Annotated in this window: 36 protein-coding genes; 18 read left to right on the top strand and 18 right to left on the bottom strand. The window is 46.2% G+C overall.

Features of this window, described 5'->3' with window-relative positions; all coding sequences use genetic code 11:
- Window positions 1-27: 27 nt before the first annotated feature.
- A complete protein-coding gene (locus QUA78_RS20310) occupies window positions 28-306 on the bottom strand; it encodes a peptidoglycan-binding domain-containing protein (RefSeq protein WP_333301403.1) in 279 nt (92 codons plus the stop codon).
- Window positions 307-645: 339 nt separating this feature from the next.
- Here QUA78_RS20310 and QUA78_RS20305 point away from each other — a divergent pair, with 339 nt between their 5' ends.
- Together QUA78_RS20305 and QUA78_RS20300 are read left to right on the top strand one after the other, a co-directional pair.
- Entirely contained in the window at window positions 646-7,674 is a 7,029-nt protein-coding gene (locus QUA78_RS20305; RefSeq protein WP_333301405.1) for a LamG domain-containing protein, read from the top strand.
- 13 nt (window positions 7,675-7,687) lie between these two features.
- Complete coding sequence (locus QUA78_RS20300; RefSeq protein WP_333301406.1) at window positions 7,688-7,900, top strand: hypothetical protein; 213 nt, start codon at window positions 7,688-7,690, stop codon at window positions 7,898-7,900.
- A 230-nt stretch (window positions 7,901-8,130) separates the two neighbouring features.
- On the opposite strand, the gene QUA78_RS20295 is transcribed toward QUA78_RS20300, so the two are convergent.
- The gene (locus QUA78_RS20295; protein WP_333301407.1) at window positions 8,131-9,780 is read right to left on the bottom strand and encodes an NAD(P)H-hydrate dehydratase; all 1,650 of its coding nucleotides are present in this window, start codon (window positions 9,778-9,780) and stop codon (window positions 8,131-8,133) included.
- 114 nt (window positions 9,781-9,894) lie between these two features.
- On the opposite strand from QUA78_RS20295, the gene mnmA reads away from it, so the two are divergent.
- Window positions 9,895-10,986, top strand: coding sequence for a tRNA 2-thiouridine(34) synthase MnmA (mnmA, locus tag QUA78_RS20290; RefSeq protein ID WP_333301408.1), 1,092 nt, complete (start codon window positions 9,895-9,897; stop codon window positions 10,984-10,986).
- A gap of 489 nt (window positions 10,987-11,475) precedes the next feature.
- On the opposite strand, the gene QUA78_RS20285 is transcribed toward mnmA, so the two are convergent.
- Both QUA78_RS20285 and QUA78_RS20280 read right to left on the bottom strand, forming a co-directional pair.
- Complete coding sequence (locus tag QUA78_RS20285) at window positions 11,476-11,958, bottom strand: TerB family tellurite resistance protein (protein ID WP_333301409.1); 483 nt, start codon at window positions 11,956-11,958, stop codon at window positions 11,476-11,478.
- A 552-nt stretch (window positions 11,959-12,510) separates the two neighbouring features.
- Window positions 12,511-13,092: a hypothetical protein gene (locus tag QUA78_RS20280; protein WP_333301410.1), complete on the bottom strand. Its 582-nt coding sequence runs from the start codon at window positions 13,090-13,092 to the stop codon at window positions 12,511-12,513.
- A 750-nt stretch (window positions 13,093-13,842) separates the two neighbouring features.
- On the opposite strand from QUA78_RS20280, the gene QUA78_RS20275 reads away from it, so the two are divergent.
- The 8 genes from QUA78_RS20275 to QUA78_RS20240 all read left to right on the top strand — a co-directional run bounded on the left by QUA78_RS20275 (window position 13,843) and on the right by QUA78_RS20240 (window position 20,028).
- Window positions 13,843-14,169, top strand: a complete 327-nt coding sequence (locus tag QUA78_RS20275; RefSeq protein ID WP_333301411.1) for a hypothetical protein — start codon at window positions 13,843-13,845, stop codon at window positions 14,167-14,169.
- A gap of 268 nt (window positions 14,170-14,437) precedes the next feature.
- On the top strand, window positions 14,438-14,584 hold the full coding sequence (locus tag QUA78_RS20270; protein ID WP_333301412.1) for a SpoIIE family protein phosphatase: 147 nt from the start codon (window positions 14,438-14,440) through the stop codon (window positions 14,582-14,584).
- Entirely contained in the window at window positions 14,559-14,723 is a 165-nt protein-coding gene (locus tag QUA78_RS20265) for a SpoIIE family protein phosphatase (RefSeq protein ID WP_333301413.1), read from the top strand. The genes QUA78_RS20270 and QUA78_RS20265 overlap by 26 nt, the downstream gene beginning before the upstream one ends.
- A 77-nt stretch (window positions 14,724-14,800) precedes the next feature.
- Window positions 14,801-15,379: a DUF6272 family protein gene (locus QUA78_RS20260; RefSeq protein WP_333301414.1), complete on the top strand. Its 579-nt coding sequence runs from the start codon at window positions 14,801-14,803 to the stop codon at window positions 15,377-15,379.
- A 45-nt stretch (window positions 15,380-15,424) separates the two neighbouring features.
- A complete protein-coding gene (locus QUA78_RS20255) occupies window positions 15,425-15,769 on the top strand; it encodes a slr1659 superfamily regulator (protein ID WP_333301415.1) in 345 nt (114 codons plus the stop codon).
- Window positions 15,770-15,839: 70 nt separating this feature from the next.
- Window positions 15,840-17,312, top strand: coding sequence for an adenylate/guanylate cyclase domain-containing protein (locus QUA78_RS20250; protein ID WP_333301416.1), 1,473 nt, complete (start codon window positions 15,840-15,842; stop codon window positions 17,310-17,312).
- A 246-nt stretch (window positions 17,313-17,558) separates the two neighbouring features.
- Window positions 17,559-19,208 carry an ABC transporter substrate-binding protein gene (locus tag QUA78_RS20245; RefSeq protein ID WP_333301417.1) on the top strand — a complete coding sequence of 550 codons (1,650 nt, stop codon included), beginning with the start codon at window positions 17,559-17,561 and terminating at the stop codon, window positions 19,206-19,208.
- Window positions 19,209-19,368: 160 nt separating this feature from the next.
- Window positions 19,369-20,028, top strand: a complete 660-nt coding sequence (locus QUA78_RS20240; protein WP_333301418.1) for a pentapeptide repeat-containing protein — start codon at window positions 19,369-19,371, stop codon at window positions 20,026-20,028.
- A gap of 194 nt (window positions 20,029-20,222) precedes the next feature.
- Here QUA78_RS20240 and QUA78_RS20235 read toward each other — a convergent pair whose 3' ends face one another.
- The 4 genes from QUA78_RS20235 to acnB form a co-directional block, all read right to left on the bottom strand.
- Window positions 20,223-20,603: a cupin domain-containing protein gene (locus QUA78_RS20235; protein ID WP_246276847.1), complete on the bottom strand. Its 381-nt coding sequence runs from the start codon at window positions 20,601-20,603 to the stop codon at window positions 20,223-20,225.
- Window positions 20,604-20,710: 107 nt separating this feature from the next.
- Complete coding sequence (locus tag QUA78_RS20230; protein WP_333398986.1) at window positions 20,711-21,124, bottom strand: nucleic acid-binding protein; 414 nt, start codon at window positions 21,122-21,124, stop codon at window positions 20,711-20,713.
- Window positions 21,125-21,159: 35 nt separating this feature from the next.
- On the bottom strand, window positions 21,160-21,573 hold the full coding sequence (locus QUA78_RS20225) for a hypothetical protein (protein WP_333301421.1): 414 nt from the start codon (window positions 21,571-21,573) through the stop codon (window positions 21,160-21,162).
- Between the two features lie 70 nt (window positions 21,574-21,643).
- The gene (acnB, locus tag QUA78_RS20220) at window positions 21,644-24,259 is read right to left on the bottom strand and encodes a bifunctional aconitate hydratase 2/2-methylisocitrate dehydratase (RefSeq protein ID WP_333301422.1); all 2,616 of its coding nucleotides are present in this window, start codon (window positions 24,257-24,259) and stop codon (window positions 21,644-21,646) included.
- Window positions 24,260-24,829: 570 nt separating this feature from the next.
- Here acnB and QUA78_RS20215 point away from each other — a divergent pair.
- A complete protein-coding gene (locus tag QUA78_RS20215; protein ID WP_333301423.1) occupies window positions 24,830-28,864 on the top strand; it encodes an EAL domain-containing protein in 4,035 nt (1,344 codons plus the stop codon).
- Window positions 28,865-29,118: 254 nt separating this feature from the next.
- On the opposite strand, the gene QUA78_RS20210 is transcribed toward QUA78_RS20215, so the two are convergent.
- Entirely contained in the window at window positions 29,119-33,678 is a 4,560-nt protein-coding gene (locus QUA78_RS20210; RefSeq protein WP_333301424.1) for a PAS domain S-box protein, read from the bottom strand.
- Here QUA78_RS20210 and QUA78_RS20205 point away from each other — a divergent pair.
- Window positions 33,670-33,867 (top strand): hypothetical protein, encoded by a 198-nt coding sequence (locus QUA78_RS20205; protein ID WP_333301425.1) that lies wholly within the window; start codon window positions 33,670-33,672, stop codon window positions 33,865-33,867. The two genes, QUA78_RS20210 and QUA78_RS20205, sit on opposite strands and share 9 nt — an antisense overlap.
- 180 nt (window positions 33,868-34,047) lie before the next feature.
- On the opposite strand, the gene QUA78_RS20200 is transcribed toward QUA78_RS20205, so the two are convergent.
- From QUA78_RS20200 to QUA78_RS20175, 7 genes are all read right to left on the bottom strand, one after another.
- Window positions 34,048-34,296, bottom strand: coding sequence for a hypothetical protein (locus tag QUA78_RS20200; RefSeq protein WP_333301426.1), 249 nt, complete (start codon window positions 34,294-34,296; stop codon window positions 34,048-34,050).
- Between the two features lie 313 nt (window positions 34,297-34,609).
- Window positions 34,610-34,771 (bottom strand): ATP-binding protein, encoded by a 162-nt coding sequence (locus QUA78_RS32940; RefSeq protein ID WP_445302457.1) that lies wholly within the window; start codon window positions 34,769-34,771, stop codon window positions 34,610-34,612.
- Between the two features lie 12 nt (window positions 34,772-34,783).
- The gene (locus tag QUA78_RS20195) at window positions 34,784-35,092 is read right to left on the bottom strand and encodes a hypothetical protein (RefSeq protein ID WP_333301427.1); all 309 of its coding nucleotides are present in this window, start codon (window positions 35,090-35,092) and stop codon (window positions 34,784-34,786) included.
- Entirely contained in the window at window positions 35,082-36,035 is a 954-nt protein-coding gene (gene mdh / locus QUA78_RS20190; RefSeq protein WP_333301428.1) for a malate dehydrogenase, read from the bottom strand. Before mdh ends, QUA78_RS20195 begins: the two co-directional genes overlap by 11 nt.
- A 109-nt stretch (window positions 36,036-36,144) precedes the next feature.
- Entirely contained in the window at window positions 36,145-36,360 is a 216-nt protein-coding gene (locus QUA78_RS20185) for an NAD(P)H-quinone oxidoreductase subunit O (RefSeq protein WP_015178120.1), read from the bottom strand.
- 301 nt (window positions 36,361-36,661) lie between these two features.
- Window positions 36,662-37,594: a DNA-formamidopyrimidine glycosylase gene (locus QUA78_RS20180; RefSeq protein ID WP_333301429.1), complete on the bottom strand. Its 933-nt coding sequence runs from the start codon at window positions 37,592-37,594 to the stop codon at window positions 36,662-36,664.
- 2 nt (window positions 37,595-37,596) lie between these two features.
- Window positions 37,597-37,980 carry a photosystem I reaction center subunit IV gene (locus QUA78_RS20175; protein ID WP_333301430.1) on the bottom strand — a complete coding sequence of 128 codons (384 nt, stop codon included), beginning with the start codon at window positions 37,978-37,980 and terminating at the stop codon, window positions 37,597-37,599.
- Window positions 37,981-38,267: 287 nt separating this feature from the next.
- On the opposite strand from QUA78_RS20175, the gene QUA78_RS20170 reads away from it, so the two are divergent.
- Both QUA78_RS20170 and QUA78_RS20165 read left to right on the top strand, forming a co-directional pair.
- Entirely contained in the window at window positions 38,268-39,104 is an 837-nt protein-coding gene (locus tag QUA78_RS20170; protein WP_333301431.1) for a dihydrofolate reductase family protein, read from the top strand.
- Window positions 39,105-39,282: 178 nt separating this feature from the next.
- A complete protein-coding gene (locus QUA78_RS20165; RefSeq protein WP_333301432.1) occupies window positions 39,283-40,479 on the top strand; it encodes a GNAT family N-acetyltransferase in 1,197 nt (398 codons plus the stop codon).
- Between the two features lie 422 nt (window positions 40,480-40,901).
- Here the strand turns inward: QUA78_RS20165 and QUA78_RS20160 are convergent, their stop codons facing one another.
- Window positions 40,902-41,468 (bottom strand): hypothetical protein, encoded by a 567-nt coding sequence (locus QUA78_RS20160; protein ID WP_333301433.1) that lies wholly within the window; start codon window positions 41,466-41,468, stop codon window positions 40,902-40,904.
- A gap of 182 nt (window positions 41,469-41,650) precedes the next feature.
- Window positions 41,651-43,255, bottom strand: coding sequence for a HAMP domain-containing sensor histidine kinase (locus tag QUA78_RS20155; protein ID WP_333301434.1), 1,605 nt, complete (start codon window positions 43,253-43,255; stop codon window positions 41,651-41,653).
- 260 nt (window positions 43,256-43,515) lie between these two features.
- Here QUA78_RS20155 and QUA78_RS20150 point away from each other — a divergent pair, with 260 nt between their 5' ends.
- The 3 genes from QUA78_RS20150 to ftsH4 all read left to right on the top strand — a co-directional run bounded on the left by QUA78_RS20150 (window position 43,516) and on the right by ftsH4 (window position 47,086).
- Complete coding sequence (locus tag QUA78_RS20150) at window positions 43,516-44,361, top strand: M48 family metalloprotease (protein WP_333301435.1); 846 nt, start codon at window positions 43,516-43,518, stop codon at window positions 44,359-44,361.
- 79 nt (window positions 44,362-44,440) lie between these two features.
- Window positions 44,441-44,947, top strand: a complete 507-nt coding sequence (locus tag QUA78_RS20145) for a tryptophan-rich sensory protein (RefSeq protein ID WP_333398985.1) — start codon at window positions 44,441-44,443, stop codon at window positions 44,945-44,947.
- Between the two features lie 264 nt (window positions 44,948-45,211).
- Entirely contained in the window at window positions 45,212-47,086 is a 1,875-nt protein-coding gene (gene ftsH4 / locus QUA78_RS20140) for an ATP-dependent zinc metalloprotease FtsH4 (protein ID WP_333199542.1), read from the top strand.
- Window positions 47,087-47,245: the final 159 nt, after the last annotated feature.

Genomic DNA, 47,245 nt, shown 5'->3' with positions numbered 1-47,245 from the left:
CTCACTATTATCTCGGATGATTCACTTTTATCCCCTCCATCTGCCTATGTGCCAGTTGGGGGTGCGGAATGTGGGTTTGACGGCGTTTTGAACTTGGATGCCGAAGATACCGTCCATCGGGCCGAAATAATATGCCCAATGATATAGAAGCTGTTGTAGTTCCTTGACAGCTTGACCTGTTGAACCAATTTGTAATGTGGGTTTGTTTACTTCAGCGGTTTCAGCAAATGCAAGAGTTGATTGAGAGGTAGTATCGGCGACAAGAGTCATAGTTTCATTGTTCAGGCTTCTTTCTTCGGTGTACATAATGTAGTTCCTATCAACATTTAAGTTTTGGTCTTTGATATTTCAGGTATAACTAATAGGTTTTGCGACTGTACAGTCGCTTCTTATAGTGACACTTTTGTGTGCTAGCACATTTGAGTGTCACTCATTCGAGTTAAGTAGAACTACTTAATTAAAAGTAAAATACATCGCCGATCTAAAGCATTGAGGTCGCAACAGGGAATTTGCTCTATTTCTCCTGGCTCGAAGGAATCAGCAAATTCTCCAGGCCCAACCTTGCTGAGCATGATTTTGTTTTTTCCTCGCTCTGCCCATGCTATGCTGGCAAAATCTATCCTGTATAGTCAGAAAAAACAAAAAATGCTACTAGCCAAAGAAAAAGTCCAACACATCAACAGCATTGCTCATGAAGGTAAAGTTGTTGTCGTAGCGACTGATACGGATAGCAAGATTTGGTACACTGTCAAGCAAGACGGCTTTGAAGATAGTTATCTCAACCAGAAACCGGAAGAAAGAACAGGTTGGGAAGGTTGGAAACTGCTAGAATTACCCAATGAAAACGACGATGGGTCAGTTATTGAGAAAGAAAAAGAAGAACTTACCCACAAGGATAATGATAGTATTTACTTACTGCGATCGCTCTACAAAACCCATGAGCAGTCAGCCCCCGCTCCCGTGCAGTTGGTTTCGGGGTTAGGATATCTCTATATTTTCCGTCAGTCTAAGACTAATACCTTGTTGGTGGATCGGTTTGTTCTCGACGGTTTGACTAATACTTTAACTCGTAAGCTAGAAGTCCGCTTCAAACGCAGCAAGCAGAAGCATAAACCCAGTCAAGCTCAGAAAAAAGGGGGCAGCGGGCTGAAAAATATTGATTCCTTAGATTTTACGGATATCAATGGCAATAACTTTTATGAACCCACCACAGAATTGAGTCTCATCAATAATCTCTCTAATGGTTGGTTTTCTGTCGTCTTGTTGCCTACCAACGAGCAAGATAAATATCGCTGGCATATTTTTGCCTACAATAGCACAAGCCAAAAAGTTGAACTAACTACCCTTCGCGCTTCTGAGGAGGGATTATTTGATGTCAAAGACTATACCATCCTCGATCCGGAACCTCGTAGTATTGCAGGTATTATCAAGCGAACCTTAGATTTGGGAACTGTTACTGTTGCTAAAGGGTTAACTGCGACTAAATACGACTTGCAACGGGAAAGACAAACCGATGAAGGAATGCAACTGCTGAGGGATTCAGTGCGTGTCATGTTAGCTATTGGCACTGGTGCGGGGAATGTGGCAGCGATTAGCTTTGCAGTAGCGGCAGATGGCACGTTATCAGAGATTAAAGAAACCCCAGATGGTACCACAATTCGACGCAGTACCTCTCGTCAAATATTATTGCCTCTCAATACCCTAGACCAAATCAAAACCATTGGCACCACTAACCCGCCACCACAAGGGACAATTACTGGTATTGCCAGGGGAGAAGATGACAAGGTTATCCTCACCTCAAATAAGGCTACTGGGTTAGATGAAACGGAAATTACGGAAGTTAAAATTACGGGTAATAAAGATTACAACAGCTTATATTCCGCAGTCACCAGAATTGACGACAATACCTTTGAAATTACCCCAGAAATTTCAAACGGGGGAAATTGGGAAGTAGTTCCCGAAGAAGAAACCGGGCTGATTTTTAACGGTATCGTCACAGCCTATGAAATTACCAACCAGGGTCAATTAAAAGTAACCGCCCTCAATCATGGATTGGGCAATGGGGATTCGGTGCAGGTTGTTGATACCAAAGACTATAACGGCACTTACACAGTAACAAAAATTGGTGACAATACTTTTAGTTTAGATGGGGTGAGGTGGCAAGCAGGAACAGCCATCAGCGCGAAACTACGAAGCGAAAAACGGCGGGGAGTTATCTTTGATGGGGTAGATGATTATATTGAATTGCCCTTATCTGGCAAGGTTTTAAGTTCTGATTTTACCGTTGAAGCATGGATTAAACCGAGCGAATTTGGGGGATACAAGACTGTACTAGGTACAGATTCACAGGCTAATAATAAGGGACTACACTTGACGGTAGATAACCAAGGGCTACGTTTTGGATTCTATGGTAATGATACATCTAGCACAAAAAGTCTTTCGGTAAATACATGGTATCATGTCGCTTTCTGTTATAGCAAAGAACAAAAAGAACAGACAATTGTCGTCAATGGAGTCGTCGATAAAGTTGAGAAGCCCCATAATCCATTTCAAGGAACAGATAAGTTAAAAATAGGTTCATCCTTGGGAGGAAATTATTTTAAAGGCTGCATTGCCGATGTTCGCATCTGGGATAAAGCCTGTACTGCTGAAGAAATCAAAAATAGTATGTATCTGCAACTGACGGGTCAAGAAGCCGGTTTAGTTGGCTATTGGCGACTAGATGCTATTGTTGAAGAGAAAAAACGGCAAGTTATCGATTTTTCGGTTAATGGCAATGATGGCATTGTCAAAGGTGGTGCTTATGTTAGTTCTGTCACCCTCAATCGTAATTTAGCGGGGACACAAACGCAGGCAATTAAATACGAAAATGAAGATTTGTTTGCCGTATCTGAACGCGCTACTTATACCGAAGAATTTGAGTTCAAAACCAACAATAACAATCTTAATCCTACGACTGCGAATCCTAAATTTTTTGCTCTCACCTACAAAGGTAAGAAAAGTCAGCGTTCTCAAGATTGGATAACCATTTTAGCAGGGACAACCCAATTTACCAGTTTAGGAAATAATTGGTATAAGGCGAGTTCAAGTTTTACAGTGCCAGATGGGATATCTCTGGTACGTTCCTTTGGTATTAGTGACATCAACGGTAATTGGACTACCTTAGAAATTCGCAAGCATAAGATTCAGTTAGATTCTGATAGTATTACTGAAAAAAAATACACCAATCGAGTGAATTTGACAACTTTAGCTGAGACGCAAGCGCCGTTAAAATTGACGTTAAAAGCCAAGTTAAAAGCACTGGGAGACAAAGAGTTAGAGCAAGGAATTAAGCTCAAGCGCAAAAGAGAGCTAGATGACCTACTAGCGATTCTAGGCAGCAAAAAGGAGCTTCAAAACAAGATCGATGCCGCAGAAGCCGAGAAAACCAATCTAACCGGGCAAGTAAAGAAGGCAAGTGAAGAATACCAGACGGAATTGGCTAACCCTGTCAATTATTGGCTCAAGATTGAGAATACAAACAGACAAGGTATGGTGCTAGGGCTTGATAGCAGCAAGTGGGCTAATATTGAGTCATCGAATAACTCTCAGAAACAGCAATGGCAACTGATACCCGATGGGAATTTGTTGTACAAGCTAAAAAACCGAGAATACAACGATTACTTAGACGTTTATAAGTATGCTTCTGGCTGGTATTATGCGGGTGTTGGAGAAGGCAAAACCTACAGTAAAAAGAATTTCGAGAAATGGAAGCTAGTTGGAAATTCTTTGGAAAACAGCCATGTTAGTGGCAACGACAAGTTTCTAGCAACTGAAAGTGGTAATACCAGCGTGTGGCTAGATCAAGGAAAGCAGAACCAGTGGAACTTGATAAAAACTCAAAAACTCAATGATGTAATAGCTACCAAAAAAACGGATTGGGACACCAAGAAAAAAGCTCTAGCAGATGCGGAAAGCGAGTTGGAAAAGTTACGTGCGTTACAGAAATATTTTGAGAGTAAGAAAAACCGCCTCCAACAAGAATTGGGAGATATCAACGGTCAAATCAAAAAACTCAGCGAACAATTAAAACAATTAAACACTGAATTTTTCCAGGACAAAACTAGCTTGCAAACCCCTGAAACCCCTCTAAAAATGGGACTCCTAAACAAAGATAGTAGAGGGCTAGAAACCCAAGGTGCTTTACTAGATTTTGTCCGCCCTGCCAGTCGTCTAAGTGCTATTGAAACCTGTGAAGGCAACGTACAACTAAGCTATTTTGATGATCGAGGAAGAATGCGTCAGACTAATTTTGATGCCACTGCTGACAGCAAAAATCCTACTATTGAACAATGGATTCCTGATTCGGTGTCAGCTTGCCTCAACCTCGAGCAAAATAACAGTCTAGTCACCTTAAGCAAACCGATTGAATTAGGTGAAGAATGGACTATCGAAGCTTGGTTTTTCTATCCACTGCCAGTGCCAGAAACAAGTAATTGGAATAGTCTGATTGGAGGCGAAGTCACCGATAACCCTATAATCGTCAAAAAAGAAGGCGATAGCGACCTATTAGGAACTAGCATCAACATATATTCTCAGAAGAATGCTGATTTTATTAGCAGTGGCTACGATCTGAAAAACCTGTCTCCAGGGTGGTATCATCTCACTGCGGTGGCACAAGAAGATACAACGCTGTTCTACATTGACGGCGAGAAAGTTGGGGATACTAAAACCAAAGCCCTAGAAGATGCCGAGGATAATCTGAAGAAAACCCCCAACGATCCTACAGCTAAAAAAAGGGTTGAAGATATCAAGAACAAGAAAGTAAATTTTAAAAGTACCAGCAATGTCAAATATATTGGCAATGTTCAAGGCGGTAAAGAACAGTTTGGAAAAATCGCCGAAGTTCGGTTCTGGGACATCGCCTTAAGCGCAGAAGAAATTGCCATCAACAGCAAAACCCTAATAACAGGTAATGAACCCGGTTTACTCGCCTATTATCCCCTCACGGAAGCCACTGGTAATAAAATTCAAAACAAAACAGGTGATGGCAATAACGGCACAATTACGGGCGCAAGCTGGTGGGGATGTGCTGCACCGATTGGCAAGTTAATTGAAGTTGAAGGTGAAGGTAATCAAGTCATGCAGTTTGATGGCGTGAATGATTATGTAGAAATTCCATACAACTCAAGCCTTAACCCCAGTCAATTTACTATATCGTGTTGGGCAAAACTAGAAAGAGAGGGTAATAATTCAGTGATTAACTGCGCTCACTCTTCTTGTGGATACGTGTTGTCTATAACAGGGGATAAAAATTTAAATTTTACTATGTATAACAACACAACCCAGTATCCGATTTCCGGCTTTACTTTATCAGGGTGGGTTCTCAATGCCTGGATACATACTTGTATCAGCTATAATGGCTCTACCCTAAAAATTTATAGGAATGGAAATATTATACATACACATGATAATGTAAAATATACTGCCAATTCTACGCGTCCTTTACTAATCGCGGCGGCGGAAAAAACCGATGGAAAGAATTATGAGTTTTTTAATGGAAAAATTGCCGAAGTCTGCATCTGGAACAAAGCTCGTAGCGAAGCGGAAATTAAGGCAGACATGAACCAACGCCTGACTGGGCAAGAACCTGGGTTAGTCGGTTACTGGCCTCTAGATAGCATAAAATTAGGAAAAGCCCTAGACCTCACTGGTAATAATAATCATGGTACGGTAAACGGAGCGAGCCTCGTCACAGCTAAAGATTTTCCCATTGATGCTCCCCCTCCCCCTGCCCTAGTCAGCAACAATGCCTTAGTAAGCTGCGAATATAGCACCGTCAGTAAAGACCGAACAGCGATAATGCGGCGGTTTTTTGCCGCTCCCACCGCCAAAGGTGTTTACCTCTTACCAGACAAACGCATCGAAGAATTAGAACTAAAATGGATTGGTAACGGTCAATTTGCCCCGACACTCTTAGGCTATATTGAAGGCGCTCCCCCCATTCCTAGCGAAAACCTGACCTTAGACGAAGGCTACCACGGCGCGACATCTGTAGAATTAGCCCTGTCGGAAGACGTAGAGTTTAGTTGGAAGCGAATCCAAGATTCCGGTTTAGGATCAACTATAGATACCTTCATTGGAGCCAACGCTGAAGCAGACGCGGGGTTTGGATTTACCACAAAAATCTCTAAGATAAAAAGTGGTTTCAAAGGCGAACTAAAAACGAGCTACCAATTCCAAAATGATAGCAGCATCACCTCAAGTTCATCCCTAAGTATGACTGACACAATAAAATTGTGCGGTACTCAAGAACAATTAGCTATTTTCCCCCACTTAGGCAAAAGATTCATCCCCAAAAATGTCGGTTATGCCTTGGTCGTTTCGGCTTTATCAGATGTCTTTATCACCCGACTTAAACGTAGTGGCAAAATGATCGGTTATCAGGTTCTCCCCGTAGAGAATATGCCCCCTGATATTAATACCATCACCTTTTTGATCAATCCTGCCTATACCATGAGTGGTAGCTTAGACGGCTTGACAGGAAGCAGTGCCACCAGCCAACGGTTCTTTAAGCACGTCCCGGAAATGCGATCGCAATTTGGCTCCCTTTACCCTGCTAGTTACTATCGCCTGCAAGAGGCTTATGACCTCAAACAACAAATCGATCAACAAGACAAAAATCGAGAAGCCTATTTCTACCAGTTTGAGACCCTTTTTGTGGATCAAATCTCATTAAATAAGCAAATCGATGAAGGGAATGCTCCCGGAGATATCTCTGTCAACCGACCAGAGGGCAAGCCAGAGGACAATCTTACCCCAGAGCAACAGAAAGATCAAGCCGCAGCACAACAGGCACAATTGCAAAAAGAAACTGGTGCAGCCTACGATCAACAGTCAACAGCAGTGAAACAGAAACAATCAGAAATAGAGCAAAAAATCAAAGACGAAGAGAAAAGAAGCCAAGCCTCCGCAAGTTTTGCCGCCTGGCAAAGGAAAATGGAAGACATCCAAATTCGTGCCGGCAAGCGTAACATTGTCAACACCTACGTTTGGGATGCCGATGGCGGTTTGCGAGCCGAGGCACAAAGTTTTGCCAACACTGCTGAACATTCTATTGGCGGAGCCTTTAACATGGTGGCAGGTTTAGGCGGTAAAGGGAATTTCGGTGTGTTTGGACTCGGAGCAGAGTTAACAGCTCAAGCAACAGTCAATCTCACCCAAACGATGACGAAAACCGAAAAACGCAGTAAGGGGATTCAGTTAAATGTCGATTTAAGCGGTGTCGAAGGTCGCGGCGTTACCGACTACAACGACTATCCCGTCCTAGCAGGGGAAAAGGTCAACCGTTACCGCTTTATGAGTTTCTACCTCGAAGGCAGCACCAACAATTTTAACGACTTCTTTAGCTATGTGGTTGACCCCGAATGGCTTGCCAGCAACAGCGAAGAAGCGCGAGCTTTACGAGAAGCTAAAGGTAAAGCTAATAAGACTTGGCGGGTACTGCACCGAGTAACTTATGTTGAGCGTCCAGCTTTGATGGGTTTTGGTCGAGATGTTCGTCAACTTGCTGTTGCCGACTCAACCGATGAACTTAGTCAACTTAAAGCCAAAGTGGAAACTCTGGAGAACCAAAACGCGGAAATGCTGGTCAAACTTAACGCAATTCTCAATAAGTTGGATTCAAAGCCCTAATCTTTAGGTGCTGATGGGTGGAAAGACAAAGGTCATCAACATCCGGGCGGTCAACCTTTACTCTCTCTTGTGGAACAAGCACAACTTTTTCAAAGTTTACAAACTCCTCCCGCTGATGGAGGATGATGGAACAGTCGTAAAGTTGCTGAGCGGATCAGTTGGTCGCCAAAACCCAGAGCTTTATCATTCCGGTGTAGCCGGAATTGATACAGCAGATTCTAGGTAAGTGAGGTACATAGCAGAGATAGAGGACACGGCAGTGCCGTTTCCCTACGGTGATCGATCGCTTGACGCGTGTACTTCATAAACGTGGAATCTGCTGTATCACTTATTTAAGTTAAGTAGGACTACTTAACAAGATAAGTTGGTCAACTTAATTAAACGTAAAATACGATCGCGCGTTAGAGCCCCGACTTCTTAAAAAAGTCGGGGCTCTGGGTATTTTGTCAATATAGACTAAGCAAATTCTCGCAAAGCTGGAATTAAATACTGTGTCAAAGTAAAGGCATCTACTCCTAATTCCGTCCGTTCTTTGGCAGCCATGATTCCGGCTTGAGCGTGCCACCAAACTGCTGTTGCTGCAACTGATTGCGGGGAGGATTTGCGGGCGATCGCACTTGCTAATAGTCCCCCTAACAAGCCTGTGAGAACGTCGCCGCTGCCGCCTCTGGCGAGGGCTGGGGTGCTTTCGGGATTGAGATAGGTGATGGTACGTGAAGCGCAGCTATCCCGTAGGGAATCGCCGTCATCCTCCCAACTTATGCAAACTCTGGCTCCTTTGAGCAATATTGTTGCACCGCAAAGCTGAGCTGCTGCTTGAGTTGCGGCAATTCGATCGTCGCCGGTTTCGTCGGCTAATTCGGGAAATAAACGCTTGAATTCGCCCGGGTGAGGCGTGATAATTGTCAGTGCTGAGCGTTCGGACAAAATCGGGACTGTGCCGAGTTGAGCGAGGATATTTAAACCGTCAGCATCTAACACCAGAGGTCGATCGCTCTCCAGTACAGATTCTACAGCTATTGCCGCTTCCAATGTCAGACCTGGCCCTGCGGCGATCGCATCATAGGTTCCCAAATCAATTGCTACTGGCAACTCGCTAATTGCACCGCTTTGGGTTTCGGGACATCCTATAACTAATGCCTCTGGCAACTGACTGCTCAACATCGGTTTGATCGACTCAGGAACAGCGATTGACAGCATTCCGACACCGCTGGCTCTTGCTCCCAATGCAGACAAAATTGCGGCTCCGCTGTAGCGGCGGGAACCTGCAATAATTAGTAAGTGACCGTTGATGTATTTGTGCGAAATTGGCGATCGGGGTAACGGCAAATGCTGAGTTGCCGATGCTTTTGTAATGCGTTGTATTGCCGGCGAGTCGCCCAATATTGCAGCAATATCTGCTGCGGGAATATCAAAATCAATTAATTCGGAACTGCCGATATATTCTAATGCTCTGTCTTGCAAAAATGCCATTTTCCACAAACCCAAACATAATGTATGTTTGGCCCGGATTGCCCTTCCCAAAACTTCTCCGGTATCTGTATGAATTCCGGAGGGAATGTCTATACTAAAAACGGGGATGTTTAAATTATTTATTTCGTCAATAGCTGCGGCCGTAGCGTTATTAATTTCTCGTTCTAATCCAAATCCAAATAAACCATCTACGAGCAAATCGCAGTTTTTAAGCTGGTCAATTTTGTCAACAAATGGAATATTTAAACAACGCGCATAATCAGCGTGATTTTTGGTTAGTTCTTTGAGTTTAGAAAACGGGCAGTAAATAACTACTTGGAACCCTTGAAAGTGCAATTCGCGGGCAACAACCAAAGCATCGCCGCCGTTGTGTCCCGGCCCAACCAATACGCCGATAACTGGCAATTGAGAATTAACAAGATTTTTCCCTTCTTCCCTTTTCCTTCTATCCGTTAAATCCCGTACACTGCTAGTTGCCAAACTTCCTTCCCCCTTCAAAAGCTCCTGAATGCGTCTAGCAATCAGTCCCGCGACTTTTTCCATTAAAGCTGGGACTGGCATTCCAGCAGCAAAGATTCTGGTTTCTATTTGCCGCATTTGGTCGGCGGTGACAACAAATTTTTGAAGAGTCATATTAGTGCTAAAATTTCAGCTAACAGCAGCAGTGGCAAGTTGTAGTATCTTTGTGGTATAATAAATTAGCTCGATCGAACTAACTCACAGTAAAATAGCAATTTCTCTCCAACCATGAACAAGATTGTTGTAGGCCTCTCCGGCGGGGTCGATAGTTCCGCAGCAGCCGCAATTTTACACCATCAGGGATATGAAGTGGTGGGTTTAACGCTGTGGTTGATGAAGGGCAAAGGTCAGTGCTGCTCTGAGGGAATGGTCGATGCAGCTAAAATTTGCGAAGATTTGGGCGTTCCCCACCACATTGTTGACAGCCGCGAGGTCTTTCAGGCAAGTATTGTCGATTATTTGGTGGAAGGTTACAGTGCAGGAATTACGCCTCTGCCTTGTTCGCAGTGCAATAAAACTGTGAAGTTCGGGCCGATGCTCAAGTATGCTCGCGAAGAACTCGGAATTGAAAAAATCGCTACAGGGCACTACGCTCGGATTACTTACGATGCTGCTACTGGTCGCTATCAGTTGCTGCGGGCGATCGACCCTGCGAAAGATCAGTCTTATTTCTTGTACGATCTAACACAGGATTTGTTGGCGGGTACGGAGTTTCCTTTGGGGGGAATTACCAAGACTGAAACTCGCAGAATTGCGGCGGAATTTGGCTTGACAACTGCTGATAAGCCGGAAAGTCAGGATTTGTGTTTAGTGGAAAGTAACGGTTCGATGCGGGCTTTTCTGGACAAGTACATTGCGCCGCAAAAGGGTGACATTGTGGACAAGTCAGGGCAGGTGCTCGGACAGCATGACGGCGTGCACCACTACACTATCGGCCAGCGGAAGGGACTCGGAATTGCTGCACCGGAACCGCTGTACGTGATTGAACTTGATGCTGCTGGCAATCGGGTAATTGTGGGCGATCGGCAGTTGGCAGTAGAATCTGAATGTACAGTCCAGAAAGTGAATTGGGTTTCTGTGGCGGAACCCATGGCTCCGATTCGGGCTCAGGTACAGATTCGATATCGATCGCACCCCGTCCTCGCTACAATTGTTCCTGTGGAATCATCCCAAGCAGAAGAAAAAGCCGGCGGTACAAGAGTTAAGTTGATTTTTGACGAACCGCAGTTGAGCATTACCCCCGGACAAGCGGCTGTTTGGTATGACGGAGACGTGCTGTTGGGCGGCGGCATCATCGAAAGAAACCAACTCCCAAATTAAGGCAAGGGGCGGGCTAGAAGCCCACCCCACAAGAAACCACCCACAAACAAACTCACTCTTTGTGGAACAGGCATCTTGCCTGTTTGCGATCCCCACCCACAAACAAACTCACTCTTCGTGGAACAGGCATCTTGCCTGTTTGCGATCCCCATCCACAAAAAACTCACTCTTCGTGGAACAGGCATCTTGCCTGTTCCAAAAGGAAGTTTATTTTTGATTTCACGCCGGAGTGCCTGAGTCCTCAAGAGCGATAATTGATATTAGCGAATGTCGATACAAGTCGGCCAAACTGTAAGGGCGGATTCACTCTTTTTCTGCGATTCGCATCCAGAATATTGATAAAGCCTCCCCGACCTAGCGACGATCGACAGTAGCAAATGTGGAACAGGCAAGATGCCTGTTCCACAACGATCCCCACCAACAAATTCAATCAGCCTTGCAGAGCAACTTTTGGGGGCCTTTTGATTGCCTCGCCTGCTCAGAGATAGATTAATAGGGGCTGTTCTCAGGATATAAGAGCTTAATGCGCTTTTGGTGTAGTGCGGATTCTTCTTGTTGTAGCTGCTCTAACTGGTCTACTATTTCTTCTTTTACCCCTAAAATAGAAGCCATTTGCCGAATTTTTGCCTTTTCCTGTTCATGAGATTCTCCATCAGCAGCACAAACCCAAATTGCAGTGAGAAGTATATCTCTTTGTGCCTTAGATACTTGAGGAGAGCGAGCAATAACTTCTTCTATAGCTTCATCCCCTTCATATGTTTTTAGCTCTTCTATCACCCAGTCTGCTACTCCCCAAGATGCACAGAATCCAAGAGCCCAATCTTTTTCTTCTTGTGAGAGAACTCCATCTGCTTTAGCGCAACATAAAACAGATTTCATATAAATGCAAGAATCCTCATCTGTAGGAATCTGGTTAAAACCAAAGAACCAATTCATTATCCACGACGAACCAAGTTTTTTGATGTCAGACATGAGTTTTATTCCTATAAACTAATTTTATGTGGTTTTTTTTGAGTGTGTCTTTTGAATCCTATTTAGAATTTTACGGGGTGACAAACCGGTTGAAAGGATTGCTAGGCAAGGTTTTGAGTAGAGTGACCTCAAAAAAGATGACTCTGCGGTACTTAGTATACTAAATTATTAGTTTTCTGGTGTGCTACACCATAGCTGGCGGGGATTTCAAGGCAATCGCCCCGATTTGAGCAAGTTGGCTCATGCGCGAGCAGATGTAAATAATCTTGAAGCTTTGCCTAGCAGAGCTTTGAGGATAAATTTAAGCTAACGCGATCGCACTAAGTACGGAAGAGCCAAACTTCAAAGGCTTTGCCATCCCTCGACAAGAGCGAGCGTCATTAATCCTACTACTTTTTTTAAGCTGATTGCTCCGACAACTGTGAATGAGTGCACCCCGATAAAAGGGTTTTAAGTCGTGACACCCACCCCACAAGAAAACTTGCTCTTTGTGGAACAGGCTTTCGGGCCTGTTCCAAAAGGAAATTTATTTTTCATTTCACAGGGGTACATTTACCTAACTTTCTTTTCCAAGCGCAACACATTTCCCCTAGCATTAGTGCGGTAAACCCAATTTTGCCTGCCATCAGAAACCACAACCCGCCAACCTTCGACAATCATTTGACCGCAAATTTCATCAGCTTTTGCGAGTCCTAAACAAGTATTTGACCAACTTTGTCTGCTCGATTCAGTTACTTTCAACTTGTCTGCAGCAATGCCAGTGGAGCGCGACAAGTTTTGGCGAACTGCTGCTGCTACATTTGCGGGCAATTGTTTCGGGGGATTTTGGCGCGTCGTCTCGGCCAAATTGCCCGGTTCGGAAATTAGACTATTGAGTGCCAATACCGAATAGCGGATTTTTTGGGACACCGTGGCTGCGGAAAATTGCTGCGCCGTTTGCTGCGGTTGGCTTTCCAACTGGCTGAGGGAAAGTTTGAGAGCGCCCGCGTTAGCTGCAGCGGTGTGTCTTAGCGCCGGATACATTTCCCATACCAGAATTCCTGTCAGCACCAAAGCCAAGATTACAGGATTGGGCTGCTTTTGGTCTCGGTTTTTATTCTTGGGAGATTTATTTTTGGAGATTCTTTTCATCATACGCCCTCTGCCTCACTTTACACAATGCGCGATCGCTCCTGAACACTCAACTGCAGATACTGATTGAGACACTGTTGGTGGTGCTGTTAGTTCCTTTGTGCAGAACCGACTTGACTGCTGGTGTGGCACAAGTAATTCCTACTCGCTGCCGGTACTTGTGTTTCAGGAAACTTGCACTACCCAGTTATTACTTAATTTTTACTTTTTGTCTCAGGGTATTAAGAAAAATTTATGCTTAAGTAAATATTCTTAAAAGCCTCTAATCCGACCCCTGAATCTCAGTACAAATTACTATTCTTCGTTCCAAAACTGCTAAACGTGTTTTAGACTGTGGGAGGCGAGCTGAGCCAAGGATATCACAGGGATGCCGCAAAATTTGTTGCAACAGGACGAAAACGCATTAGAAATTAAATCAGCTATCGCTGATTAATTGTATTAGCATTGTGGTTTTCTAGAGCGATCGTCCCCGAAACTACTTTAGTAGCGATCGCTACTTTTTTAGTACAATATTGTTGAAATCTATCGACTATGAACAGAAAATCCCTGGGCATCCATTTAATGAATCGGCTGAGCTATCCTCAAAAATTTACCTTAATCGGTTTCATATTTGGGCGTTGCTGATTTATGGTATGAAAGGCTAAATATGCCTGTCATGGAAACCAGTACCCACAAAGCTTGGGGATTTTCAACTTATTTTTTTCATACCCTGATTAAGCAACGCCCATATTTGCAATACCGTTAACCTTGGTCATGTACCTGCTGATTTCGGAAATTAACAGCAGGGTTGATTTTCCCCAAAAAGAAATCTACGGAAATCAATACCTGCGCTCGCTGCGCCAGTGGAGGGAATACATACCGAAACTTCAACTCTTAAATTATCAGCCTTTAAATACAAATTTAAGCCTGCCAGATACGAGAGCTGATTTAGAAGCTAAGATGGACGCGAACTTTCAATCCCTGGTTAATACCGAGATCCAGCTCGGAAACCTATTAATTTATACTGAAAAGTTTATTAAACTTTATCAAGATTGGCAAAACTTCAAACTTCGCCACAGTCAGTGGAGTTTAGAAAATTAAGATTTTGTATATCAACGTTTAGCTGGCGACATTGATAGACTGAGCGCTCGCGTCTGGGATACTTCCAATCTGATTTCAGATCCAGATTTGGATACCTATTTGATGAATGCTACTTTGCTGAAGCTTCCAGAGATGGAAAAAACCTTGTCAGAGATTAAGCTAATTTATCAAAAAATTAGCCTGCATTCCGATGCCACACCAGAGGAAAGAGCGCAACTAATTACTCTTTCGAGCAGACGGTTCTGTCGAGCGGTTTGATACGGTCGATTTGGGTTTCCCGATCGGGCTGGATGCAGATATTGCTGAATTTGTTGCTGAAAAAATTGTGCAGTTGCATTCAGGAGATGTGGTAGTGCTGTACACTGATGGGATTACGGAAGCTGAAAATATTGATAAAGTGCTTTACTTTAGATAGGTTAATTGAGGTAATAGAGATTAATTGGCAGCGTTCGGCTGCCGAAATCAGCCACGCTGTAATTAAGGACGTGCGATCGCACATCGGCGAACAAAAAGTTTTTGATGACTTCACATTGCTGGTACTCAAACAAAAATAGTTAATTAAATCTCTCTTCTCAAGCTTAAAATATATACAGTAATGTTTCTCTTCTCAAACTTTACCTCTCACATCGATATGATTCAGACTTTCGGCGATTTCATCGAGTGGTCAGCTAGCCAAGAATACTTAATAATTGGCTTTTCTCCGAGTTCGGTTCCCCTGAAGCAGCGGTGGCGGAACAACGGTTTGTCGGCGGATTTTCTGGCTGACTACTTGACGACTTTTTTTCCGGGAAATGAAGACGACCCCTCGACAATTGAAAGACAAGCTGAAATGAAAAGCGCTGTTAGCTACATTGCTAACGAGTTATTAGAAAATGCTATGAAGTTTAATGATGAAACCTCGGAGTACCCGATCGACATTAAACTGCAATTAGAGAGCGACAGAGTGATTTTCTCAGTTGCTAACAGTATCTCTCCGCAAGCTGTGGAAAAGTTTCAGGCTTACATTCAGCAGTTGCTGGCTTCCGAGCCGAGCGAGCTTTACATTCAGCAGTTGGAAAAAAATGCTGCTGACGAAAGGTGTAGCCATTCTGGATTGGGTTTGTTGACCATGCTCACCGATTATACCGCCAAAATTGGCTGGAAATTCCAGACCGTGCAAAAAGACCCGGAAGTAATTGCGGTGACAACTATGGTGCAATTAACAGTATAAGCAACGCTGGCGATCGATAATATCTAAGGGACTTTTTTTGCGACAATGGAAATTAACACAGAAGATTACCGGATCTGTTACGATCCAGCAACGGCAACCGTGAGTTTTTTTGGCTCTCTCAGGCTGAGGGGGCCTGCAGAGTACGCACCGATAGTGCAGTTTCTGGGCAAGGCGGCCGACGTGCAACAGACGAAAATAACCCTCAATTTGCAGCAGTTAGAATTTTTGAACAGTGCTGGCATCAATATGCTGTCGAAGTTTATTATCGAGGTGCGACAAAAAGCTCGGGTGCAAATGGCAGTACAAGGTTCTCAACGCATAGCTTGGCAAGGTAAATCTTTGAAGAATTTCCAGCGCCTGATGCCTGGTTTGCAGTTGGAATTAGTATAGACACACGATTACTTTTAGGGTACGGGCTGTTGAGCAATTTTATGTTAGTCGAGGCGCAAATTCTCAGGTTATGCTGGAAGAAGAACCATCTAGAGAACACCTACTTTTAGAGATAGAAAGATTGCGCCAGCAAGTGGAAGACTTGAAGGAGGAAAAAGCGGATCTGGAAATCTTGCTGGAAACTACTGCTGAACATTCCGATACAGTTGAAAGTGAGTTGCGCTATCGGGCATTGGAGGCGGTGCGGGAAGGCGAAATCAAGCTGGCTCAATTTCTGGAAGCGATTCCGATCGGCGTGGCCGTCCTCGATTCTCAAGGCAGACCTTACTACGTCAATCACGCCGGACAGCAGTTACTCGGTAAAGGGGTTTTGCCGTTAAATGCAGTTGAGGATTTGTCAGAAAGTTATCAAATTTATATCGCGGGAACTGATACTATTTACCCTTACGAGAATTTGCCTATCGTCCGAGCTTTGAGGGGCGAAAGCGCGACATCTGACGATCTCGAAATTCATCAACCCGATAAAAAAGTTCCCGTTGAAATTTGGGGTACGCCAATTTTTGACGCTGGGAAAGTTGCTTTTGCGATCGCAGTTTTTCAAGATGTCACGGAACGCAAACAAGCTGAAGCCGATCGCCATAAATTTATTAAAAAACTATTTGAACTCAATCTAAATTTGGAAAAATCCCTGGATGCTGAATCAGAATTAACTGATGCCTACGGGCGATTTGTGCCTCATCAATTTTTAAATTTGTTGGGATATGAAAGTATTATAGATGTCAATTTAGGCGACCAAGTGCAGCAGGAAATGTCAGTGCTGTTTGCGGATATTCGCGACTTCACGGCGCTTTCGGAAACTATGACGCCGCAACAAAATTTTAATTTTATCAATGCTTATCTTTCGCGGATGGAGCCTGCCATTACTAGCAATAACGGGTTTATTGACAAATACATCGGCGATGCAATTATGGCTCTGTTTAGCGACTGTGCAGATGATGCAGTTAAAGCGGGTATTGCGATGCTAAATATCCTAACTAATTACAACGAACACCGTCAAAAAGTCGGCTACATCCCAATTCAAATTGGCATTGGCATCAATTCTGGCTCTTTGATGCTGGGGACAGTTGGGGGTAAAAGCCGAATGGACAGCACTGTGATTAGCGATGCTGTTAATTTGGCATCTCGCATTGAAGGATTGACCAAAGATTACGGCGTACCTCTGTTAATTTCTCAGCAGACTTTGGAACGGTTGCGAAATCCGGCTGATTATGCTATTCGCATTGTGGATAAAGTACAGGTAAAAGGAAAATCTCAATATGTCGTAGTCTATGAGGTATTTGATGCCGATCCGGCAGAAATTAGGTCGGCTAAGCTAGCAAATTTGCCCGTATATACTGAAGCTATGTTACTGTGCGATCGCAAGGAATTCCGGGAAGCGGGAAAATTGTTTGAAGAGTGTTTGCGGAAAAATCCCAGCGATCCGGTAGCTCGTATTTACCTGAAACGCTGTCGAGATTGGCGATCGCTCCTCAAAGGAATTTAAAGCAAGTTATTAGTCATTAGTCATTAGTCAACACCTCGGACTGTTTTTGATTACCAACCGTAGAATGACGGTTTCAAGGCGATCGCACTCGCGACCTCAGAAATCCGGTTTCTGACTATATTGCTCGTTAATAAACCTAGGATGTGTGCGAAAAACCAAGTTTATAGCCCACCCATGAGTAAACCCTGAAACTCTCTGGAGTGTTGTGATAATATTATGAGTAATTTGGAGTGTCAAAAAAAGACGATGAGAATCAACAAGCAGCAGCCTAGAATATCTATAAAACCTTCAGTGATTAAAGCTATAGCTCTGTTCTGTCTGTGCTGCTTGTTAACTGCAAGCTGCGGACAGAGGGCCAATCGATCGGTGAATGCGAGCGGCGAAAATGTTAATAACCGCGTTACTATTGGCACAACCTTGAAATTGCGGACGATCGACCCTGCGGACGCTTACGAAACCATATCAGGACAATTGCTGCGCAATTTGGGCGACACTCTCTACACCTACGAGTCTGGAACTACAAAGTTAATCCCCCACTTAGCGACAGCAATGCCAAAAGTTAGCCAAGACGGATTGACATATACAATCCCTTTGCGTCAAGGCGTTATTTTTCACGATGACACACCGTTTAACGCCGCAGCAATGGAATTTTCCTTGCAGCGGTTTATCAAAAATGGCGGCAGTCCCGCTATGTTGTTGAGCGATGCAGTAGAATCGGTAAAAGCCACGGGCGAATACGAATTAACTTTTCAACTCAAAAAGCCTTTTACTGCTTTTCCTTCCCTGTTGACATTTTCCGGTATGTGTGCGGTTTCTCCGAAAGCTTACGAGATTGGGGAGGGTAAATTTAAACCCGATACGTTTGTGGGAACAGGACGTTACAAGCTGGCGAAGTACGGCAGCGATTCTCTCAAGTTTGACGTGTTTGACAAGTATTGGGGTGAAAAGCCGGTTAATCAAGGAATTGACATTTTGCTGCTTTCTAGTTCGTCAAATTTGTTCAATACTTTTCAGACTGGTGCGATCGATGTGGCTTATTTGTCTCTGGATGCAGACCAAGTTCAGAGCTTGGACGAGGGAGCAAAAAAAGGGAAATGGCAGGAAATCGCGGGGGAAAGCAGTACGGTTAGTTACATGGCGCTGAATACCAAGTCTAAACCGCTGGACAAGTTAGAAGTGAGACAGGCGATCGCAGCAGTGATGGATCGCCCCATGATTAACGAGCGCGTACTGCGGGGACAAGCACAACCGCTTTACAGTCTGATTCCCACAACCTTCGACGTTCAAAAACCGATTTTTAAAGAATTGTACGGCGATGCTAACACGACAAAGGCTAAGGAACTTTTAACGAAAGCGGGATACTCGGCCACAAATCCTTTTGTTCTGCCACTTTGGTATCCTTCATCTTCCACAAAACGAGCTTTAGTGGCGAGTATGATCGAGGCGCAAGCTAAACTCAAAATGGACGGGATAATGCAGGTAGAAATTAACAGCGTTGAATCTCCGACTTTGTTTCAAAACATAGAGAAGGGAATTTATCCTGCGGTTTTAGTGGATTGGTCTGCCGACTTTTTTGACGCTGACAATTACATTCAGCCGTTTTTAGATTGTGCCACTGGTTCGGAGGCTGGGGGCTGCTCCAAGGGTGCAAGTCAAGGTCAGGGTTCGTTTTATTATAGCGATCGGGTAAATCAACTGATCGACAAGCAACGAAAAGAAGCAAACCCTCAAACCCGCAAAGCCCTCTTTGCCGAAATTCAAGATATACTGGGTCAAGATGTACCTTTTATCCCTCTTTGGCAGGATAAGGACTATACCTTTGCTCAGAAAAATATTACCGGCGTCCGTTTAGAACCGACGCAATCTTTTCCTTTTTGGTTCCTGAAAAAGCAATAATTCTTTACAAGAATTTGCAGGAGTTGAAACGTCAATTATTATTGCATATTTTCTGCACAACAGGGTGATGATTGTCACAGTTTATCAAAGAGACCCATCACCCAACCCTCTCAAAAAATGTGGGATATTATTAAAGAGAGATATTGCTGAGGGTAAGTATATGAAACTTGGGATTTTAACAACAACAGGGCTACTGATTGCGATCGGTTTTGCCTCGGGAGTAAAAGCAGAAAACGTATCACAAGTCAAGCAACTATTAGAAACTAAAAAATGTAGCAAATGTGACTTGACAGGAGCGCAACTTGCTGGTATGAATCTGAGCGGAGCAGATTTGAGCGGTGCGAATCTGCGGGGTGCAAATTTGAACGGTGCAAATTTGAACGAAGCCAAATTGAACGAAGCAAATCTGAAACAAGCTAAATTGCAAGGTGCGAGTTTAATTGGGGCTAAATTGCACGGTGCCAATTTGGAGGGTGCTGATTTGAGCCGCGCTAATCTGAGTCTGGCGGGTTTAGTAATTGCCAGTTTGAAAAATACCAACCTCACCAGCGCTAATTTAATCGGTGCTAATTTAGAAAGCGCCGATTTGGCGGGTGCGAACCTGAGAAATGCTCGCCAGTCTGTTGCGAATTTAGCTAATATCAGCCTCAGAGGTGGCAGTGTATCGGGAATGGACGTACAGGGAGTCAACTTGCGGGATGCAAATTTGACCAATGCAAATTTGAACGGTGCAAATTTGAACGGTTCCGACTTGACTGGTGCTAATTTAAAGAATGCCAATATGGCAAATGTAGATTTGAAAAACGCTTCTCTGCCGTAGGACGATCGCCAATTGCTATATCAAACTCTGGTGCTTAACAAGCTTAATATAATAATGTAGGGGCAATTTCAAAATTGCCCCTACATTTTTTTTATTTGTAGGATTTATCTCGTTTCCGGTCGCTGCGTGGGTCATTGTTCGGTGTGAGAAGCTTTTCGCTGGCATCTGCGATTGCTTCATATTTTGATGTCGGATCAATCTTCTTCCTGAGTATCTTGGGCGAAGCGGATAATGTCATCATCGCCGAGGTATTCGCCATTTTGGATTTCAATCATCACCAGGGGAATAACGCCTGGATTTTCTACGCGGTGAGCAGTATTCATGGGAACGTAGGTTGACTGTTTCTGCATGAGAATCGTCTCTTTGTCGTCGCAAATAACTTTAGCGGTACCGGAGACGACAACCCAGTGCTCGCTGCGGTGATAGTGCATTTGGGTGCTGATGTGGTGTCCCGGTTTGACTTCAATGCGATTGATCTTGTAACGATCGCCCGCGTCTATGACTGTAACTTTGCCCCAAAACCGGGTTTGTGTGCGGTCGTCAATTTTTTCGATTGTGTCCACTGTTTCCACCATCCTGTTTATCTCGCTAACGGTGTCTGCAAAAATAGCTGTAGTTATAAAGTATATCAGAAGGAAAGTGCGGTCGGGTTTTTGCTTAGTTTTTATCCCAGACTCAAGCTTTATGAGATTAATCGCCATTCGCGAGCATCCACAAACTGAGACAAATGCCCCACATTTGTTGTAGCAATTACCACCTCATTGACTTCACTTCCCTCCAATATTGCTTGAGCCGCTAGAATCACATCCCCGTCAAGTGCATTGGGTTCTGCGGTTGGTCTTCCTCTCCTTCTCGCGTCAGCCCACAACTGAGCCGCTAAAAGCATTACCTCTGTAGTCAAAGGACGGTATGTAAGGACATTCTTGAATAGGTCAAGTTTTCTGATACCTCTCTCTTTTCCCGCTCGAATCAATTCTCGCCGCACCTCATAGTCAGCAATTTCAGGCAGGATTACCATTTCGCCATTTTGTAGTAAGGAGTCTAGCCAAAGTTGGCATTCCAAATAAGGAGGTTTGGCTTGAGGGTTTGTTACCATTCCTAATGGGCCAGAATCCAAAATAATTATTCTGCTCATTGAAACAAGGGTCGATTAGACATCCGATCTTCATCGATCACTTGTTCTAGATATTCCGCAGTTTCTTTTTGCTCTTGTTCGTCATCCTCTTCTCGCCACGATCGCAATAATTCAATTGCACCTTGATTTCTTTGTATCCGTTCCTCCAGCGACAGTTTAGTAATGTCTATTTGCTCAGATATCTGGGCTGGCTCGGACAAGACTGGCTTTACTGTCACCGTTTCCAGAAATAAGCGCATCATCTGAAGTAAATTCGGCCAATATTCTCTGGGAGTTTGCTGAATTACGCGGAGAAATTCTGCGATCGGCTGGCTTAACGGGCGATCGCTTTCTTTGTCTTCAACCGTAGGAGTTTCGGGCGCGGATTTTACTGTCCCTTGGCTTTCGCTGCTTAAAACTTGTTCGGACATAATTACTTTTTTCCTTTCTCTCATTTACTCATATTATAAATAAAAGGCGGGCAATTGCCCGCCACACTTTTTACTTGCTCAACACACCATCGGGAATTCCCAAAATATCCTCAATTCGAGGCATATCTTCCAAAGCAATCACTCGCCCTTCATCCTCAAATCCAGCAATTCGATCGAAATTCAAATACCGATACAAATCACCAGCGAAAGGATCGATTCTCTTCGACACAATGTCATTGTATTCTTGGACTGTGGGGATTCGACCTAACAGCGAACAAACTGCCGCTAATTCTGCCGAACCGAGATAAACTTGCGCGTCTTTGCCCATGCGGTTGTTAAAGTTGCGAGTAGAAGTTGAAAACACCGTTGTCGCATCTTTAACCCGCGCTTGATTGCCCATACAAAGACTGCATCCGGGCATTTCTGTGCGAGCTCCAGCAGCTCCAAAAATGCTGTAATAACCTTCTTCTTTGAGTTGCTGTTCGTCCATCCGAGTTGGCGGACAAATCCACAGGCGAGTTTTCACTTCCCCTGCACCTTCCAACACCTTCGCAGTGGCGCGGTAGTGACCGATATTTGTCATGCAGGAACCGACAAATACCTCGTCAACCCGATCGCCCGCAACCTCACTCAACAACTTAACATTATCCGGGTCGTTGGGAGCAGCCACAATTGGCTCTTTAATCTCGTTGAGATCGATTTCGATGATTTCAACGTATTCCGCATCAGCATCTGCCTCCATCAACACTGGATTAGCCAGCCATTCCTCCATCTTCGCCACCCGGCGCATCATCGTCCGCGCATCTTGATAGCCCCGCGCCACCATGTTTTTCAGCAGCGCGACATTGGAACGAATGTACTCAGAAACAGTCTCTACGCTCAATTTAATCGTGCATCCGGCGCAAGAACGCTCGGCCGTCGCATCGGTCAATTCAAAAGCCTGCTCGACCTTCAAATCTGGCAAACCTTCAATCTCCATAATCCGCCCAGAAAAGACGTTCTTCTTATTCTGTTTTGAGACTGTCAGCAAACCTTTTTGAATCGCCACATAGGGAATTGCATTCACAACATCTCGCAGGGTTACTCCGGGCTGCAATTCGCCTTTGAACCGCACTAAAACTGATTCCGGCATATCCAAAGGCATGACGCCCAAGGCGGCAGCAAAGGCCACTAATCCCGAACCCGCAGGAAAGGAAATTCCCAAAGGAAAACGAGTGTGAGAATCGCCGCCAGTTCCCACTGTATCCGGCAATAACATTCGGTTCAGCCAAGAGTGAATAATGCCGTCTCCGGGACGCAAAGCTATGCCGGCGCGCTGTGACATGAAATCGGGTAATTCATGGTGAGTTTTGACATCAACTGGTTTCGGATAAGCGGCGGTGTGGCAGAAACTTTGAATTACCAAATCGGCGCTAAATCCCAAACAAGCAAGTTCTTTCAATTCGTCCCTAGTCATAGGCCCGGTGGTATCTTGCGAGCCGACTGTTGTCATGGCTGGTTCACAAGATGTACCGGGACGAACGCCGGACAAACCGCAAGCTTTTCCTACCATTTTTTGTGCTAAGGTGAAGCCTTTGCCGGTATCAGCGGGAATAGTCGGGCGGGTAAAAATAGTGCTTGGTTCTAGTCCTAAAGCTTCGCGGGTTTTGTCGGTTAAAGTGCGTCCAATTAATAGCGGAATTCGGCCGCCGGCGCGAACTTCGTCTAGAATTGTGTCGGGTTTGAGGGTGAAGGTGGAGATGATTTCTCCGGCTTCGTTGGTAATTTCGCCTTTGTAGGGATGGATGGTAATTACCATTCCTGTTTCCATTTTGGAGACATCGCATTCGATCGGCAAAGCGCCGGAATCTTCAGCGGTATTGAAGAAAATCGGGGCGATCGCACTTCCTAAAATATAACCGCCGCTGCGCTTGTTCGGCACAAACGGAATATCATTGCCAATGTGCCACAGCACCGAATTTATCGCCGATTTCCGCGAGGAACCGGTGCCGACAACATCGCCGACGTAGGCTACGGGATGGCCTTTTTGCTTCAAATCTGCGATCGTTTGCAGGGCTCCTGGTATCTTACTTTCCAGCATCACCAAAGCGTGCAGGGGAATGTCGGGCCGGGTGGTAGCATGAGGTGCTGGCGACAAGTCGTCAGTATTCGTTTCTCCGGGAACTTTGAAGACTGTAACGGTAATGACTTCCGGCAGTAGGGGGTGGCTGGTGAACCACTCGGCTGCGGCCCAAGAATCGACTACCTGCTTGGCGTAGGGATTGGTATCGGATAAAGTCAGAATGTCGTGGAAGGCGTCGAATACTAACAGGGTTTTGCTCAAGGCCCGGGCTGCGGTAGCGCCAATGGCGGTTTCGGCAGTGGGATTGAGCAAATCGATTAAAGATTGGACGTTGTAACCGCCCATCATTGTCCCCAGCAGGTAAACTGCCCATTTGGGGGTAATTAGGGGGCTGTGGATTTCGCCTTTAGCAATGCCGGTTAAAAAACCAGCTTTGACGTAGGCGGCGCTGTCTACTCCGGGCGGGACGCGATCGCGCAATAATTCTATTAAGGTTTCTTCTTCTCCAGTCGGCGGATTTTTCAGCAGTTCACACAGTTCCGACGTTTGCTGGGCATCTAGCGGCAGCGGTGGAATTCCCAAAGCGGCCCGTTCGGCAGCGGTACGGCGGTAAGATTCAAGCATTCTCCTCTCTCCTCGGATAGTATTCGGTGGTTGGCAAGCAGGTGACTTTACTTTTTAGATTAGGAGCTTCCCCTGCACATTGGGTAAAGTACCTCGCCATACATAAAAACTTAACGCAACTTTAAAAACTGTAGATTTTCATACCAAAGACAGATGTACTCTCCACCGAGATTGCATCATATCAAACTCCAGCCGAGCAGTTTAGGGCGTTCATTGGCATTGTTCTGGTTAAGATAAATGTGTTGTGGGCTACTGTCGATCGTCCTCTGCATCCATTCCTAACAAATTAAGCTAGGAAAGCATTTGTCAATCAGCAATTATGCTCAAAATTTACTCAGATTTTGGGTAGAAAACTCAGATTCGGGCGATCGAGGAATCATGCCGAGCGCCATATTTATGCCCACTCACTCTCAAATCGCAAATTTTCCACTCCTAGAAAAGCAGTTTTTTTGAGTAATCTTACTGTTTGACAAATGAAATTCAGTCTTCAGTTGTTACCAATCTCTGCATCTGAAATCGTCATTTACCAGAAGTTTAAAAAAGTTGTCCTGCTAATGGATCGATTAACAAATGGAAAGTTTTATCCCTGAAAACTCTGAAGACTGTCAGGGCTGTGCCTCCAAGCCAGACTTGTACAAAGAGCTGCAAGGAACGACAGAATTACTGCTGACGATCGGCAACTCGATGCCAATGCCCCTGATAGTCAGCAGTCTGGCGGACGGCACAATTCTTTATAGTAACGATTTATGCCGTCAGGCTTTCGGGTTCACGGCCTTCAAGTCGATCGAGCGCCAAAAAGCCGAAATACTTTACCACAACCCCGCAGACCGCCAGGAATTGCTGTTGCGGCTCGCCCGCAACGAACACGTCCGCGAGACAGAAGTCCGGCTTAAAAAAGCTGACGGCACGCTGTTTTGGGCAAGTGTATCGATGCGATATCTGACATTGGTGTCGGGGAAAGCTGTTCTGTCGGTGTTCAGCGACATTACCGATCGCAAGCGAGCCGCCGCGAAGGAGCAGGAATTGCTCGCGTCAATCCACTTGCGGGCCCGCCAGCAAGCGGCCGTCGCTTACTTGGGGCAGCAGGCCCTGGCTGAAACAGATTTGTCCGCACTGATGGACAAAGCTGCGGTTTTAATTGCTCAAACGCTGGACGTTGATTATTGTCAGTTGTTAGAACTGTTGCCCTCTGGCCATGCTTTTATGCTGCGAGCGGGGGTTGGCTGGCAGCCGGGCCTTGTCGGCAGCGCTACTGTTACCGCTTCTGCCCGATCGCAAGCAGGTTACACATTGCTAGTGGGCGAACCGACTATCGTCGAAGATTTGCGGGTGGAAACGCGCTTTAGCGAGTTGCCGCTGCTGCACAACCACCGGGCTGTCAGCGGCGTCACTGTCATCATTCCCGGCAATCGGGGACTGGGAAGCAACTGGGGACAAGCAGAACCAGCGAACAGTTCCTCCTCGCCGGCCTGGGGCATTTTAGGGGTGCATACCAGCCAAGGGCGGGTTTTCAGTCAAGATGACGTTTATTTTGTAGAAGCGATCGCCAACGTATTAGCCGCGGCGATCGAGCGCATCATATCGCAAGAACGCTTACAAATGATGGAACGGGCGATCGAAAGTTGCAGCAACGGCATTGCAATCACCGACGCGACCGTTGCAGATAATCCAATTATTTATGTCAATCCCAGTTTTGAGCGGATCACCGGTTATCGCAGAGACGAGTTAATGGGGAAAAATTGCCGATTTTTGCAGGGCACCGACAGGGACACCGCCGCTGCCAAACAATTGCGAGTTGCGATTGAAGAAGGGAGAGAATCTCAAGTTATCCTGCGCAACTTTAGGAAAGACGGCACGCCTTTTTGGCACGAACTGTCGATCGCTCCAGTTTACAACTCGCGGCGACACTTAACCCACTTTATTGGAGTGCAAACAGACATTACCGACCGCCAGCGCTCGGAAGAAGAATTATTTTTAAATTCTCAAGCTTTAGCAGCTTTTAGCGCTAATCTCAAACACTTGCACCGGATTACAACTTATCATTATCAAAACTTTGAAGAACTGGTTGACGATTATCTAACAGCAGGCTGTTTGATGTTTGGACTTTCTATAGGGATCATGGCTGAAGTTGAGAGCGAAACTTTTATTGTGCAGGCCGCGAAAACAGATTTAGGATACTTCGTGCGAGGCTTAGAATTGAACCTCAGCGATACTTACTGCGCCGCAGTCATTAAGCTCAACAAAACAGTTGCGTATTCTCATATAGGAGCAGACATAGAGATGCGCGAACATCCAGCTTATCAAAGCTGCAAATCAGAATCTTACATCGGAACGCCGATATTTGTTAACAATAAAACCTACGGAACTTTGAGCTTTAGTTCGCCACAGATAAAAAAAAGAAAATTCAAGTACGAGGAAATAGAAATCATAGAATTGATGGCTCAAAGCATCGGTAAAATTCTGGCGGTTCACCAAATGGAAGTCGAACGCCAGCAGGCTGAAAAAGAGCGATGCGAGTTGATAGTATCTCTCCAAGAAAGTGAAGAACGCTATCGCCGTTTAGTAGAACTATCTCCCGAAGCGATCGCCGTTCACAGTCAAGGGAAAATCGCCTACATCAATGCTGCCGGCGCTAAACTCCTGGGTGCGAGCTCTCCCGATGCCCTAATCGGCTTTCCGGTATTGCATTTCGTCCATCCAAACTATATGGAAAAAGCCAGAGAGCGCATTCGGCAAGTCGAGAAAGAAAATAAGCCGATCGACCTTGCCGAACAAAAACTGATGCGGCTCGACGGACAAATAATAGATGTTGAAGTTGTCGGCATCCCCGCTACTTATCAAGGCTCGACCGCCGCCCAGATTATTATCCGAGATGTCACCGAGCGCAAGCGAGTAGAACGACAACTGCTGCACGGCGCTTTTCACGATGCGCTGACGGGTTTGCCCAACCGCGTTTTGTTCATCGACAGGCTAGGACAAGCCATCCGCCGATCCAATCAGTCCCCCGATTACAAATTTGGTTTACTTTTCCTAGATTTAGACCGCTTCAAAGTAGTTAATGATTCTTTAGGACACGTTTTAGGAGACAAACTGCTAGTCGCCCTCGCGGATCGGCTGCAAACCTGCGTGCGGGCTTCTGATACCGTGGCTAGGCTGGGGGGAGACGAATTCACCATCCTGCTAGACCACATTCAGAGCCTCAGCGACGCGACCCTAGCAGCTAAAAAGATACAAAAAGAACTGACGATGCCGTTTCATATCGAAGGGCATGAAGTATTTACCACTGCTAGCATTGGCATTGTTTTCAGTCGAGGCGAAACCGCCGAGAGTGGCGAATCAAATCTCTACACTCACCCGGAAGAATTCCTACGCGATGCTGACATCGCTATGTACCGCGCTAAAGCTTTGGGCAAGGCCCGCCACGAGGTGTTTAATTTGGCGATGCACGACCAAACTATGTCGCTGTTGCAGTTAGAAAATGACTTGCGGTTGGCTATTTTGGGCAAGGAGGAATTAGGGGAAAGCAAGAATCAATGTTCGCACTTTATTGTGCACTACCAACCGATTGTTTCGATCGCCAGCGGTGCGATCGAGGGTTTTGAGGCTTTGGTGCGCTGGCAGCACCCGGTTCGGGGTCTAGTTCCGCCGTCTATTTTTATCCCTGTAGCTGAAGAAACAGGTTTGATCGTGCCTCTGGGAGCCTGGGTGTTGCGGGAAGCTTGTCAGCAATTGCGCCTTTGGCAAGAAATGTTAACGGAGGAAGATGGAAGAAGTTCGATTGAAGTCAGAAAAAGGAAGAATGAAGAAGGAAGAGGGAAGAGGGCAACGGGCAATCTACGGAATTTAACTGATTTAACGGATAGAGGGAATGAGGAACAGGGAAGAAGGAACAGGGAAGAAAGAATCGGTAAAAATTCACCAATTCCTAGTTACCAATTCCCGATTACCGATTTCCACTCCCCTGTTACCAACTCCCAATACCCAATTACCAATACTTCGGCTACGCTCAGTACAAGTTCCCAGTTACCTATTCCCAATTTTCAATTACCAATTATCGATCCTTCGCAATTAACAATGAGCGTCAATCTTTCTCCGAAACAGTTAGGTCTGGCGAATTTGATCGAGCAAATCGATGAAATTTTAGCAGAAACTGGCTGCGATCCGAGCTGTTTAAAATTGGAGATTACTGAAAGCGCGCTCGTGGAAAATGTGAAGAAAGCCAATATTGTGCTCGCCCAATTAAAAAATAGAAATATTCGATTGTCGATCGACGATTTCGGTACTGGTTATTCGTCTTTGAGTTACTTGCACCGCTTTCCGCTGGATACGCTGAAGATCGATCGATCTTTTGTGAGTCGCTTGGGGGCTGTCGAAAACGGTGACGGCGGGGGTCAGCCTTTGCAGATTGTGCGGGCGATCGTGACTTTGGCTCACAATTTGGGATTGAATGCGATCGCCGAAGGTGTGGAGACAGCCGAACAGTTAGCACAGCTTCGAGAACTAGGCTGTGAATTAGCTCAGGGATATTGGTTTTCTAAACCTTTGGACAGTTCCGCAGTGACAGAAATGCTGATAAATCTCGGTAATAGAGCAATTATCAAGTGAGTGAGGTACAGATTGGTAATGGGGAATGGGGAAGGGGAAATTGGTAATTGGTAATTGGTAATAAAGTGAAGTATGGTACGTCAGCTAGGGAGATGTTTGCTACAAACTCAGAATCTCAAAACTGACGCACTAGGGAATAAATGGTGCATCAGAATTAGATTTTCGGTGATAGTTGAGAATTACCAAACTGACGCACCGTAACGCTTTCGCAATTCCCAATTCCCCATTCTCAATTCCCCATCCCCCATTCCCCATTAACAATTAGCTTTGAGCGGAATCTCGATCGCCAATTCTGCGCCCTGTCCCGGCGAAGAAGTGCATTTCAGCGAGCCTTTGTGTCTGTTTGTAACAATTTGATAGCTAATTGACAAGCCCATCCCAGTGCCTTTTCCCACAGGTTTAGTGGTAAAAAATGGGTCAAAAAGTCGATTGCAGACAGTCTCTGCCATTCCCGGGCCGTTGTCAGCAATCCGAATGAACACTCGATCGGGCTCCAGCATTTCAGTTTTGATAGAAATGATACTAGGGTTTTCCCGCATTTTGTCGGCAGAAAGCCGCGCGTCTCTCTCTTCCAAAGCATCTAAAGCATTGCTCAAGATATTCATAAATACTTGATTTAGCTGTCCTGCATAACACTCTACTAACGGCAAATTGCCGTATTCTTTAATTACCTCAATTTCTGGATGATTGTGTTTGGCTTTGAGCCGGTGCTGCAAAATCATCAGGGTGCTATCTATGCCTTCGTGAATGTTGACTGCTTTCATTTCTGCTTCGTCCATGCGGGAGAAGGTGCGCAGAGATGCCACGATTAGTTGAATTCTGTCTGCACCGACTTTCATCGAGGAAAGCAGTTTCGGCAAGTCACCCATCAGAAAGTCGAGTTCAATAGCTTCTACTTCCTCTTGAATTTCCGGGACTGGCTCGGGATAGTGGTTTTGGTAAAGTTCTATCAGGTGCAGCAAGTCTTGAGTATAGTCGTTGGCGTGGGTGAGGTTGCCGTAAATAAAGTTAACTGGGTTGTTGATTTCGTGGGCGACTCCTGCCACAAGTTGACCGAGAGATGACATTTTTTCATGTTGAATTAACTGCGATTGAGCGCTGGTTAATTGCTGCAAGGTTTCCTCTAATTCAAGAGCTTTATTGCGAGTTTGGGCGTAAAGATCGGCTTGGTTGAGGGCGATCGCCAATTGAACTGTAATCGCTTGCAACAATTCTACTTCGCTGTCGCTCCAAGGCCGCACAGAACTGCAAGAGCAACAGCTAACTGCACTCATTACCCCGGAAAGTGCCTGCATGGGGATGATTAATATAGATTGGTAGCCGAGCGATCGAATGGTTTGTTTCCAAAGAGGATCTGCTACTGTTTCGACATCATCGACCCGCAGCATTTCCATCTGCAAGATTTCTTCTCCAAGAGAACCGAAGTCGGAAGCTGGATAGCGACCTGTTAAATCGGGAAGTTCGGGGAGGCGAGACTCTTTGATTGTCTCCCAGTAAGGTGCGTCTCCGTCGCAGCGATACCAGCTAAAGTTGCAACGATCGATCTGCATGAAAGCGCGAATTTCCTTAACTGCGACTGTAACGATGCTGTCGAAGTCGAGGGAATTGCGGATTTGAGCGGTGAGAATATTGAGCAATTTTTCTCGATCTGCCTGCAGTCTGAGTCGCGCTTCCGATTGCCTCAAAGCAATTTCTCCCCGCTTGCGCTCAGTAATGTCTTCGGTAATTGCTAATAAATATTGGGCATTGCCTTCTCGATCGAGAATTGCGGTTTTCTTCGTATGAAATATGCGAGTATCGCCTTCTCTTGTTTGAATCAGTTCTTCGGGAATGTCTAAAATTTGCCCGCTGGCGAGGGCTTCCCGGTCTTTGGCGGTGAAAAAGTCGGCTTGTTCTCTGGGGAAAAAGTCGTAGTCCTTTTTGCCCATAACTTCTGCTGCACTGAAACCGAGCAACTGTTGGGCGACTGGGTTCCACAGTACAAATCGCAACTCTTGTGCTTCTTTGCAAAATACTCCTACGGGTATGGTTTTGAGCACTGATTCCATAAACTGTTGAGCCTGTTGCAGTTCTGCTTCTGTCTGTTTGCGATCGCTAATATCTCGGACGTTGGCAATCACGCTGAGATTGCCGTTGAGATGAATTCTGGACAGGGCAACTTCTGCATCAAAAGTTGAACCGTCGTTGGGACGCCTCGCTTTCCATTCGAGGCGACCTGTTTCGCCGGCTAATACTTTTTCCCAAATTTCTTCCATGTTTTGAATGGAATTATCGCAGCTTGAATAGTCGTTTTTAATGGATAATTTTGTTGCTTGTTCGGGGCTGACTCCGTACATTTCTAACATTCGATTATTGACATCGAGAATGTTGCCTTCTAAATCGTGAATCAAGATAGCATCGTAGACATTGTTAAATATGGTTCGCAGGTTTTGCTCGGAAACTTGTAGCGCTGCTTCTGCTTCTTTTCGATCGGCGATTTCTCGTTCTAACTGGGCGACTGCTTGGGACAGTTCGGCTGTGCGATGGCTCACTCTGTCTTCTAACTCGGCTTTTGCTTGCCGCAGGGCTGCTTCGGCGACTTTGCGATCGGTAATGTCGAGCGCCGTGCCGAACAATTTTAGGACTTTGCCACTAGCATCGGTTTCAGCGCGACCCAAAGCGTTGAGATGCCGCAGCGTGCCGTCGGGACGGCAAAGGCGGAGGTCAAAATCAAAGGGGATGCCAGTTTCGAGTCCCCGCTGCACTTGAGTTCGCCACAATTCCAAATCTTCGGGGTGGATCAGACCTACCTGTTCGGCTAGGTTGGGGGCAAACGCGGCCGGTTCGAGTCCGAAGATGCGGAAGAGTTCCTCTGACCAAGTGACGGTTCCCATTATTGCGTCGACTTGCCAATTACCGACGTGGGCGAGTCTCTGGGCTTCTTGTAGCTGCCGCTGGCTGTTGCGGATGGCTGTTTCGGCAACTTTGCGATCGGTGATGTCGAGCAAAACGCCGCAAAATAGTATTTCGCCGTTCTGGCTGCGGGTGGGCCTTGATTCGCCCTGCCACCAGCGAATCTCGCCGTCGGGCTTGACTATTCGCCCTTCGTAGTGCCAGGGAGAGAGATTTTCTACGGCTTCGTTGACGGAGGCGAGGTGGGCTTCCAAGTCTTCGGGGTGGATGCGAGAAGTGAATGTATTTAAGTCTTGCATCATTTCTGCTGCTGTGACGCCGGTAATATCGAAGATGCGATCGCTCATGTACTCAACTCTCCACACTCCCTCGCTGCTGCAAAATTGGAACAGAGCTCCGGGGATGGTGGCTGCGATCGTCCGAAACTTGGTTTCGCTGACACTGAGTGCGGCAAAAGTCTCTCGCAGTTCGGCCGTGCGTGCTTCTACTCTGCGCTCTAGTTCTGCGTTGGCGTGTTCCAATGAGGCTTCTGCGCGCTTGCGATCGGTAATGTCGGTGGCTGTACCGGTGGTGCCGAGGAAGTTTCCCGTTTCGTCGTACAGGGCGATCGCGTTGAACATCAAATGTTTCATGCTACCGTCTTTGGCGATTTGGGTGGTTTCGTACTGGAAAATAGATTCTCCGGCAAACAGGCGGGCGAAAACTTTTAAATCTTTCTGGCTTTGTTCTGGTGTCACAAAGTCGGAGAACGGCCGACCGATCATTTCTTCTGGTTCGTAACCGTAGATATACTTAACTGCTGGGTTGACGAAGGTGTAGCGCCCGATCGCATCGACCGACCAAATCATGTCTTGGGAGGTTTCTACCAGCCTGCGGTATTTGGTTTCGCTGGCTTTGACGGCTTCTTCTGCTTGTTTGCGTTCCGTCATGTCGCGGGAGACGGCGATTGTCATTGTGATGCGATCGTCTTCGTTGCGGATGGGTGTTTTGACTGTACTAAACAGTCGCACTTCTCGATCGTGCCGCGTGATCGGTTCTTCTGAAATTTCTAGAGTCTGTCCGGTCTCAAATACGAAGGCGTCATCTTTAATGTACTGGAGAGTATGGTCGGGATCGGCGAAAGGTGCGTCTACGATTCCTTGAAGTTCCTCTTGAGTCATGCCGTAATAATCGCGAAATGCTTTATTAGCCCACACGATTTTTGATTGAGGGCCTTTGACTAATAGTAGATCGGCGAGCGAATCGAGAATTTGTTGATATTTTTGCTCGCTGTCGCGGAGTTTCTGCTGCGCGGATGCGATTTCTGCTATTTGCCTCTGGGTTTGCAAGTGCAGTTCGGCTTGGTAGATTGCAACTGCTAAATGGTCGCCTACTTGTCTGGCAAATTCGATTTCGTCTTCTTGCCACTCGCGGGGATTGCCGCACTGGTGAATGCACAGCAATCCCCACAAATGTTGCCCTTGCAGTAGGGGTACGACTAAGTTGGCTCGGATTTGAAATCGCTTGAGGATTTTGAGGTGGCACGGGCTTAACCGGGCTTTGTAGATGTCCGTGACAGCTTGAACGTAACCTTTGGCGTAGTTGGCTGCAAATTGTTCGCCGAAGCAGTAGTCGCGAACTCTGATTCCCAAAGATGGGGTGTATAGGGGAAGTACCTCTTCGGAGACTACTTCGCCCTCGTTCCATTCGGATTCGGGAAGAAAGCGGTAGATGGCGACTCGATCGGCATTTAGCAGTTGCCGGACTTCGGTGGCTGTGATTTTAAAGATTGTTTCTAAGTCTAGGGATTCGCGAATTTTGCCAATAACTCCCATCAGCGCTTGCAGCTTTTTGAACCAGGTTTGAGATTGCGTTTGTCTTTCTAGGTGAGCTAGTTTCTCGCGCAGGTTGGTTACTTCTTGATACAGGTATTTATGAAACATAATGCTCTTCCTTTCGTGATTTTGCGGTTTGGTATCGAGGTTGACGGTATCTCAATCGCGATCGACAAGTTGAGCCTGGTAAATCAAAAGGGCAAAGGACAAATTCTCCTCCTTCTGCTAGCACTTAGCAGCTACTCAAGCTGCATTTCCATATTTTTTATAGATTGGGAGGTCGAGCGAGCCTGTTAACTTCCGTATTTTTACTGAAAAAACTGGCATAATTTGCTACTTCATAAATTGTCAATAATTGAGAATTATGTTAACAAAACTTACACCTAAACTGGGTTTCTTAACGTAATTAAGTCAGGGAAGCTCCGAAAGTGGAAACCAGAAACCGCGTTTCATGACGGGATGGCGGGAGCACTCTGACTAATTTTGACATTTTTTTCGCTCGCCTTTGGTTGCAACGATCACCTTTTTATTATTACCCCAAACTTGAGCGATGGCTTCCTTGGTTTTGCGCTTGAATATTCTGTTGCAATCCCCTCTATTAATTTTTTTTGAAATAGAGGCGATCGCCTTTTCTATAGTTGTCGCTAATTCTCGATTTCTCTGTCCTAAGTTCCTTTTTATACACCCTTTGGGGCAATCCGCTCTTTGAGATATTTTTGGTTGCATTTTAATTGTTTTATGCTATCGATTTGATTGTTCAAACTTATTAAAATCCACTGAAGCAGAGGTGAGTTTTAGGTTAAAAATTTGAGGTAGTTGCAGGTTAGGGTTAAATTAGCTCAACTCAAGGGCTATTCCCTACCCTTTGGGCACGCAGGCGCGTTCGGGATAGCCTCGCTTCACTAACACTTTTTGCCCGATTTTTACATTTTTTGAGAAGTGTAAAAATTTTTAGATAATACCAAGCTTTACGGTATCACATTTTTGATTAAAGTCAAGGTATTTCAAGCTTGAGAAATAGAAATGGCGATCGCGAGGATTAAAGTTTGGGCAAAATAATGATAAATTCCGTATCAACTCGCCTTTTGCTTTCTACCTTTAAAGTGCCACCGTGCTTTCCGGCAATAATATGGCGAGTCAGAGACAATCCCAAACCGATTGCTTCTGCTGTCGGTTTAGTAGTAAAACAAGCAGGGAAGATTTTTGATTTAATTTATAGAGGAATTTTGATGCCGTTTTCACGGAGACCAAGTTCAACTGCTTTTGCCAATTTTTGCATTTTTACATAGTTTTTGAAAGTAAAATTTACTGTTGACCTATCGGGGTTTTTCTGCCCATTTTTAGGTTTTTCAAATACACCATAACAAGCATTATTAATGATATTTATCAAAGCGCGATTGAGTTCCGATCGGGGTACTTTCGAGAAAGCGATCGCACTGTCATACTCAGTATAAATTATTATATTGAAGCGGCGAGGGATTGGCTGCTGCGATCGGCGAACTGCTACCAGCTTAAGAATCACTTTTCAGTATCGCCCTGGCTTCCTCAATATTTTGGGCAACCAATTTGCCCGACTCGATAAAGGCTGCTCTTTCGGTATCGCTGAGTTCGAGTTCCACTAATTGTTCGACTCCCTGATATCCCAAGCGGCAGGGTACTCCTAAAAAGATATCTTGCACGCCGTATTCGCCGTGTAAATAAACTGAGCAAGGCAAGAGTCGCGACTGATTAAATAAAATAGATTCTACCATCAAACAGGCAGAAGATGCTGGTGCAAAATAAGCACTACTAATCTTCATCAATCCGACAATTTCTGCGCCGCCGTGTCGAGTCCGCTGTACGAGTCGATCGATCGCCCCAGCATCCATAAGTTGATTGATCGGAATACCGTTGACAGTGGAATAGCGGGGCAAAGGAACCATTAAATCGCCGTGAGAACCGATGACAGTGGCATTGATTTCTGCATTTGAAACACCCAATTCCATGGCAATAAAAGTTTGAAAGCGGGCGGAGTCGAGAACTCCCCCCATACCCATGACTCGGTGTTTTGGCACATCGGCAGCTTCCCAAGCTAAATAAGTCATGATATCTAGGGGATTGGTGATGACGATTAAGATTGCTTCGGGAGAATGCTCGATCGCCTTTTTTGAGGCTTCGGTGACAATTCGAGCATTGATTTTAATTAAATCTTCCCGATTGATACCGGGTTTGCGCGGCACTCCGGCGGCAATTACTATGATATTTGAGTTTGCCGTATCTGTATAATCATTTGTACCCACAATTTGGCGATCGTGGCGTTCCACTCCCCTGGCTTCCATCAAATCCAAAGCAACGCCCTGCGGCCAACCCTCCACGATATCTAGCAATACTACATCTGCCAGATTTTTCTCAGCAATTCGCTGGGCTAACGTACTGCCGACTTTGCCTGCACCAATAATTGATACGCGGTTTGATGGAGAATTCATTGGATTTTAGATTTTAGATTTTAGATTTTAGCAATCAGCTTAATTGGGGAAAGGTGCGCGGTGTGCACCCTTCGCTACATTAAGAACAGTGATGTTTAGTTTTGGTGAGTTACTTAAAATCTTCGAGTTGGTCTACCCGCAGCCAAATATTCGGGGTGGGAACTTTGCCAAATTTGACGAAGGCATAGTCGCCGCGAACATCCATCACTTCGCCCTTTGTTTCAAATATATACGAGGAAAAGCGCTGGTCGCTGGCTTTGGCTTCTAGACTGTTTTCCAATTTTTCGCGTACAGCGCGAACTATACTGCCTTTCTTGATTGCCATAACTTGCTTTGTTTAGTTTAAAAAACTATACAAATTTTAATCTAGATTTGCCTGGAAAGGACTTCTGATTTCTTCTGACATCTGGCACCATTCTCGCTTAACAGCCCTTTCGGGTCTGTTCCACAATAGTTCAATATTCTTCTGGGCTGGGTGTCCCGCCCGCCCCTGACAGCCTTATTGACAATGGTACAAGATATCAGTTCTTCCCTCTTCCTTCCCTCTTCTTCCGACGGACATCGGACTGACATCCGTTACATCCGTTACATCCGTCGAGCGAATCCGTTGCCGAACTTCCTTCTGCTTATTGCTGACACGCGGGGCAAAAATGAGTCGATCGCCCTGCTAATTTTATACGTTCGATGGTTGTGGAGCAAGTGCGGCAGGGTTGACCGGCGCGATTGTACACCCAAGCGACGCCGCCGTAGTTGCCGTTGACACCTTGGACGTTGAGAAAATTGCTAAAAGTGGTGCCACCGGATGCGATCGCCTTCTGTAAAACTTGAATAATAGCTGTATGGATGCGCCCTATTTGCTCTGCGGTCAAATCCGCGCACAGAGTTGTGGGCATCACTCCCGACAAAAACAAAGTTTCATCTGCGTAAATATTGCCCAAACCAGCTATCAGTGACTGGTCTAGCAAAGCTGTTTTAATGGGTCGCGCCCGCCTGTGCAGCTTGCGGGCCAAATATTCTGTTGTAAACTCGTCGGAAAACGGTTCTGGCCCTAAAAGTTTCAGACCGATGACAGTGCTGGAAACCTCGGTTTCAGCAGGCACGTACCACATTTGCCCGAAGGTGCGCTGGTCTACAAACCGCAGTTCTTTGTTTCCTTCAAAAAACAGTCGCACTCGCGCGTGTTTTTGCAGGGGTTCGGATTGGTTCACCCACAGCAGTTGTCCTGTCATTCGCAAGTGAACGCCCAACCAGCCGGCTTTTGAAGGAAGGAGCAAGGAAGAAGGAAGAGGGGAAGAGCTTGGAGTTTGATCCCTAAATTCCCCCCCTTTCCCTTTCTCTCTTTCTCCTTCTGGGAATTGAGATAGTTCTGCCAGGAGGTATTTGCCGCGTCTGTACCAGCGGGCGATCGACTTTCCTTTGACTTTTGTCAAAAAATCGGTCGCAGAGATTGAGCGGGCGATCGTGCTGTTTAACAACACGTCCCCGCCCAACATTTCTCGATCGAGGGTTGCTTGATTCAAACCCCGGCAAATAGTTTCAACTTCTGGCAGTTCTGGCACAATTAGCGCTGTTCTGTTCCTTGACCCTGAGGCGAACCTTCGACAGTGCCGGGCTCTTCGGTGCCGGGTTTGCTGTCCGTCGAAGTTTTCGGCTGCGAGGGGGCTCCTCCGCTGCCGGTTTTCCGAGTTTTCTCGTCGAGCGTGGTTTGTTTGCCGCCGGAAGCTACTGCTGTCGCTGTTTTTGCTTTGGCTTTGGGTGCTGCCACTTCCACTAATTCGCTTTGGGCGTAATTGTTGGTGTTGACGCCTGCATAATTTACGGTGTTAAAGCGAACGATAACTGGGTATTTAATGCCGCTTTGGTCTACCGTAGCAACGGTGCCCACTTCTTGATACCAGTAGGATTCTTTGCGGAGAATCCGGACTGTAGAACCGCGTTGAACCATGAGCTTTTTTTCCTTTGCGATGAATAAACGGATCAAGCCATTTTTTTTACTTTAGTCGATCGCGCGACGCATTTAAAGTCTGCAAGGGAATTTTTACCTCCCGCGCCGTTTTTTGGCCTACTGTTTGTAAAGAAAAGTAAATACTTTGGTAGGGCGATCGCTGGGGTTGCAAAATAAATAAACTGACATTATCCGTCAAATAAAACCAGTGCGATCGAGTTGAAAACAAACTTTACAAATAGTAGTGAATTGCTACAGTTAAATGTTCTGCGAAATTCTGATAAGTAATGACTGGACTTCACGCAACAGTAATACTGGCGATCAGTGCTGACGGTAAAATTGCAGATGCAGTACGATCGCCCGCGAGATTCGGTTCTGCCAACGACAAAGCCCACCTCGAACACCAAGTAGCAGCAAGTGACGCCGTTTTGTTCGGCAACGGCACTTTACAGGCTTATGGGACGACGATGAGAGTGATTTCGCCGGAATTGCTCAAACAGAGGGAACTGCAAGGGAAGCCGCCACAACCGGTGCAAATTGTGTGTTCGCGATCGTCCCAATTTGACCCAAACTTGCGATTTTTCCAGCAACCGGTGCCTCGGTGGCTGCTGACAGGGCAAGACAGTAGGGAAACGCCATTGCCGTCTCCGTACCCGACAAAAGACAGTAAGTTCGATCGCACATCTGGCACCATTCTCAAGAACGGGCAAGATGCCCGTTCCACAAAAGATGAATTTTCTCGCTTCACAGGCATCTTGCCTGTTCATAAAAGGCTTATTGAGAATGGTGCAACATCTCAATTCGATCGAATTATCTATGCGAAAACCGCAGGTGGAGAGATTGATTGGATTGATGCGTTTCAACAGCTAGAAACTCTTGGTATCAAACGCTTGGCGATTCTGGGCGGGGGGAAACTGGTAGCGTCTGTGCTGGCTGCAGGCTTGGTAGACGAACTTTGGCTGACGGTGTGCCCGTTAATTTTGGGCGGCGCGGATGCACCGACACCTGTGGAGGGAAAGGGTTTTTTGGCGGATTTAGCTCCGAAATTAGAGCTTTTGGCGGTTAAACAGGTGGGACAAGAGGTATTTTTGCATTATCGGCTTCATCGATCCTCGCGCATTTAACTGGTTCGCCGGCTGTGCCTGGGAACCCATGTCTAGAGGAAGATCCTCGCAAGCGCAAGGAAAATCAAGGCTTTGCCTCTGGATCTGCGATACCAGGAAGAGCCTGGTAACAAGTGTCGAACAAGGGAAATTATATTAACTTAAATGAAGTTCGATCGCTCTACGCTCAAATCTCCCTATGCTGCAACAGCCAAAACCTCAATATTCTGTAGCCTGGATTAGCAAAATAGGCGAAATCCCGCAAGCGTCGTGGGATGCCTTGGCGATGCCGCTAAAAACTCCATTTCTGGAATGGGATTGGCTTAACAATCTCGAAGTCTCGGGCAGTGCGACAGGTAAAACCGGTTGGCTGCCGCATCACTTAACAGTCTGGCGAGACAAACAGTTGATTGCTTGCGCGCCACTTTATGTCAAAAGTCACAGTTACGGCGAATTTGTATTCGATAATCAGTGGGCTGATTTAGCTCAACGTTTGGGTGTTCAATATTATCCCAAATTGATGGGAATGACGCCGTTTACTCCGGCTGAAGGCTATCGGTTTTTGATTGCCGAGGGGGAAGATGAAGACGAGTTAACCGGAGTAATGGTAAGCGCGATCGACCATTTTTGCGATCGCCACAATATCTCCGGCTGCAATTTTCTTTATGTCGATCCCGAATGGCGGCAGCGCATGGAACGCCACGGTTTCAGCAGTTGGCTGCACCACAGCTATATTTGGCAAAATCAAGGCTATCAAAATTTTGACAATTATTTAGGCGCATTTAATGCCAACCAGCGCCGCAACATCAAACGCGAACGCAAAGCAGTTGACCAAGCTGGTTTGTTGGTAAAAACGCTGACTGGCGATGAAATTCCCCAAGCCATGTTTGCTCAAATGTATGCTTTTTATGAGAATACTTGCGACAAATTTGGTTGGTGGGGCAGCAAGTATCTGACTAAGCGATTTTTTGAACAGTTGCACCACAATTATCGCGATCGAGTTTTATTTGTAGCCGCCTACGACAAGGAAGATGACAGACACCCGGTGGGTATGTCTTTTTGTTTGTATAAAGGCGATCGACTGTACGGGCGTTATTGGGGAAGTTTGCAGGAAATCGACTGCTTGCACTTCGATGCTTGCTACTATACGCCGATCGAATGGGCGATCGATCGGGGCATCCAAAGCTTCGATCCCGGTGCCGGCGGGCGGCATAAAAAACGGCGCGGCTTTCCAGCTACGCCAAATTATAGTTTGCACCGATTTTATAACAACCGTCTGGCACAAATTCTCAAGTCTTATATCGGTCAAATCAACGAAAGAGAACAGGAAGAAATTGATGCAGTAAACGAGGATTTACCTTTTACTAAGTTACCTCCTTTGTTACTCGGCGAGTGAAAGACACGGCAGAAATCAGGCAGAAATCAGGACACGGCAGTGCCGTTTTCGTACAGTTAATTGGGTGATGGTTACATCTCTCATCTAGGAAGATTGATTATTTTGGAGTAGGGAAACGGCATTGCCGTCTCCTCTTTTGCCGTGCGATCGATGGTTATATGCGATCGCACTCACAGGGCAATTTCATCATCCAATCCGGTTGATTTTACCCGTTACCCGAAATCAGGACACGGCAGTGCCGTTTCCCTACAATTAATCGGGCGATGGTTATATCTCTCAGGTCGTGCTCATGATTATTTTGGGGTAGGGAAACGGCATTGCCGTTTCCTCTTCTACACAATCGATTATTTTGGGGTAGGGAAACGGCATTGCCGTGTCCTCTTGTGCCGTCAACAGTCAACAGTCAACAGTCAGCAGTTAAACTAATTCAAAATTACCTTGCCATCTTCCTGAATTTCCAGGGATTTTGTATCAGCGGCCAAGTCAGTTGTCGCGCCGAAACTGACTTGCAACATTCCCGGCATCGCGGTTGCTTGGGGGCGAACCAACAGCAATCCGCCGTCTGGGCGCTGGTAAGTGAGGGTGATTGGCACTTGGATGGTTTTCAGCAAAATTTCCGATTGTTCGCCCAGAGTGCGCGGCGGGGTGACGCCTACGATTTGATAATTGATGACAGCATTGGTGGTATTCACCAGTTTAATTACTATCATGCCTTCGGCAGGGGTAACTCGCGCACTTGGCAGTGGGAAGCGGGAAGGCGTGTTTGTGGGTGTAGAGGGCGTCCCACTGGGGTTCGGGCTCGCAGCCGGAGTTGGTTGGCTGACGGGCTCTTCAGTGGCTGCGGGAGTGTCTGCGGGCTGGGAAACGGGTTTTCCTTGTTGCGGCGGGGGGCCGCCGGCCTGGGAAAGTGTTGCGAGACTGACGAGTAAACCCCCGCAGGTGGCTGCTAGCAAGCTGATTTTTTTGAACGGTAGATTGTGGCGAAACATAAATAACTCCTCACGAGTTCGATCGAGGTTTTCCAACAAAGTTCATGTTAATCTATGGCGGAAATGAATTTTAAGAGCAGGGTTTGGGCGCGAGGTAGGAAGAATAAGGCTTTGAGGGGTAGATTTTTTTTTAACCGCAGAGGGCGCAGAGGGCGCAGAGGAAGAGAGGAAGAGGGGAAGTTTTAGAGGCGGAATTGTTCTGATTTGTGGGCGGGGAGGGTGACGGTAACGGCTGTACCTCGATCGACTTGGCTGTCAATGCGGATTTGGCCGCGGTGATTTTCGACAATTGCTTTGGCGATGGCTAATCCTAAACCGGAACCGGCGGCGCTGCGGTGGGTGCGGGCGGGATCTGCGCGGTAGAATCGATCGAATAAATGCGGCAGGGCTTCTGCAGCAATTCCGATGCCGGTGTCTCTTACTTTTATTTGCAGCGCTGGATTTAACATCGGCGAATTTCTTTTGTTTTTAGCTGCAAGCTGCAATTCTACTTGAATTTTACCGCCAGAGGGCGTGTACTGCACGGCGTTGCTGACGATATTGGTAAAAAGTCGGGCTAGTTGATCCCAGTCGCCCAACAGTGTAAAGTTGTCCTCAGCGTTGGGCAGATCGACAATTTCCAAAGAAAGAGAGAGATTTTGGGTAGTGGCGATCGCCTGTTGTTCTTCAATTACCTCCATCAGCAAAGCATCGAGAGGAACCTCAATCCACTGCTGCTGTACGATACCGCTGTCTTGTCTGGCTAAGAACAACAAATCATCAACCAAGCGCCCCAAACGGCGGGTAAGGCGTTCGATAACTTGTAGCTGTTGATGCTGCTGCGGTTCGATATCCGGTTCCGCCAAAGCTACTTGGACGTTAGTTTGAATAGTGGCGATCGGATTTCTGAGTTCGTGAGAAGCATCAGCGGTAAACTGTTTGAGACGCCCGTAAGACTCCCGCACCGGTGCCATCGCCAATCCCGACAGCAGCCAGCCAATAGCTGCAACGCAAATTAGAGTTAAACCCGCGCCCAAAATCAAATCGAGAATTAATTGGCGGATGGGTTTTGTCACTTCAAACCAAGGATGGCTGACTCGCAAATATCCCAGAACTTGGCGGCCGATTTGTACTCGCTGCGTTACTTGTCTTAGAGAATAGTTTTGAGTTGTCCGAATGCTAATTGGTTTGGTAGAAACGCGATTTGTATTTTGTGCAATAGACTTTTGACTACCTAAATTTAGATTTTCCTGCCAACCTGCATTTAAACCGCCATCAAAATCTCTTCTTTCTCCCCTCTGCGCCCTCTGCGCCTCTGCGGTTAAATCCCTCTTCTCTCTATCCATTAAATCCGTGACATCCCGTACATTCCCCGTTGCCAAACTTTCTTCTGTCTGATTTGTGCCCTCAAACTGCAACTTATTATTAATTATCCAAACTGTTTCGCCGGTGCGGTTAGCGTGAATGGGAATATTCAGCGGTTCCGATAATGTAGACCACAGCAATTCGCCCGTAGGACTGAACCATTCTAAATCAATGTGGTCGTCTTCTACAGCATCGGTGCTATCTCGAAAACTCGCTTGAATATTAACTTGCAACTTATTTTTATCTTTGGTAGTAGGGAAATTTAACGGTTCGATAACGAGAGTTCGCTCTATTACTTCGACAACATGATTGAGGGTGTCATCAATGCGATCGATCAAAGTATTGCGGACGTAGAAATAGAAACCAGTGGCGAACACAAGTAACAATACAGCAGTAACGGCAGTGTACCAAATAGCGAGGCGGCGGCGGGTAGTTTGAAACATATTGCGCAAGAAGTTCGGCAACGAAGCAGTGTAGGGGATTTAAGGGATTTAACGGATTGAATAACTATAACGTTCTTCTATTCTCTTCTATTCTTCTCTTGCTTCATTTCCTTCGCGACGAAAGCGGTTCGTTAAAAAAAGCCTTGTTCGCAAATTATCCCAAAAAGCTTTAACAACTTTCCATTTTTGATACTTCAGACAGATGTGGAGGTAGCTGTCGCTATAGTATTGTAATCGCGAAACTTTTTAGGTAAAAGCCTGTGAACAAATTTTTATTTCGAGCCGCGATCGGGCTGTTAATGGCATTTTTTGGGGCAATTACCTATTTTACAAACGACGTACAAAATCCGGTAACAGGAGAGAGACAGCGGGTGCAGCTTTCTCCCCGCCAAGAGATAGTTTTGGGATTGCAGGCGCGAGATCAAATGGCCTCCAAGTACGGGGGGCTTTATCCCAGCCAGAGTATTCAGCAGTATGTCGATCGAGTAGGAGAACGAGTTGTCAACGGTTCGGCGGCGAAACAAGCAGGTTATCCGTTTGAATTCCACCTGCTGCGAGACCCCGAAACAGTCAATGCTTTTGCTCTACCGGGGGGACAAGTTTTTATTACTGCGGGGCTGCTGCGGCGACTGAATTCCGAGGCTCAGTTGGCTGCTGTACTCGGGCACGAAAGCGGTCACGTTGTAGGGCGCCACGCTGCGGAACACTTGGCAAAACAGCAGTTGGGCAGGGCTTTGGTAACGGCGGTTGGGGTGGCTACTAGCGACGATCGCGGTGGGGGTCAGCAGGCAGCATTAATTGCTCAAGCTGTCAATCAAGTTGTCGGTTTGCGGTACGGTAGATCGGACGAACTTGAGAGCGATCGGCTCGGTTTTCGGTTTATGACCGAGGCGGGTTACGATCCTAGAGGTATTGTTGAGGTGATGCAAATCCTCGGTGCCGCTAGGAAGGGCGAAGCACCGCCGGAGTTTTTGAGTTCTCACCCAAACCCTGAAAACCGAGTTGAAAAATTGCAAGCTTTAATCGCGCAAAATTACCCTAACGGCGTTCCAGCTAATTTGATGTCTGGACGCGATGAGTTTGCTAAAAATGTGTCGGGCGGTTAGCGATAATTGCGTCGGGCTTTACAAAAATTATTGCTAAAGGCGGATGGAAGTTCGGCTGTAAGTTGGCACGATCGACTTAATGAGCGATCGAGCAATTGGAAAGTTGACAACCATGATTGAATCTTGGATGATTATCGGCGGCGTGACTTTCTCAGTCGCCTTCGGCACTCTGTTTTTTAAACTGCGCGATATTAACTGGGCCATCAAACTTCAAAGACCGGATTGGATGTTTTTTGAGCCTGCTATTCCCTTCATTTGGACGGTGATTTTTGCTTGCGGGGCCGGGAGCGCTGCTTTCGTGTGGGAACAGGAACCCGGTAGTCTCAAAACTTGGCTGCTGATGGCTTTGTACTTGCTTTTAGAAATTGTAACAGTTGCTTATATTCCCGCTACTCTCAGAGCCAAAAGTCTCAAAGTAGGGACGATTTTGGGAGGGGCTGGCGAGATTTTGGGAGTTGTGCTGACGTTGGCTGTTTTACCGATTTCTCAAACCGCGGCTTTGTTACTTTTGCCTTACGCGATTTGGGGTGCGATCGGCACTTATACTACTTGGGAAATGATTCAGTTAAACCCAGAAGCTGCATAAATATTTGGTGTGGATTGCTTCATAAATATTCGGTGAGTATTTCGTACCTTACACCAAGGTAATTCGATGCGCAATGCTCACCTTAGATCGAGGCAAGGTGCGCTAAAGATCGCCATCCGATCATTGTTAGTGTTGAATTTGCTCAAAGCAACATTGGCTGGTTAACCCACCCATCGAGTGAGGGAATCCGCTTGACAGTGTGTGCCTATTGGGTGAGAAAATAAATGAATAAAACTGGTTTAAATTAAAGGATGACGGTTATCAATGGCAATTAAAGACCAGCCCCAACCACCTCGTTTTCGGCAAATTAGCAATATTTTGTTATTGCTCTCAAGTTTGTTTCTGCTGGCCAATATCTTTTTGCCGAATTTGTTCGGGCCGCAAATTCCGCAAGTGCCTTACAGCTTGTTCGTCCATCAGGTTCAAGAACAAGATGTGGCGCGAGCTTCGGTAGGTCAAAATGAAATTCGCTACCAGCTCAAAGGCGAAGGCGACAAACCCGGTCAAGTGCTGTCAACTACCCCGATTTTTGACCTGGATCTGCCTAAACTTTTGCAAGAAAAAGGCGTTGAATTTGCGGCAACTCCCCCTTCCAAAAATGGCTGGATCGGCAGTGTTTTAAGCTGGGTGGTTCCCCCGCTGATTTTTGTGGCGATTTTTCAATTTTTCGCGAACAGGCAGGGTGGCGGGCCTCAGGGTGCGCTCTCGATCGGCAAAAGCAAAGCTAAGGTCTATGTAGAAGGCGAATCGGCGAAAATTACTTTTGCTGATGTGGCTGGAGTAGAAGAGGCGAAAACTGAATTAGTCGAAGTTGTTGAGTTCCTGAAAACTCCCGATCGCTTTACGGCAATTGGCGCGAGAATTCCGAAAGGCGTGCTGTTAGTCGGACCTCCGGGAACTGGCAAAACGCTGTTAGCAAAAGCAGTGGCTGGGGAAGCTGGCGTGCCGTTTTTTAGCATCTCCGGTTCGGAGTTTGTGGAACTGTTTGTAGGTGTCGGTTCTGCGAGAGTAAGAGATTTATTCGAGCAGGCTAAGAAACAGGCTCCTTGTATTATTTTCATTGATGAATTGGACGCGATCGGCAAATCCCGCAGCAGTAACGCTAGCTTCGGTGGGAATGATGAACGCGAACAAACTCTCAATCAATTATTAACTGAAATGGACGGTTTTGCTGCGGGCAATACTACGGTAATTGTGCTGGCTGCAACTAACCGGCCGGAAAGTTTGGATGCTGCTTTGTTGCGCCCCGGCCGTTTCGATCGCCAAGTTTTAGTCGATCGCCCCGACTTATCTGGCCGCGAAGCAATTTTGAACATTCACTCTCAAAAAGTGAAGTTGGGCCCGGATATTGACTTGAAGGCGGTCGCCACTCGCACCCCCGGTTTTTCGGGCGCAGATTTGGCAAATTTGGTCAATGAAGCTGCCTTGCTAGCTGCTCGCAACAAGCGCCTAACTGTAGCTCAGGAAGACTTTTATGAGGCGTTTGAGCGCGTTGTCGCTGGCTTGGAAAAGAAAAGCCGGGTGCTCAACGAAAAAGAGAAAAAGATTGTGGCTTACCACGAAGTCGGGCACGCGATGGTGGGTGCTGCGATGACGGGCGGCGGCGAAGTGTCAAAAATCTCGATCGTCCCGCGCGGTATGGCAGCATTGGGTTATACGTTGCAAGTACCGACTGAAGACCGTTTCTTGTTAGATGAATCGGAGTTGCGCGGTCAAATTGCTACACTGCTTGGAGGGCGATCCGCTGAGGAAGTCGTGTTTGGTAGCATTACTACTGGCGCTTCCAACGACTTGCAAAGGGCGACTGATTTAGCTGAACGGATGGTGACAACTTACGGCATGAGTAAGGTTTTGGGGCCTCTAGCTTACGATCGGGGTCAACAAGCAATGTTCCTCAATGACGGTATGGGAAATGCCCGCCGTGCGGTAAGTGCTCAGACTGCTGAGGCGATCGACCAAGAAGTGAAGGAAATTGTCGAAACTGCACATCAGCAAGCTTTGGATATTCTGAAAACAAATCGGGAATTGTTGGAAACAATTACGCAGAAGCTGTTAGAAACTGAGGTGGTGGAAGGTGATGCACTTCGCGAATTCCTCGGTCAAGTGCGGCCTTTAGATAAGGTGGCGGCTTCAGTTTAATAGGGTTTAATTAAACCGCCGATGAACGCAGATGATTGCAATATCATCTGCGTTTTTTGATTGACTACCCCAAAATTTATAATACTGGAGTTTAGACTAAAAAATGGTCACAGCTAAAAGTAGCTGCCTTTTAACAGAAGGCAAGCTGTTGCTCAAAAA

The sequence above is a fragment of the Microcoleus sp. K4-B3 genome (assembly GCF_036704615.1).
In the GTDB taxonomy this organism is placed as follows: Bacteria; Cyanobacteriota; Cyanobacteriia; order Cyanobacteriales; family Microcoleaceae; genus Microcoleus.
The sequence above is the reverse complement of the archived record's forward strand: the minus strand, read 5'-3'. Positions and strand labels throughout refer to the sequence as shown.

Excerpts from the sequence above, each read along its gene's own strand:
- QUA78_RS20240 (WP_333301418.1), top strand. The coding sequence starts at position 19,369 with ATGAAACTTGGGATTTTAACAACAACAGGGCTACTGATTGCGATCGGT.
- ftsH4 (WP_333199542.1), top strand. The coding sequence starts at position 45,212 with ATGGCAATTAAAGACCAGCCCCAACCACCTCGTTTTCGGCAAATTAGC.
- mdh (WP_333301428.1), bottom strand. The coding sequence starts at position 36,035 with ATGAATTCTCCATCAAACCGCGTATCAATTATTGGTGCAGGCAAAGTC.
- QUA78_RS20255 (WP_333301415.1), top strand. The coding sequence starts at position 15,425 with ATGGAAATTAACACAGAAGATTACCGGATCTGTTACGATCCAGCAACG.
- QUA78_RS20145 (WP_333398985.1), top strand. The coding sequence starts at position 44,441 with ATGAGCGATCGAGCAATTGGAAAGTTGACAACCATGATTGAATCTTGG.
- QUA78_RS20230 (WP_333398986.1), bottom strand. The coding sequence starts at position 21,124 with ATGGTAACAAACCCTCAAGCCAAACCTCCTTATTTGGAATGCCAACTT.
- acnB (WP_333301422.1), bottom strand. The coding sequence starts at position 24,259 with ATGCTTGAATCTTACCGCCGTACCGCTGCCGAACGGGCCGCTTTGGGA.
- QUA78_RS20305 (WP_333301405.1), top strand. The coding sequence starts at position 646 with ATGCTACTAGCCAAAGAAAAAGTCCAACACATCAACAGCATTGCTCAT.
- QUA78_RS20170 (WP_333301431.1), top strand. The coding sequence starts at position 38,268 with ATGACTGGACTTCACGCAACAGTAATACTGGCGATCAGTGCTGACGGT.
- QUA78_RS20310 (WP_333301403.1), bottom strand. The coding sequence starts at position 306 with ATGTACACCGAAGAAAGAAGCCTGAACAATGAAACTATGACTCTTGTC.
- QUA78_RS20275 (WP_333301411.1), top strand. The coding sequence starts at position 13,843 with ATGTACCTGCTGATTTCGGAAATTAACAGCAGGGTTGATTTTCCCCAA.
- QUA78_RS20300 (WP_333301406.1), top strand. The coding sequence starts at position 7,688 with ATGGGTGGAAAGACAAAGGTCATCAACATCCGGGCGGTCAACCTTTAC.
- QUA78_RS20205 (WP_333301425.1), top strand. The coding sequence starts at position 33,670 with ATGAAACATAATGCTCTTCCTTTCGTGATTTTGCGGTTTGGTATCGAG.
- QUA78_RS20245 (WP_333301417.1), top strand. The coding sequence starts at position 17,559 with ATGAGAATCAACAAGCAGCAGCCTAGAATATCTATAAAACCTTCAGTG.
- QUA78_RS20175 (WP_333301430.1), bottom strand. The coding sequence starts at position 37,980 with ATGGTTCAACGCGGTTCTACAGTCCGGATTCTCCGCAAAGAATCCTAC.
- QUA78_RS20155 (WP_333301434.1), bottom strand. The coding sequence starts at position 43,255 with ATGTTTCAAACTACCCGCCGCCGCCTCGCTATTTGGTACACTGCCGTT.
- QUA78_RS20260 (WP_333301414.1), top strand. The coding sequence starts at position 14,801 with ATGATTCAGACTTTCGGCGATTTCATCGAGTGGTCAGCTAGCCAAGAA.
- QUA78_RS20210 (WP_333301424.1), bottom strand. The coding sequence starts at position 33,678 with ATGTTTCATAAATACCTGTATCAAGAAGTAACCAACCTGCGCGAGAAA.
- QUA78_RS20225 (WP_333301421.1), bottom strand. The coding sequence starts at position 21,573 with ATGTCCGAACAAGTTTTAAGCAGCGAAAGCCAAGGGACAGTAAAATCC.
- QUA78_RS20280 (WP_333301410.1), bottom strand. The coding sequence starts at position 13,092 with ATGATGAAAAGAATCTCCAAAAATAAATCTCCCAAGAATAAAAACCGA.
- QUA78_RS20215 (WP_333301423.1), top strand. The coding sequence starts at position 24,830 with ATGGAAAGTTTTATCCCTGAAAACTCTGAAGACTGTCAGGGCTGTGCC.
- QUA78_RS20165 (WP_333301432.1), top strand. The coding sequence starts at position 39,283 with ATGCTGCAACAGCCAAAACCTCAATATTCTGTAGCCTGGATTAGCAAA.
- QUA78_RS20185 (WP_015178120.1), bottom strand. The coding sequence starts at position 36,360 with ATGGCAATCAAGAAAGGCAGTATAGTTCGCGCTGTACGCGAAAAATTG.
- mnmA (WP_333301408.1), top strand. The coding sequence starts at position 9,895 with ATGAACAAGATTGTTGTAGGCCTCTCCGGCGGGGTCGATAGTTCCGCA.
- QUA78_RS20160 (WP_333301433.1), bottom strand. The coding sequence starts at position 41,468 with ATGTTTCGCCACAATCTACCGTTCAAAAAAATCAGCTTGCTAGCAGCC.
- QUA78_RS20285 (WP_333301409.1), bottom strand. The coding sequence starts at position 11,958 with ATGTCTGACATCAAAAAACTTGGTTCGTCGTGGATAATGAATTGGTTC.
- QUA78_RS20200 (WP_333301426.1), bottom strand. The coding sequence starts at position 34,296 with ATGCAACCAAAAATATCTCAAAGAGCGGATTGCCCCAAAGGGTGTATA.
- QUA78_RS20235 (WP_246276847.1), bottom strand. The coding sequence starts at position 20,603 with ATGGTGGAAACAGTGGACACAATCGAAAAAATTGACGACCGCACACAA.
- QUA78_RS20250 (WP_333301416.1), top strand. The coding sequence starts at position 15,840 with ATGCTGGAAGAAGAACCATCTAGAGAACACCTACTTTTAGAGATAGAA.
- QUA78_RS20295 (WP_333301407.1), bottom strand. The coding sequence starts at position 9,780 with ATGACTCTTCAAAAATTTGTTGTCACCGCCGACCAAATGCGGCAAATA.